The sequence below is a fragment of the Streptomyces lycii genome, from assembly GCF_009735685.1.
Classification (GTDB): domain Bacteria; phylum Actinomycetota; class Actinomycetes; order Streptomycetales; family Streptomycetaceae; genus Streptomyces; species Streptomyces lycii.
In genome coordinates this window covers 1-44,141 of sequence record NZ_WHPN01000375.1, presented here as the reverse complement: position 1 = coordinate 44,141, position 44,141 = coordinate 1, and the positions used below count along the sequence as shown (strand labels likewise).

37 protein-coding genes are annotated in these 44,141 nt (G+C 72.4%); 11 read left to right on the top strand and 26 right to left on the bottom strand.

Annotated features, from left to right (window positions below; translation table 11 throughout):
- The first annotated feature begins 113 nt into the window (after positions 1–113).
- The 4 genes from GCU69_RS25680 to rarD all read left to right on the top strand — a co-directional run bounded on the left by GCU69_RS25680 (position 114) and on the right by rarD (position 5,751).
- A complete protein-coding gene (locus GCU69_RS25680; RefSeq protein ID WP_170315931.1) occupies positions 114–773 on the top strand; it encodes a response regulator transcription factor in 660 nt (219 codons plus the stop codon).
- A 256-nt stretch (positions 774–1,029) separates the two neighbouring features.
- Positions 1,030–2,952, top strand: a complete 1,923-nt coding sequence (locus GCU69_RS25675) for a 2-oxoacid:acceptor oxidoreductase subunit alpha (protein ID WP_098753426.1) — start codon at positions 1,030–1,032, stop codon at positions 2,950–2,952.
- Positions 2,945–4,051, top strand: a complete 1,107-nt coding sequence (locus tag GCU69_RS25670) for a 2-oxoacid:ferredoxin oxidoreductase subunit beta (protein ID WP_156207302.1) — start codon at positions 2,945–2,947, stop codon at positions 4,049–4,051. The genes GCU69_RS25675 and GCU69_RS25670 overlap by 8 nt, the downstream gene beginning before the upstream one ends.
- A 677-nt stretch (positions 4,052–4,728) precedes the next feature.
- Positions 4,729–5,751: an EamA family transporter RarD gene (rarD, locus tag GCU69_RS25665; protein ID WP_235978705.1), complete on the top strand. Its 1,023-nt coding sequence runs from the start codon at positions 4,729–4,731 to the stop codon at positions 5,749–5,751.
- A gap of 49 nt (positions 5,752–5,800) precedes the next feature.
- Here rarD and GCU69_RS25660 read toward each other — a convergent pair whose 3' ends face one another.
- From GCU69_RS25660 to GCU69_RS25645, 4 genes are all read right to left on the bottom strand, one after another.
- Positions 5,801–6,343 (bottom strand): ATP-binding protein, encoded by a 543-nt coding sequence (locus GCU69_RS25660; protein WP_235978704.1) that lies wholly within the window; start codon positions 6,341–6,343, stop codon positions 5,801–5,803.
- A 671-nt stretch (positions 6,344–7,014) separates the two neighbouring features.
- Complete coding sequence (locus tag GCU69_RS25655; RefSeq protein ID WP_156207301.1) at positions 7,015–7,632, bottom strand: TIGR03086 family metal-binding protein; 618 nt, start codon at positions 7,630–7,632, stop codon at positions 7,015–7,017.
- Between the two features lie 52 nt (positions 7,633–7,684).
- On the bottom strand, positions 7,685–8,506 hold the full coding sequence (locus GCU69_RS34075) for an ester cyclase (RefSeq protein WP_235978703.1): 822 nt from the start codon (positions 8,504–8,506) through the stop codon (positions 7,685–7,687).
- A 190-nt stretch (positions 8,507–8,696) separates the two neighbouring features.
- A complete protein-coding gene (locus GCU69_RS25645; RefSeq protein ID WP_098753421.1) occupies positions 8,697–9,371 on the bottom strand; it encodes an alpha-ketoglutarate-dependent dioxygenase AlkB family protein in 675 nt (224 codons plus the stop codon).
- A 233-nt stretch (positions 9,372–9,604) separates the two neighbouring features.
- Here GCU69_RS25645 and GCU69_RS25640 point away from each other — a divergent pair, with 233 nt between their 5' ends.
- From GCU69_RS25640 to GCU69_RS25630, 3 genes are all read left to right on the top strand, one after another.
- Positions 9,605–11,011, top strand: a complete 1,407-nt coding sequence (locus GCU69_RS25640; protein ID WP_156207300.1) for a methyltransferase domain-containing protein — start codon at positions 9,605–9,607, stop codon at positions 11,009–11,011.
- Between the two features lie 150 nt (positions 11,012–11,161).
- Entirely contained in the window at positions 11,162–11,611 is a 450-nt protein-coding gene (locus tag GCU69_RS25635; protein WP_098753414.1) for a VOC family protein, read from the top strand.
- 178 nt (positions 11,612–11,789) lie between these two features.
- Positions 11,790–12,605: a class I SAM-dependent DNA methyltransferase gene (locus GCU69_RS25630; protein WP_156207299.1), complete on the top strand. Its 816-nt coding sequence runs from the start codon at positions 11,790–11,792 to the stop codon at positions 12,603–12,605.
- A 161-nt stretch (positions 12,606–12,766) separates the two neighbouring features.
- Here GCU69_RS25630 and GCU69_RS25625 read toward each other — a convergent pair whose 3' ends face one another.
- From GCU69_RS25625 to GCU69_RS25605, 5 genes are all read right to left on the bottom strand, one after another.
- A complete protein-coding gene (locus tag GCU69_RS25625; protein WP_156207298.1) occupies positions 12,767–13,648 on the bottom strand; it encodes an ABC transporter permease in 882 nt (293 codons plus the stop codon).
- 307 nt (positions 13,649–13,955) lie between these two features.
- Positions 13,956–14,885 carry an ABC transporter ATP-binding protein gene (locus GCU69_RS25620; protein ID WP_235978706.1) on the bottom strand — a complete coding sequence of 310 codons (930 nt, stop codon included), beginning with the start codon at positions 14,883–14,885 and terminating at the stop codon, positions 13,956–13,958.
- A 597-nt stretch (positions 14,886–15,482) separates the two neighbouring features.
- Entirely contained in the window at positions 15,483–16,889 is a 1,407-nt protein-coding gene (locus tag GCU69_RS25615) for a LolA family protein (RefSeq protein WP_156207297.1), read from the bottom strand.
- Between the two features lie 350 nt (positions 16,890–17,239).
- Entirely contained in the window at positions 17,240–18,253 is a 1,014-nt protein-coding gene (locus GCU69_RS25610; RefSeq protein WP_098753411.1) for a polyprenyl synthetase family protein, read from the bottom strand.
- A gap of 283 nt (positions 18,254–18,536) precedes the next feature.
- Positions 18,537–19,379, bottom strand: coding sequence for an endonuclease/exonuclease/phosphatase family protein (locus GCU69_RS25605; protein WP_098753410.1), 843 nt, complete (start codon positions 19,377–19,379; stop codon positions 18,537–18,539).
- Positions 19,380–19,555: 176 nt separating this feature from the next.
- Here GCU69_RS25605 and GCU69_RS25600 point away from each other — a divergent pair, with 176 nt between their 5' ends.
- Complete coding sequence (locus tag GCU69_RS25600; protein WP_156207296.1) at positions 19,556–21,019, top strand: fumarylacetoacetate hydrolase family protein; 1,464 nt, start codon at positions 19,556–19,558, stop codon at positions 21,017–21,019.
- A gap of 200 nt (positions 21,020–21,219) precedes the next feature.
- Here GCU69_RS25600 and nuoN read toward each other — a convergent pair whose 3' ends face one another.
- The 14 genes from nuoN to GCU69_RS25530 form a co-directional block, all read right to left on the bottom strand.
- Positions 21,220–22,872 (bottom strand): NADH-quinone oxidoreductase subunit NuoN, encoded by a 1,653-nt coding sequence (gene nuoN / locus GCU69_RS25595; protein ID WP_098753408.1) that lies wholly within the window; start codon positions 22,870–22,872, stop codon positions 21,220–21,222.
- Positions 22,869–24,494: an NADH-quinone oxidoreductase subunit M gene (locus GCU69_RS25590; protein ID WP_098753407.1), complete on the bottom strand. Its 1,626-nt coding sequence runs from the start codon at positions 24,492–24,494 to the stop codon at positions 22,869–22,871. Before GCU69_RS25590 ends, nuoN begins: the two co-directional genes overlap by 4 nt.
- Before the next feature lies 1 nt (position 24,495).
- Positions 24,496–26,487 carry an NADH-quinone oxidoreductase subunit L gene (gene nuoL, locus GCU69_RS25585; protein WP_156207295.1) on the bottom strand — a complete coding sequence of 664 codons (1,992 nt, stop codon included), beginning with the start codon at positions 26,485–26,487 and terminating at the stop codon, positions 24,496–24,498.
- 13 nt (positions 26,488–26,500) lie between these two features.
- Complete coding sequence (nuoK, locus tag GCU69_RS25580; RefSeq protein WP_098753405.1) at positions 26,501–26,800, bottom strand: NADH-quinone oxidoreductase subunit NuoK; 300 nt, start codon at positions 26,798–26,800, stop codon at positions 26,501–26,503.
- Positions 26,797–27,669: an NADH-quinone oxidoreductase subunit J gene (locus tag GCU69_RS25575; protein ID WP_408055844.1), complete on the bottom strand. Its 873-nt coding sequence runs from the start codon at positions 27,667–27,669 to the stop codon at positions 26,797–26,799. Before GCU69_RS25575 ends, nuoK begins: the two co-directional genes overlap by 4 nt.
- Positions 27,666–28,277, bottom strand: a complete 612-nt coding sequence (gene nuoI / locus GCU69_RS25570; protein WP_098753404.1) for an NADH-quinone oxidoreductase subunit NuoI — start codon at positions 28,275–28,277, stop codon at positions 27,666–27,668. Before nuoI ends, GCU69_RS25575 begins: the two co-directional genes overlap by 4 nt.
- Positions 28,270–29,604, bottom strand: a complete 1,335-nt coding sequence (gene nuoH / locus GCU69_RS25565; RefSeq protein ID WP_098753417.1) for an NADH-quinone oxidoreductase subunit NuoH — start codon at positions 29,602–29,604, stop codon at positions 28,270–28,272. Before nuoH ends, nuoI begins: the two co-directional genes overlap by 8 nt.
- Before the next feature lie 65 nt (positions 29,605–29,669).
- Positions 29,670–32,285, bottom strand: a complete 2,616-nt coding sequence (locus GCU69_RS25560) for an NADH-quinone oxidoreductase subunit G (protein ID WP_156207294.1) — start codon at positions 32,283–32,285, stop codon at positions 29,670–29,672.
- Complete coding sequence (nuoF, locus tag GCU69_RS25555; RefSeq protein WP_156207293.1) at positions 32,282–33,655, bottom strand: NADH-quinone oxidoreductase subunit NuoF; 1,374 nt, start codon at positions 33,653–33,655, stop codon at positions 32,282–32,284. Before nuoF ends, GCU69_RS25560 begins: the two co-directional genes overlap by 4 nt.
- Positions 33,655–34,455, bottom strand: a complete 801-nt coding sequence (nuoE, locus tag GCU69_RS25550; protein WP_098753401.1) for an NADH-quinone oxidoreductase subunit NuoE — start codon at positions 34,453–34,455, stop codon at positions 33,655–33,657. The genes nuoF and nuoE overlap by 1 nt, the downstream gene beginning before the upstream one ends.
- A gap of 41 nt (positions 34,456–34,496) precedes the next feature.
- The gene (locus tag GCU69_RS25545) at positions 34,497–35,837 is read right to left on the bottom strand and encodes an NADH-quinone oxidoreductase subunit D (protein ID WP_156207292.1); all 1,341 of its coding nucleotides are present in this window, start codon (positions 35,835–35,837) and stop codon (positions 34,497–34,499) included.
- On the bottom strand, positions 35,837–36,613 hold the full coding sequence (locus GCU69_RS25540; RefSeq protein WP_098753399.1) for an NADH-quinone oxidoreductase subunit C: 777 nt from the start codon (positions 36,611–36,613) through the stop codon (positions 35,837–35,839). Before GCU69_RS25540 ends, GCU69_RS25545 begins: the two co-directional genes overlap by 1 nt.
- Positions 36,610–37,164 carry a NuoB/complex I 20 kDa subunit family protein gene (locus tag GCU69_RS25535; RefSeq protein ID WP_098753398.1) on the bottom strand — a complete coding sequence of 185 codons (555 nt, stop codon included), beginning with the start codon at positions 37,162–37,164 and terminating at the stop codon, positions 36,610–36,612. Before GCU69_RS25535 ends, GCU69_RS25540 begins: the two co-directional genes overlap by 4 nt.
- Before the next feature lie 21 nt (positions 37,165–37,185).
- Positions 37,186–37,545, bottom strand: coding sequence for an NADH-quinone oxidoreductase subunit A (locus tag GCU69_RS25530; RefSeq protein ID WP_098753397.1), 360 nt, complete (start codon positions 37,543–37,545; stop codon positions 37,186–37,188).
- Positions 37,546–38,443: 898 nt separating this feature from the next.
- On the opposite strand from GCU69_RS25530, the gene GCU69_RS25525 reads away from it, so the two are divergent.
- Positions 38,444–39,268 (top strand): C40 family peptidase, encoded by an 825-nt coding sequence (locus GCU69_RS25525; protein WP_156207291.1) that lies wholly within the window; start codon positions 38,444–38,446, stop codon positions 39,266–39,268.
- Between the two features lie 250 nt (positions 39,269–39,518).
- Positions 39,519–40,982 carry an ATP-binding protein gene (locus GCU69_RS25520; RefSeq protein WP_170315930.1) on the top strand — a complete coding sequence of 488 codons (1,464 nt, stop codon included), beginning with the start codon at positions 39,519–39,521 and terminating at the stop codon, positions 40,980–40,982.
- A 21-nt stretch (positions 40,983–41,003) separates the two neighbouring features.
- Here GCU69_RS25520 and GCU69_RS25515 read toward each other — a convergent pair whose 3' ends face one another.
- The 3 genes from GCU69_RS25515 to GCU69_RS32810 form a co-directional block, all read right to left on the bottom strand.
- Positions 41,004–41,663, bottom strand: a complete 660-nt coding sequence (locus GCU69_RS25515) for a maleylpyruvate isomerase N-terminal domain-containing protein (protein WP_098753394.1) — start codon at positions 41,661–41,663, stop codon at positions 41,004–41,006.
- 343 nt (positions 41,664–42,006) lie between these two features.
- Positions 42,007–42,453, bottom strand: a complete 447-nt coding sequence (locus tag GCU69_RS25510) for a peptidase inhibitor family I36 protein (protein WP_098753393.1) — start codon at positions 42,451–42,453, stop codon at positions 42,007–42,009.
- Between the two features lie 65 nt (positions 42,454–42,518).
- Positions 42,519–42,980, bottom strand: coding sequence for a peptidase inhibitor family I36 protein (locus GCU69_RS32810; RefSeq protein WP_098753392.1), 462 nt, complete (start codon positions 42,978–42,980; stop codon positions 42,519–42,521).
- A 771-nt stretch (positions 42,981–43,751) separates the two neighbouring features.
- Between GCU69_RS32810 and GCU69_RS25500 the strand changes: the two genes are divergently transcribed.
- Positions 43,752–44,141 (top strand): hypothetical protein (locus GCU69_RS25500; protein WP_156207289.1); only part of this gene is annotated, 390 nt, incomplete at its 3' end.

Sequence of the window (44,141 nt, the reverse complement as noted above, 5' to 3'; positions counted from 1 at the left end):
TCCGCGGTCCGGCCTCCGTCATGGCCCGCACGCGGCGCCGCGAATGCTGGGATGCTGGGCCGCGGACACGGGGAAGAAGCACACATGGGGGGCCGGACGACGTGGAGGACAGGGTGCGGGTGGTCATCGCCGAGGATTCGGTGCTGTTGCGGGAGGGGCTGACCCGGCTGCTGACCGACCGGGGGCACGACGTCGTCGCCGGGGTGGGCGACGCGGAGGCGCTGATCAAGACGGTGGACGAGCTGGCCGGGCAGGGCGAACTGCCCGACGTGGTGGTCGCGGACGTGCGCATGCCGCCCACCCACACCGACGAGGGTGTCCGCGCGGCGGTGCGGCTGCGCCGGGACCATCCGGAGGTGGGCGTGCTGGTGCTGTCGCAGTACGTCGAGGAGCAGTACGCCACGGAGCTGCTGGCCGGCAGCAGCCGGGGCGTGGGCTATCTGCTGAAGGACCGGGTGGCCGAGGTCCGCGAGTTCGTGGACGCGGTGGTCCGGGTCGCCGAGGGCGGCACCGCGCTGGACCCGGAAGTCGTCGCCCAGCTGCTGGGCCGCAGCCGCAAGCAGGACGTGCTCGCCGGGCTGACGCCGCGGGAGCGCGAGGTGCTCGGGCTGATGGCCGAGGGGCGGACGAACTCGGCGATCGCCGGGCAGCTGGTGGTCAGCCACGGAGCCGTGGAGAAGCATGTGAGCAACATCTTCCTGAAGCTCGGGCTGTCGCAGAGTGACGGGGATCACCGCCGGGTGCTGGCGGTGCTGACGTATCTGAACTCCTGACGGGGCGGCCCGCTCCCACCTGGCCCTGCGCCGGGGCCCCGGCCCCGGCTCGGGGCCGCGGGGGGCGGGCGGGGCCGGAGTGGCCTGCGAAGGGTGGGGAGAATGTCAGCGAATGCCCGATATCAGGTGTCTCACAAAATCGTCCACGATGTGATCCGACCCAGGAAGGGCACCCTTACCGACGTAGAGTGGCCCGTGGGGCGGCCGGTCCACGCGTCCCGCTCCGGAGTCGCCGCCTCGAGGGAGGTCCAGTTCAGTGACCAGCCAGGTCAGTAGCCCAGCCGAGCAGGCCGACGGGGAAACCGTCGGAAGCCGTGCCGCGGGCAAAGAGGTCCGCAAGCTGGACCGGGTCATCATCCGTTTCGCGGGCGACTCGGGCGACGGGATGCAGCTGACGGGCGACCGGTTCACCTCGGAGACCGCGTCCTTCGGCAACGACCTGTCGACGCTTCCGAACTTCCCCGCCGAGATCCGCGCCCCCGCCGGCACCCTGCCCGGCGTCTCCAGCTTCCAGCTGCACTTCGCGGACCACGACATCCTCACGCCGGGTGACGCGCCGAACGTGCTGGTCGCGATGAACCCCGCCGCGCTGAAGGCCAACGTGGGCGACCTGCCCCGCGGCGCGGAGATCATCGTCAACACCGACGAGTTCGCCAAGCGCGCCATGGCCAAGGTCGGCTACGAGACCAGCCCGCTGGAGGACGGTTCGCTCGACGGCTACCGCGTCCACCCGGTGCCGCTGACGACTCTCACGGTCGAGGCGCTGAAGGACTACGGCCTCTCCCGCAAGGACGCCGGCCGGTCGAAGAACATGTTCGCGCTCGGCCTGCTCTCCTGGATGTACCACCGCCCCACCGAGGGCACCGAGCGCTTCCTGCGCACCAAGTTCGCCAAGAAGCCCGAGCTGGCCGAGGCCAACGTCGCGGCCTTCCGTGCGGGCTGGAACTTCGGCGAGACCACCGAGGACTTCGCCGTCTCCTACGAGGTCGCCCCGGCCTCGCAGGCGTTCCCCACCGGTACGTACCGCAACATCTCCGGCAACCTCGCCCTCTCCTACGGGCTGATCGCCGCCTCCCAGCAGGCGGACCTGCCGCTCTACCTCGGCTCGTACCCGATCACCCCGGCCTCGGACATCCTGCACGAGCTGTCGAAGCACAAGAACTTCGGTGTCCGCACCTTCCAGGCCGAGGACGAGATCGCCGGCATCGGCGCGGCCCTGGGCGCGGCCTTCGGCGGCTCGCTCGCCGTGACCACCACCTCCGGACCCGGCGTGGCGCTGAAGTCCGAGACCATCGGCCTCGCCGTCTCGCTGGAGCTGCCGCTGCTGGTCGTCGACATCCAGCGAGGCGGGCCCTCCACGGGCCTGCCCACCAAGACCGAGCAGGCCGACCTGCTCCAGGCGATGTACGGCCGCAACGGCGAGGCCCCGGTCCCGGTGGTCGCCCCGGCCACCCCGGCCGACTGCTTCGACGCCGCCCTGGACGCCGCCCGGATCGCGCTCACCTACCGGACCCCGGTCTTCCTGCTCTCCGACGGCTACCTCGCCAACGGCTCCGAGCCCTGGCGCATCCCGGACGTCGACGAGCTGCCCGACCTGCGCACCCGGTTCGCCACCGGCCCGAACCACGAGCTGGCCGACGGCACCGAGGTCTTCTGGCCGTACAAGCGCGACCCGCAGACCCTCGCCCGGCCGTGGGCCGTGCCCGGCACCCCGGGACTCGAACACCGCATCGGCGGCATCGAGAAGCAGGACGGGACCGGCAACATCTCGTACGACCCGGCCAACCACGACTTCATGGTCCGCACCCGGCAGGCCAAGGTCGACGGCGTCGACGTCCCCGACCTGACCGTGGACGACCCCGGCGGCCAGGCCCGCGTCCTGGTTCTGGGCTGGGGCTCCACGTACGGCCCGATCACCGCGGCCACCCGCCGGGTCCGCGCCGCCGGAGGCCACGTCGCCCAGGCGCACCTGCGCCACCTCAACCCGTTCCCGGGGAATCTGGGCGAGGTGCTGAAGCGTTACGACAAGGTGGTCGTCCCGGAGATGAACCTGGGTCAGCTCGCCACCCTGCTGCGGGCGAAGTACCTGGTCGACGCCCGGTCGTACAACCAGGTCAACGGAATGCCGTTCAAGGCCGAGCAGCTCGCCGACGTGGTCAAGGAGGCCATCGATGACTGAGACGACGGAGAGGGCGGCCGGCGTCGAGGCGCTGTCGCTGGTGCCCAAGGCCGAGGCCAAGCAGTCCATGAAGGACTTCAAGTCCGACCAGGAAGTGCGCTGGTGCCCCGGCTGCGGTGACTACGCGGTCCTGGCCGCCGTGCAGGGCTTCATGCCCGAACTAGGACTGGCCAGGGAGAACGTCGTCTTCGTCTCCGGCATCGGCTGCTCCTCCCGCTTCCCGTACTACATGAACACGTACGGGATGCACTCCATCCACGGCCGCGCCCCGGCCATCGCCACCGGTCTCGCGTCCTCGCGCCGCGACCTGTCGGTGTGGGTCGTCACCGGTGACGGCGACGCGCTGTCCATCGGCGGCAACCACCTCATCCACGCCCTGCGGCGCAACGTCAATCTGAAGATCCTGCTGTTCAACAACCGGATCTACGGGCTGACCAAGGGCCAGTACAGCCCCACCTCCGAGGTCGGCAAGATCACCAAGTCGACCCCGATGGGCTCGCTGGACGCGCCGTTCAACCCGGTGTCCCTGGCGATCGGCGCCGAGGCGAGCTTCGTCGCCCGTACGGTCGACTCCGACCGCAAGCACCTCACCTCGGTGCTCCGCGAGGCGGCCGCCCACCCCGGCACCGCGCTGGTCGAGATCTACCAGAACTGCAACATCTTCAACGACGGCGCGTTCGAGGTGCTGAAGGACAAGGAGCAGGCCCAGGAAGCGGTGATCCGCCTGGAGCACGGGCAGCCCATCCGCTTCGGTCTCCCGTTCGAGCAGGAGCGGGGAGGCGACGGCCTCGGCTCCAAGGGCGTCGTCCGCGACCCGGCCACCGGCGACCTGAAGGTCATCGACGTGACCGTCGAGGGCACGGACGGGGTCCTGGTGCACGACGCCCACGCCGCGTCCCCGACCACCGCCTTCGCGCTGTCCCGCCTCGCCGACGCGGACACCCTGCACCACACCCCGATCGGGGTGCTGCGCAGCGTCGACCGCCCGGTCTACGACACGCTGATGGCGGACCAGCTGGAGGCGGCCGTGGAGCAGGGCGGCAAGGGCGACCTGGGCGCGCTGCTGCACGGCAATGACACCTGGACGGTCGCGGGCTGACCCGCCACCGGCACCACGGGTAAGGGCCGCTGCCCAGGGCAGCGGCCCTTACCCGTCTCCGCACCCCGACGGCTGTGCCACACGCCGAGCAGCCGATCCGCGAAGCCCGCAGCAGCCCACGGGGGGCCTGCCGCAGGCGCCGGGGGCGGCCACCGGGCGGAGCAGCACGAGTCCGCGGCGCCCGCCCGGCGCGGCGACGCCCGCGGCGTGCGGAGCCGAGCCACGTGCGGAGCCGAGCCACGTGCGGCCGGTCCGGCCGTTCCCCACGCGGGAGATCCGGACCGGCGAAACGCCCGTCGTGTCTTGGCGTACCCGGCCCACGTCGAACACGCCGAGCCAGCCGCAACCCGTGCCGCGCGGGACCGCGCTCCCCGCGCGGCTGCGCGAGCCGGTGCCCCGGCGCGGCTCCGCCGTCCGGTGTCCCCGCCGCCTCCCGGCGCCTCCCGCGCACCCAGCCCTGACGCGCCACCCGCCCTGACACGCCGCCCACCCTCCCGCGCCTCCCGCCTCCCGTTCGGCCGTGCAGCCCGGCCACGGCCTTCCAGGGCGTTCCGGGCAGCCACCGCGCGGATGACTGATCTCACAAACCCGGGTCATGACCGTATGCCGATACGGACATGACAGCGCGGCCCGGGCGGCGTTACCGTCGTACGGACGCCACACCCCTGGAGGACCCCTTGAAGCCGCAGAGCGAACACCGGACCGGTCTCGCGTACGGGTTCGCCGCCTACGGCATCTGGGGACTCTTCCCCCTCTTCTGGCCGCTGCTGGAACCCGCCGGGGCGGTGGAGATCCTGGCCCACCGCATGGTGTGGTCGCTGGCCGTCGTCGCCGTCGTGCTGCTCGTGCTGCGCCGCTGGTCCTGGATCGGGCCGCTGCTGCGGCAGCCGGGGCGGCTGGGGCTGATCGCCGTGGCCGCGTGTGCGATCTCCGCCAACTGGGGCCTCTACATCTGGGCGGTCAACTCCGGCCATGTCGTGGAAGCCGCACTCGGCTACTTCATCAATCCGCTGGTCAGCATCGCCTTCGGGGTCCTGCTGCTGCGCGAGCGCCTGCGGCCCGCGCAGTGGACCGCCGTCGGCGTCGGCGTCGCCGCCGTCGTGGTGCTGACCGTCGGCTACGGCGAGCTGCCCTGGATCTCTCTCTGCCTCGCCTTCTCCTTCGCGGGCTACGGCCTCGCCAAGAAGCGGGTCGGGCTGGACGGCCTGGAGTCCCTCGCCGCCGAGACCAGCATGCAGTTCCTGCCGGCCCTCGGCTTCCTGCTCTTCCTCGGCTCGCAGGGCGGGAGCACCTTCACCACCGAGGGCACCGGGCACATCCTGCTGCTGATCAGCTGTGGCGCGGTGACCGCGCTGCCGCTGGTCTGCTTCGGCGGCGCGGCGGTCCGGCTCCCGCTGTCCACGATCGGGTTGCTCCAGTACCTCACCCCGCTCGCCCAGTTCGTGCTGGGCGTGGCCGTCTTCCACGAGGAGATGCCCGCCGAGCGCTGGGCCGGCTTCGCGCTGGTCTGGCTGGCCCTGTCCCTGCTGACCTGGGACGCGCTCCGCAACGCCCACCGGACCCGCTCGGACCTCCGCCGGGCGCGGGCCACGGCGGCGGAAGAGGCGGCAGCCGAGGCGTTGGAGCCGCTGCCGGCCCCGGGCGCCCCGCCCTCCGGCACCGGGACGACCGCTGCGGGAAGGGGCCCGGCCGCCTCGTAGGCCCGGCGGACCGGCCGCCACCGGCCGCTTACCGGCCACCCGTCAGTCGTCACCAGCCGTGACCGCCCGTGCCGGAATCGCCCGGACCGGAATCACTCGGGCCAAGATCGCTCGGGCCGGAATTTCCCGGGTCCGCGGGGTCCGGCTCCGAGGCGGGGAGCGGGCGGACGCGGAAGCCGCCGTGGCCGTCGAAGCGGACCTCGTGGACGGCGTCGAACCCGTCGGCCGGGCGTGGTCTGCGCAGGCGCTTGAACGTGGCGAACAGGCCCACGTCCGGGACCCGTTCCCGGCCTGTCCGGGCCGCGTTGCGCAGCCGGGAGCCCTCCGGGTCGGGCGGGAACCAGTACGCCACCACCCGGGCGCCGCGGGACCGCCCCGCCCCGATCAGCGGAGCCCACTCCTCCGGGGACGGATTCGTGTTGTCCACCACGACCGACCGGCCGGCCCGCAGCGCCTCCTCCACCATCCGCATCTGCCGCCGCTGCCGGTGCCGGGCGTTCCGGAACAGGTCCTTGCTCACAACGACATGGCCCGTGGTGAACGCCCGGGCCCGGAAGGTCGACTTCCCGGAGGCCTGCAACCCGACGAGCACCACCAGCTCCGGACGCTCGGACGCCCCCGGCGGCTCGCGCCGATCCGCTCCTTCCGGGGATCCCGGTGATCCCGGTGGCTTCGGGGGCTCCGGAGGCTCCGGAGGCTCCGATGATCCCGGCGATCTCGGTGACACAGCTGGCTCCGGGGACTCTGGGGATCCCGGTGACTCCGGTGACTTCGGTGACTCCGGAGGCTCCGGCGACTCAGCTGGCTTCGGGGGCTCCAGGGGCTCCGACGGCCCTGGCGATCCCGGTGACTCCGGTGACTCCGGTGACACGGCTGGCTCCGGGGACTCTGGTGAGGTCGGCGGATCCAGGGCCTCTTGTGATCTCGGCGGATCCGGTGCCCCCGACAGTCCCGGCCCCGGCGCCCCCTGCGGCTTCCGCCGATCCGGCTGATCCTGCGGCTCCGGCTGATCCGGCGGCTCCGGACCGTCGGGCGGATCGGCTTGCCCGGGCTGCTCGGACCAACCACGGCGCCCCTCGGACCGACCGGACCTCCCGAGCCGGCCGGGCTCCTCGGACCGACCGGACCGACCGGGCCTCCTGGGCTCCTCGAACCGACCACGGCGCCCTCCGGACCGACCGGCCCCCTCGGACCGACCGAACCCCTCGGACCAACCGGCCTCCTCGGAACGACCGGGCACCTCGGGACGACCGGGCGGCCGGATCACTTCGGTGGTGTCCAGGACGGGTCGCGGCCGCTGAGGGCCACCGCACGGTCCAGGGCCGGGGCGTCGTCCGGCACCTCGACCACCCGGCCGAAGCCCGAGCCGTCCCGTTCCGCGGGGTCCGCCGGCGGGGCCATGATCTCCGCCGAGACGGCCAGGCTCGCGGCGTCGGCGGTGAAGTCCTGGCCGGTGGCGCGCGCGAGGTCCCAGCCGTGCAGCAGGAGTTCGTTGAGCGCGACGCGGCCCGCGATCGCGGCCGGGAAGGTCACGCCGCCGGCCTGGGTGTCGCCCTCCCAGGCCGAGGGCTCGCGCCAGGCGGCGGCCAGCTCGTCCAGCCGGGTCCGGAGCCGTCCCCGCCAGCCGGCTGTGAGCGGCGGCGGAGGCGCGGAGTCCGGGGCGGTGTCGGTCGTCGGGCCGAGATCCTTGCGGGCGGCGTCGCGGAACGCGACGGTCAGCCCGAGCAGATGCCCGAGGAGTTCCCGTACGGCGTACTCCTCGCAGGGCGTGGGCAGGTCGTACTGGTTGTCCTCGACGCCGTCCAGGAGCAGTGCCACCTGGTGGGCGACGGGAGCGAGGTCGGGGGCCGGGGTCGTTTCCCGGGGGGTGTCCGTGGTCATGTCCGTACAGACGAGCCGGGCGCCCGGAACTCATCGCTCTCCGGCGGCACCGTCAGCCGCCGAGGGCGCCGAGCCGGGTCATCATGCCGAGGACGTCCGAGACCACCCAGTACTCCGCGAACCGGTCGCCCTCGGCACGGAACAGGTCGTGCCCGGTGAAGCCGATCCGGGTGCCGGCGGGGGCGGTCGCGCCGGGGATGCCGCCCCGGTAGGAGCCGTGGAACGTCCACCGCGCGGCGACCAGGGAGCCGTCCACGAGCGGGCCGACGTCGAGCGTGGTGTTGATGTCGGAGAAACAGGCGTGGGACTGCTCGACCTGCTCGATGGCGCCGCCCGGACCGTGCACGTCCTGGCCGGGCCAGTGGCCGACGAAACCGGGGGTCAGGATGTCCTGCGCGACCTCGAAGTCCCCGCCCCAGAAGTCCTGCAGCCAACGCCGGTACAGCTGTTCGAGATGGTTCATGCCCCCAGTGTGCGCGCGGACCCCGCCGCGCACACGTCCCCGCGCCCCCGTGTCGCCTGCACACGGGGCCCGGTCGCGGTAGTAGCCGCTGGACGGGTCGCTGATCCCGTGTCGCCTGCGCACACTGGGCCCGGGCCGCGCCTCGGCCGGGGCCGGGTCGCCGGGCAGCGCCGCCACGTCCGGGGCGGCCGGGAACTCCCCCGTGCCCCGCACGCTCCGCCTGCCGGTGACCGGCTCGGCCTCCCGACAGTCGACGCCGTCCAGCTCGTGCACCAGCACCACCGGTTCCGGCTCCGGCTCCGGCTCCGGTTCCGGCTCCGGTTCCGGTTCCGGTTCCGGTTCCGGCTGGAACTCCGCCCGCCCGTACGACTCCCCCTCGGCCCGGGCGTACGGGGCCGGCTTCGGCAACACGGTCGGCCGCGCGGCTGACCGGTGACACGCTCTCCACCGGCAGCAGAACCGCGTCCAGCGGCACGGCGACCGTGTCCCGGCGTACGGCGTACGGCGTACGCCGTACAGCGGCACGGTCGGCCACCGCGCTGTCCGGGACGAACAGCCGGGAATCACCGACGACATCGGATGCCTCCGCGATCGAGGGCTTTCACCCCGCGTCCGTCAGCCCCGTCTCCCGCAATGTGATGTTCAGGCGGCCGGCCAGTCCCAGGGCAGGGTCGGCCGTGCCCGGGTGGGTTCTCGGGACGGCGTGGTAGGCGAAGCGGGACGGGCCGCCGAAGACGAACAGGTCGCCCGAGGCCAGCTCGACGTCGGTGTACGGCTTCGTACGGGTCTCCGTGTTGCCGAAGCGGAAGACGCAGCTGTCGCCCAGCGACAGGGACACCACCGGTGCGTCCGACTTCTCGTCCTTGTCCTGGTGCATGCCCATGCGGGCCCCGGCGTCGTAGAAGTTGACCAGTGCGGTGTCGGGCGCGTAGGCCGCGCCCGCCGCCGGGTCGTCGTAGGCCTCGGCCACGGCACGGCGGCCCAGGGCGGCGAGCCAGTCCGGCAACTCGGCGACCCGGCCGCCGCCCGCGTCGTCGGCGGTGCGGGTGTAGCGGTACGGCGCCCAGTGCCAACCCAGGCACACCGTCCGTACGGACATCACGCCGCCGCGCGGCAGCCTCGTGTGCCGCATCGGGACCGGCCCGCGCGCCCAGTCGCGGCACGCGGCGACCAGCCGGCGCTGCTCGTCCGGCGGCAACCAGCCGGGAACGTGCACCGCCCCGGGGGCCGGCTCGCGGCGCCGCCCCGGGGCCGGAAAGAGGCCGCCGTCCACCATGCCCCCAGTGTGCGGGGAACACGGGGGCCGGTTCCAGCGGAATTCCGTGCCGGCCGGCCGGTCCCGATCCGGTCCCGGCCGCGCCGAACGGTCTTCCGCACCGCCTCCGGCCTGCCGCTTCTCCGAATCGGTCCCGCGGAAAGCGGAGCTGGCCCTACCGTGTGGCTCACGCGGACCGGCCGCCGGACTGTCGCCCCCGCCCCCTGCCGGCCGCCCAGCGAAGGAGTGCCCCCATGCCCCACTCGGCCCCCCGCACCGGCACGGACCCCGACCCGGTCCCGGCCATCGCTCCACGCCCGGACAGCCGCCCCGGACCCACCGGCTCCGGAAACCGCCCCGTGCCCCCCGGCGGAACCGGACCCGGAACTCGTACGGGTGCCGGACCCGGTGCCGGGCGCGGCACGGCCGGCGAGTCCGCCCGGCTGCGCGACGCGCTCGTCGCCCGGCTCGACGAGACCGGTGCCCTCACCGACCCGCGCTGGGCCGACGCCTTCCTGGCCGTTCCCCGGGAGGTGTTCCTGCGCCGCGGCTGGTTCGCACCCGGTCCCGGGCCCACCGGGAGGCCCGGATTCCGGCCGGTGCTGCCCGGTGACCCGGGCTGGCCGGCCGCCGTGCACGCCGACGCCCCGCTGGTGACCCAGCTCGACGGAGCGCTCACCGCCGCCGAGGCCGTGAAGACCGCCGACGCGGACGACGGTTTCGTGCGGGGCACCCCGACATCGGCCCTCACCCGGCCGTCCCTCGTGGCCCGCATGCTGGAACACCTCGACGTGTTCGACGGCGCCCGGGTCCTCGAGATCGGCACCGGCACCGGCTACCACGCCGCGCTGCTGGCGGCCCGGCTCGGTGACGACCGGGTGACCACCGTCGACATCGACGCGGGCCTGGCCGGTGCCGCCCGGGACGCCCTGGACGCCTGCGGCCTGCGCCCCGCCGTGGTCACCGGCGACGGCGCCGACGGCGTGCCGCAACGGGCTCCGTACGACCGGATCGTCGCCACCTGTGCGACCCGCCGGCTCCCCGACGCCTGGATCGGGGGAACGGCCACCGGCGGCCGGATCCTCGCCCCGCTCGCCACCGGGCTCGGCGGCTGCGCCCTGGTCCGGCTCACCGTGACCCGGCCGGGGATCGCCGAGGGGCGGGTGCTCCGGGACGACGCGTCGTTCCTGCCGATGCGGGCGCACGCAACGCCGTCCTGGGAGTCGCTCCGGGCGGCCGCGGCCCCGCAGGCGGGCGGCGACGGCCGGACCTCGTTCCTGCCCGGACGGCTGCGCACCGACGACGCCCGGTTCATCGTCGGGCTGACGCTGCCGGACGTCGTGGCGTTCCGCATCACCGGCTCCGACACGGATTCCCCGGCGGCCGAACCCGTGGAGTCGGACGGCGCGGACCCGGCCGATGGCGACGGCCTCTACCTCGCGCACCGTTCCGACGGCTCCTGGGCCTACGCCCGCGACGACGGCCGGCTCACCCAGGGCGGTCCGCAGCGGCTGTGGGACCTGGCGGAACGCGCCGCCACCGCCTGGGCCGCCGCGGGCAGTCCGGCCCCGGGCGACCTGTCGTTCACGGCCGACGGCACCCGGCAGACGCTGAGCACCGACCGGCTCACCTGGCGGCTGCCGGCGGCGGGGCAGGCCTGAGCGGCGCTCCGCGCTCGCGCGATCCGCCGGGATCAGTCGGGATCAGTCGGGATCACGGTCCTCCGCCGCGGGTCTGCGCGTTCCGCATGCCCTGCGCGGCCGCGTTGAGCAGGATGGGAGCGCCCGACAAACGCGAGGAGAGAACAGCCCATGGCAGTGCACTGGAAGCTCGTGGTCGACGCGGCCGATCCGCACCCGCAGGCCGCCTTCTGGGCCGAGGCGCTCGGTTACGAGGTCGAGGACAACAGCCGGCTCATCGAACGGCTGCTCGGCCTCGGTGCCGTCGACGCCGCGCAGATCACCGAGTCCGGCGGCCGCAAGGCATGGCGCGACCTGGTGGCCGTACGGCACCCGGACGACCCGTACGACAAGGAGAGCGGCACCGGGCTCGGCCGGCGGATCCTCTTCCAGCGGGTTCCCGAGCCGAAGACCGACAAGAACCGGCTGCATCTGGACCTGCATCCGGACCCCGGCACGCGGCAGGCCGAGACGGAGCGGCTGGTGGCGCTCGGCGCCGCCGTGCAGCGCGAGGTGAAGATGCCCGGGGGCGAGTGGACGGTGATGACGGACCCCGAGGGGAACGAGTTCTGCGTGCACTGAGTACGTCGCCGGACCGCACGCCCGGCCGGGCCCGCGGCCGGAAGCGGCCCCGCTGATTCCCCGGCCCACCGCATCCGGTGGGCCGGGGGCGGAGGGCCCGGGCCGGGGGCCGGGTGCGGGGCCGGCCGGCGCGGAAACTCGCTGGACGCCGCGCGGGCCCGCGCGCGAACGTGGCCGCATGCGACAGGAGGAGATCTGGGACGCCGATACGGCCGGGCGCTACGACACTCCCGGTACCGGGATGTTCGCGCCCGAGGTGCTGGAGCCGGCCGTGGACCGGCTCGCCCGGCTCGCGGGTGGGGGACGGGCCCTCGAGTTCGCGATCGGGACGGGCCGGATCGCCGTCCCGCTGGCCGAACGGGGAGTCCCCGTCACCGGCATCGAGCTGTCAGTCCCGATGATCGAGCAGCTGCGGACCAAGGCGGACGAAGCCACCATTCCGGTGGTCGTGGGCGACATGGCGACCACCACCGCTCCCGGTACGTACTCCCTCGTCCATCTCGTCTACAACACCATCTCCAACCTGCTCACCCAGGACGAGCAGGTCCAGTGCTTCCGGAACGCCGCCCGCCACCTCGACCCCGGCGGCCGGTTCGTGATCGAGCTGTGGGTACCCGAGTTGCGCAAGCTTCCCCCCGGGCAGACGGCTGTCGTGTGGCAGGACGAACCGGGCCGTATCGGCCTCGACACCTACGACGTGCTGCGTCAGCAGGTGGTGTCGCACCACTTCCGCTTCGGCGCGGAGGAAGAGCGGGAACAGCGGGAAGAGCGGGAACAGCGGGAAGAGGAAGCAGGGAGGGAAGGGGAGGAGGGCAGCGGCCGGAACCAGTTGTTCCGCAGCCCTCACCGCTACATCTGGCCCGCCGAACTCGATCTCATGGCGCGGCTGGCCGGATTCGAGTTGGAGAGCAGGCACGCGGACTGGGCCGGCGCCGCGTTCACCGCCGAGTCGCGCTCCCACGTATCGGTCTACCGCCTGCCGCCGGCGGGATAGCTCCCACCCCGCCCGCACGGCACGCGGGCCTGCGGGAGCCCTTTCCGGCCGCACACGACCGGTCCCGCCCGCACGGCCTGTTCCGCCCGTCGGGCCGCCCGGCACCCGGCACCCGGCCGCCGGGGGGCAGGGGGCAGGGCATGGGCAGCGGGCGCGGGGCGCTACACCGTGATGTCCCGCGCCGTGAAGCGCGCCCACGCCGCCGAGCCGAACACCGCCGCGTACAGCGCCTGGAGGCCGAGGTTGCTCAGGATCTCGTCCCAGTAGACCGGGTCACGCAGCAGGTCGGCGAAGCTCAGCCAGTGGTGCGGGAAGAGATACGGATGGACGGCGTGCAACTGCGGGATGGTGTCGAGGATCTGCACGGTGATCAGCAGGCCCACGGTCGCTGCCATCGCCGCGATCCCGCTGTTCGTCAGCGTGGAGATGAAAAGCCCCAGCGCCGCGATGCCGGTCAGCGACAGCGCGACGGCCACCGCCACGGCGAGCGCCCGCAACAGGCCCTCCGCGAACGGCACCGTGGTGCCGGAGATCAGCGTGACCTCGCCGAGCGGGAACAGCAGCGCCCCGACGACCAGCGCCGACGCGGCCACCACCAGCGTGGCGACCAGGCAGAAGACCAGCGTGGCCGCGTACTTGGCGAGCAGCAGCCGGGTCCGGCCCGCGGGCGCGACCAGCAGATAGCGGAGCGTCCCGCCGCCCGCCTCGCCCGCGATCGCGTCGCCCGCGACGACCCCGATGCTCATCGGCAGGAAGAACGGCAGGGTGGCGGCCAGCGAGGTGAAGACCAGGAACAGGCCGTTGTTGGTGACCTGCGCGATGAACGCCGGGCCACCGCCGCCGCCCCCCTCCCCCAGCGAGCCGCCGTCACCGGTCTCGATCCGTACGGCGACACCGACGAGCAGCGGCACCCCGGCCAGTACGGCCAGCAGGGCGAGGGTCCGCCAGCGGCGGAAGGTCGTGACGATCTCGCTGCGGAAGAGGCCGAGCGTCCACAGCGGACTCGGCCGCCGCCCCGCACCGGGCGGCCCGTCGGCGGGCACACGTCCTGCACCGGGCGGTCCGTCCGCGGGCACACGTCCGGCACCGAGCCGTCCGTTCGCGGATCTCCCGCCCGTACCGGGCGGCCCGCCCGCGGGCGTCGTCCGGTCCGCACCGGCCGGAGCGGCGTCCGCCACCGGTCCCGCCTTCCGCCCGCTCGGCCCCGCCGCCGGTTCCGTCACCGGGTGCGTCGCCGGGTCTCCCGCCGGCCCCGTCACCCGTTCCGTCGCCGGCTCTTCCGCCCGTCCCGTCACCGGTCCCCGCCCCTGTCCCGTTGCCGGTTCGGTCGCCGGTCCCGTCGGCTCCGTCTCATTGCGCGACATCGAAGCCCTCCCCGGTCAGTGCCACGAACGCGTCCTCCAGCGAGGCCCGTTCGGCGCCGAACGCCCGGACCCGTACGTCCGCCCGTACCAGTGCCGCGTTGAGCACGGCGAGATCCGGCGGCGGGACCGGCAGCTCACCGGTCACCTTCTCCCCCGCCACGGCCAGATCCGTCACCCCGTGCTCCTTCAGCACCCGCACCGCGTCCGCCCGGTCCGGGGTGGTGACGGCCAGCCGTCCCCGGGCTCCGGCCGACAGCTCCGCGACCGGGCCCTGGACGACGAGCCGCCCGCGCGTCATCACCGCCGCGTGGGTGCACACCTGCTCGATCTCGTCCAGCAGGTGCGAGGAGAGGAAGACGGTCGTGCCGTCGGCCGCCAACTCCCGTACCAGGGAACGGATCTCCCGCATGCCCTGCGGGTCGAGGCCGTTGGTCGGTTCGTCGAGGACGAGCAGTTGCCGGGGCTGGAGCAGCGCGGCCGCCAGACCGAGCCGCTGCTTCATGCCGAGCGAGTACGCGCGGGCCTTCTTCCCCGCGGCGGCGGCCAGCCCGACCCGCTCCAGCGCGTCACCGATCCGGGCGGTACGGGTCCGGGGGTCGGCCGTCGGGTCGGCCGCGTCGTAGCGCCGCAGATTGTCGCGTCCGGACAGGAAGCCGTACAGCGCCGGGCCCTCGATCAGCGCACCGACCTCGGGCAGCACCCGGCGCAGACCGCGCGGCACGGGGCTGCCGAGCAGCCGGGCGCTGCCGGACGTGGGCTCGATGAGGCCCATCAGCATCCGGATGGTGGTCGTCTTGCCGGAACCGTTCGGGCCGAGGAAGCCGAACACGCTCCCGCGGGGCACGGCCAGGTCGAGTCCGTCCACGGCGAGCTGCCCGCCGCGGAACCGCTTGGTGAGGCCCTGGGTCACGATCACCTGGTCGACGGACGGGTTCCCGGCCCTCGTCCCGGCCTCCTTCCCGGCCCTCGTCCCGGCCCTCGTCCCGGCAGACGCCCCGGACGCGCTGTGGCGCACGGGGCCGAGCGCGCCGTCGTGCGCGCTGTCGGAACCGCCGTCGTACGGGGCACCGGGACCGTCCTCGTGCGCGCCGCCGGAACCGATGTCGTGCACGCCGCCGGGCGGGCTGTCCGGCGCCGTGTCCGGACCGGCAGCCGGACCGGACGCCGGACCGGCCCCGGCCGGGGAAGTGGGCTCGGACCGGGAAGTGGCCTCGGGCCCGGTGTCGGGCGGCTGGTTCATCCTTCTCCTGTCCGGGAACGGCCCCGCCCGTCCCGCCCGGTGGCCGGACGGCGGGCGGGGCCGTGTGCTCCGTGCGTGCTCCGTACCGGCGGTGCCGGCGCTCCGTACTCGCGATGCCGACGCCGCCTGCTCGCGGTCTGCGCGGCCGGTGGTGCCGGAGCTGCCGGCGCTGTGGCTGCCGGCACTGCCGGCGCTTCGGCTCCGGCCACGTCGTCCGTGCGACGGGCCGGTGCCGGTCGCGCCACCGGGCCCCGCCGGCGCCCCGCGTGTCGGCTACTTCGCCTCTTCCGCGGCCTCGACCAGCGCCGCCTTGTCGACCGCGCCCGCGTAGACCGCCCCGTCGTCCGTCATCAGGACGTTGACCAGCCGGGTGCTGAACACCCTGCCGCCGCCGAAGTCACCGCTGACCTTCTCGCCGAGGCTGTCCAGGAACTGTTCGGCCCGGGCGGGCAGTTCGCCCCCGGCACCGGTGCCGCCGAGCCCCTTGCCGCCGTCGGGCGCCCTGAGTTCGGCGACGCTCGCCCAGCCCTCACCGATGACGTTCAGGCCGGACAGCCCGCCGCCGCCGGACTTCTCCCGCAGCTCCCGCAGGCTCTTCTCGTCCAGGCCCTTGCCGTCGAGGCCCTTCTCCTTCAGCCGCTCCTCGAGCTGCTTCCCGTCGGGCCGCCGCTCGTCGGCCTCGGTGACCTCGGCGCCCTTCGGCGGCGTGAACTCGAACAGCTTCGCGTCCGGCGCTCCGAAGTCCACCGAGGTGAAGCCCACGTCGATCGCGGCCTTGCCGCCGCTCTTCGGGTGCAGCGTGAACTTCAGCGGCACGCCGTTGTCCGCGTCGACGGCGATCCGTACCGACTCGACCGTGGACTCCTCGGCCTTCGGCTCGATCGCCAGCTGGTAGGCGTCCCGGCCCGCGACCTTCGCGGTGCCGTCCACCTTGACGGTGGTCGTGTCGTCGACCGCCTTCAGCGCGTGCTCGGCCAGCTCCTGCGGGGTGGCGTCGGCCAGTTCGCCGGGCAGCCCGCCCGGCTGGTGCTTCCCGCCGTCGCCGCGCTTCTTCTCCGAGTCGTCCGGAGCGGTCGCGTGGAACGCGGAGTTGCTGCCGGAGTCGTAGGCCCACAGCTCGTCGCCGTTGTGAATCAGGCTGTACTCGGCGGCGTCCCCGACGATCGACAGCCGCTGCCTGTCCGGGCCGTCGGCGGCCACCCGCAGCGTGTGCGTGCCGGAGGCCAGCTCCATGAGCTTGGCCTGCGGGTCCGCGGCCGAGCCCTTGCCCTCGCCGCCTTCACCGTCCCGGCCGTCCTCGGCGCCCCGGCTGCCGTCGACACCCCGGCCGCCGTCGGGCCCGGAGCCGCCGTGGCCGCCGCCGAAGAGGCCCTGGCCGCCCTGGCCGCCGCCGGACAGGCCGGGCAGGCCGGGCAGTCCGAGGTCGGTGCTGACCTTGACCGTTCCGGACAGTTGCTCGGTGTCGGACTCGGCCATCTTCGCGATGAGTTCCGCGGCCGAGATCTCGGGCAGATCGGGGCTTCCGGTGCTGGCGAGCGCCGGTACGAGCCCGATGGTCGCCGCCGCGACCCCCGCCACGGCGACCGGCACGGCGTACCGCGCCGCCCTGCGGCCCGGCGCCGGGGTGCTTCCCCCGCCGTTCCATTCGTCGGTGACCTGCGTCGGTCGCTTTCCTGGCATGTTGCCCTACCTCCGTGGTCGGCGGCGGTTCGCGTGGTGCCCGTTGCCCTCCGGCCGGCATTCACCGGCCGGGCGGGCAGTGCCACCTCTTCGCCATTGTCACCCGGCCCGCCGCGTTTGTGCTCTCATCCCACCAAATCGAGCGCGCCGGGGCGTCATGCCGTGGAAGCAACCTGGAGTACGCCGCCGGGAGGAGAGACCTCCGCCGGGGGGCGGGGGCCGTACCGCCGGAAGGGGACCGACCCGTAGGGGCGGCGGGGCAGCAGCCCGGTGAACGGCCACGCCGCAGCAGGTCGGTGGGCCCGGTGCAGCGGGTCGGCCGGCCCGGTGCGCGACCACGCCGCGGCGGGTCAGCCGGCCCGGTGAACGACCGCGTCGCAGAGGCTCTCCAGAGCGGTCTTCGCCGCGCACTCCGGGAGCGGGGCGAGGGTCGCGCGGGCCTCTTCCGCGTAGCGGACGGTGTCGCGGCGGGCCTCTTCGAGAGCCGGGTGCGCGCGCAGCCGCCGCAGCGCCTCCTCGACCGCGGCGTCGTCCGGCAGGCCGCCGTCGAGCAGGGCGCACAGCTCGCGGTCCGCGGTGTCCGCCTCCGGCGACGCGGCGCGGGCGCGCAGCCGCAGCACGGGCAGGGTCGGGACGCCCTCGCGGAGGTCGGTGCCGGGGGTCTTGCCGGACTCGTGGCTGTCGCTGGCGATGTCGAGGACGTCGTCGGCGAGCTGGAAGGCCGTGCCGAGCCGCTCGCCGTACTGGGTGAGGATGTCGACGACGCCCTCGTCGGCGCCGGCCATCATCGCGCCGAACCGCCCGGCGACGGCGATCAGCGAGCCGGTCTTGCCCGCGATGACGTCGAGGTAGTGGCTGATCGGGTCGCGTCCGTCGCGCGGCCCGGCCGTCTCCAGGATCTGGCCGGTGACGAGCCGCTCGAACGCCTGGGCCTGGATCCGGACGGCCTCCGGGCCGAGGTCGGCCAGCATGTGCGAGGCGCGGGAGAAGAGGAAGTCGCCGGTGAGGACGGCGACGGAGTTGTTCCAGTTGGCGTTGGCGCTGGGGACTCCGCGGCGGACGTCGGCCTCGTCCATGACGTCGTCGTGGTAGAGCGTCGCGAGATGCGTCAGCTCGACGACGACGGCGGCCGGCACGATGCCCGGCTCCTGCGGGTCCCCGAACTGCGCGGCCAGCATCACCAGCAGCGGGCGGAAACGCTTCCCCCCGGCACGTACGAGATGCTGCGCGGCCTCGGTGATGAAGGGGACGTCGCTCTTGGTGGCGTCCAGCAGACCTTCCTCGACAGCCGTCAACCCGGCCTGGACGTCGGCTTCCAGAGCCTGGTCCCGCACGTTCAGCCCGAAGGGCCCGGCGACGGTCACGGGGAGTTCTCCTGTCTGCGGACGGCGGCGCGGGACCCCGTGGTGGCCTGGAGACGCCGGGGTTTCGCAAATGTCGGTGCTGACGCCGCCCCGCGGCCTCTCCACGGTCACCACGGGGTCGTCACAGGAAGCGTATCCGGTCACATGTGGATCACGGCGGGCGCCTGTTGGCCGCAAGCGCCCTGCTCAGCGCGTGCCTTCCGGGCCGGGTCGGGCGAACCGGGAGCGGACCGGGCGCCCCGTGTGTTCTTGGTCACTTTCGATCGGTGTTGTTCCAAAACGGTCAGGCCCAGCGCCCGGGCTCCCGGGCCGGCAGCACGAGATCGGCCACGACCCCGTAGTGGTCGCTCGCCTGGACGCCCGCCACCGGATCGACCAGCACCCGGTCGCAGGCGGCGACGTCCAGGCTCGGCCCGTGCGGACCGCAGCGCACCATCACGTAGTCGATGCGGCGCCCCGGGTCGCCCGCCATGTCACCGGCGCGCACCAGCCCGTTGCGCGGCGAGAAGGTGTGGCCGGGCTCGCCGGGTCGGGCGGCCGGCCACGCGTCCCGGTAGCAGACGCTCCGGCCGTCCAGCGACTGGCGGCCGGTGAGGAACCGGATGCTCGCGGCGTCCGGGGCCGCGTCGAAGTCGCCGAGCAGCAGCACGTGCGGCGGCGCCGCGTCCGCGTCCCGGCCGGCGAGGATTTCCTCCACGAAGCGGGCGCAGGAGACCGCTTGCAGCTCGCGCTCGCGCTCGTGGTCGTACGGCCAGGACGGCTTGTGGTGCACGACCAGCAGCGGGCCCATCTCCCCGGGGCCGGGGACCTCTGCGGCGGCCACCCCGCACCAGGGCTGGGCGCGGGCGCGGTCGGTGACGAACAGGTCCCGCCGGTGTACGGCCCGGGGCGGACGGCGGAGGGCCAGCGCGGCGCCGACGCCGTCGGGGCCGCGGTGCGGGTGGCCGGTGATGTGCCAGCCCTCCCCCAGCAGCTCGGCCGGACCGCCGGGGGTCACCTCCTGGAGCGCCACCACGTCCGGCCGCAGCGCCCGCAGTTCGTCGGCGATCACCCGGCGCCGGCGGGGCCAGTCGGCGTACTCCGGCGCGAGGACGTTCATGGTGAGGACGCGCAGACGTTCGGCCATGTCCCCATCATGGTGGCCCCGGACGGCCACCGCCCGGTCCGACGCGGGGGTCCGCCGGTGCTCCGCCCGCCGCACACGGAGCGGTGTCGGCCGGTTACCCTGTCGCGCGCGAGCCCGATCGGCACCCCCGACCGGGTGACAGACCACCCGGTGGCAGGAAGGCGAGGCGGTAGCCCATGCCCGAGCAGGATCCGTATCACCTCCCCGAACCCGCGGCAGTCCCGTCCGCGGCGGCCTCCGGGCGCGGCCCGGAGGGCGGGACGGGCGCGCCGGGACCGGCGGAACCGGACGCCCCGGCAGGCCCGGCCGCCTCCGCCGCCGCCACGGCCGCCGACGGGCTCTACGGGCTGCACAACCTCCCCTACGGCATCTTCAGCACCGCCGACGAGCCCGACCGCAAGCGCGTCGGCGTCCGCTACGGCGACCGGGTCCTGGACGTCCCGACCGCCGCGACCGCGCTCGGCTCGCCGCACACCGACGTCCTGGCGCGGCCCACCCTCAATCCGCTGATGGCGGCCGGGCCCGCGGTCTGGCGGGCGGTCCGCGAGGACATCAGGACCTGGCTCGGCTATCCCGCGATCGAGCCGTTCCTCCGCCCGCTGCCGGAGGTCACCCTGCACCTGCCGTTCGAGGTCGCCGACTACGCCGACTTCTACTCCAGCGAGCACCACGCGACGAACGCGGGCCGCATCTTCCGGCCGCACGGCGAGCCGCTGCCCGCCAACTGGAAGCACCTCCCCATCGGTTACCACGGCCGGGCCGGGACGGTCGTCGTCTCCGGTACGCCCGTGGTGCGCCCCTCCGGCCAGCGCCGGGGTGAGCCGGAGCCGGGGCCGGCGGCCCGTTCCGGGTCCGCGCCCGGCTCCGGTGCCGCTGCCGCTGCCGGTCCGCAGGCCGGTCCCCCGGCCGCTTCCGCTCCGGCGGCCGGCGCGGGTCCCGGTCCGGCTGCCGCTGCCGGGCCGCGGCCGGTGTTCGGCCCGACGCGGCGGCTCGACATCGAGGCCGAGGTCGGTTTCGTCGTCGGCGCCCCGTCCCGGCACGGCGAACCGGTGCCGCTGTCCGCGTTCCGCGAGCACGTCTTCGGGGTCTGCCTGGTCAACGACTGGTCGGCGCGGGACATCCAGTCCTGGGAGACGGTGCCGCTCGGGCCGTTCCTCGGCAAGTCGTTCGCCACGTCCGTGTCCGCCTGGATCACCCCGCTGGACGCCCTCGACGCGGCCCGTACGGCGCCTCCCCCGCGCGACCCCGCGCCGCTGCCGTATCTGGACGACTCCGGCGAGGAGCCGGGTGGCCTGGACATCCGCATCCAGGTCGCACTGAACGGGCACCCCGTCGCCGAGCCGCCCGCCGCGACCCTGTACTGGACGGGGGCCCAGCAACTGGCGCACCTGACCGCGGGCGGCGCCTCGCTGCGCACCGGCGACCTCTACGCCTCGGGCACCGTCAGCGGCCCCGAACCGGGCCAGCGCGGCAGCCTGCTGGAACTGACCTGGAACGGCCGCGATCCGCTGGACCTGCCCGACGGCAAGCGGACGTTCCTGGAGGACGGCGACGAGGTCACGCTGACCGCCTGGGCACCGGGCCCGGACGGCACCCGGGTCGGCCTCGGCGAGGTGACGGGGCGGATCATGCCCTCCTGACGGCCGGCCCCGGACACCGGGCCCTCCTGACGGCGGCCCGGGAGCCTCCCTCACGGCGGCCCGGGGAACGGAGCCTTCCTGACCGGCGGCCCGGGCCCCGGAATACGGAACGGGGCACGGCGGCGTCCCGCGCCGCCCCGGCGCAGCACNNNGGAGCGGCGGCCCACCGCCGTGTACGCGCCCGCGCGCCGCGGGACGCCTCAGCGCACGAAGACGCCCGCCTGGCCGGCCAGGTCCAGGAAGTACTGCGGCGCGACGCCCAGCACCACCGTGACGACGACGCCGATCGCGATGGCCGTCGACGTCAGCGCGCTGGGCACGGCGACCGTCGGGCCCTCCGGCTTCGGCTCGTTCCAGAACATCAGCACGATGACCCGGATGTAGAAGAACGCCGCGATGGCCGACGCCGCGACACCGACCACCACCAGCGTGCCCGCGCCGCCCTCCGCCGCGGCCTTGAACACCGCGAACTTGCCCGCGAATCCCGAGGTCAGCGGAATCCCCGCGAAGGCCAGCAGGAAGACCGCGAAGACCGCCGCCACCAGCGGCGAACGACGCCCGAGCCCCACCCACTTGGACAGGTGCGTGGCCTCGCCGCCCGCGTCCCGCACCAGCGTGACGACGGCGAACGCGCCGAGCGTCACGAAGGAGTAGGCCAGCAGGTAGAAGAGGACCGAGGAGATCCCCGACGGGGTGGTGGCGATGACACCGGCCAGGATGAAACCGGCGTGCGCGACCGAGGAGTACGCCAGCAGCCGCTTCACATCGGTCTGGGTGACCGCGACGATCGCGCCGACCAGCATGGTGACGATCACGACGCCCCACATCACCGGCCGCCAGTCCCAGCGCAGCCCGGGCAGCACCACGTACAGCAGCCGCAGCAGCGCGCCGAACGCGGCGACCTTCGTCGCGGCCGCCATGAAGCCGGTGACCGGGGTCGGGGCGCCCTGGTAGACGTCCGGGGTCCACATGTGGAACGGCACGGCGCCGACCTTGAAGAGCAGTCCCATGATCACCAGCGCCCCGCCGATCAGCAGCAGCGCGTCGTTGCCCATGGTGGCGGCGACGGCCGGGTCGACCCGCTGGAGGTCGCCGGAGACGACCTCGGCGATGCCGCCGTACGTCACGGTGCCCGCGTAGCCGTACAGCAGCGCGACGCCGAACAGCAGGAACGCCGAGGAGAATGCGCCGAGCAGGAAGTACTTGAGCGCCGCCTCCTGCGACAGCAGCCGCTGCCGGCGGGCGAGCGCGCACAGGACGTACAGCGGGAGGGAGAAGACCTCCAGCGCGATGAACAGCGTCAGCAGGTCGTTGGCGGCCGGGAAGACCAGCATGCCCGCGACCGCGAACAGCAGGATCGGGAAGACCTCGGTGGTGGTGAAGCCCGCCTTGACCGCCTGCTGTTCGGCCACCCCGCCCGGGGTGGCGGCACCCTGCGCGGCGAACGAGTCGACGCGGTTGCCGTGCGCCGCCGGGTCCAGCCGCCGCTCCGCGAAGGTGAGCACGGAGACGATGGCGACCAGCGCGATGGTGCCCTGGAGGAACAGCGCCGGGCCGTCCACGGCGAGCGCGCCCATGCCCGCGATCTGCGCCTTCTCCGTCGCGTGGCCGCTCGCCGCGAGGCCCACGACGGCCGCGAAGGACGCGGCCAGGGCGACGAGGGTGAGCATCACCTGCGCGTAGTAGCGGGCCCGGCGCGGGAGGAACGCCTCCAGCATTATCCCGACGACCGCCGCGCCGATCACGATCAGCACCGGCAGCAGCTGCATGTACTCGATGTCCGGCGCGAGGATCGCCGCCGGCGCGTCGGCAGAAATTGTCCACAGGCTGTGGACAGTTGCCACGTGGCTCACTTCGCGGCCTCCGCATCATGTGCCGTCACGGGTACGTCCGGCTTCGGGTCGGTCTTCTCCACGTCCGAGAGCGTGTGCTCGACGGCCGGGTTGACGACGTCGGTCAGCGGCTTCGGGTAGAAGCCGAGGAACAGCAGCAGGGCGATCAGCGGCCCCGCCACGGCCAGCTCCCGCAGCCGCAGGTCCGGCATCTTCTCCAGCCCGGCCTTCAGCGGGCCGGTCATGGTGCGCTGGTAGAGCACCAGGACGTAGAGCGCGGCGAGGACGATGCCCAGCGTCGCGACGATGCCGATCACCGGGTACCGGCTGAAGGTGCCGACCAGCACCAGGAACTCGCTGACGAACGGCGCCAGTCCGGGCAGCGAGAGCGTCGCGAGCCCGCCGACCAGGAACGTCCCGGCGAGCACCGGCGCGACCTTCTGCACCCCGCCGTAGTCGGCGATGAGCCGGGAGCCGCGCCGCGAGATCAGGAAGCCGGCGACCAGCAGCAGGGCCGCCGTCGAGATCCCGTGGTTGACCATGTACAGGGTCGCGCCGCTCTGGCCCTGGCTGGTCATGGCGAAGATCCCCATGACGATGAAGCCGAAGTGGGAGATCGAGGCGTAGGCGATGAGCCGCTTGATGTCCCGCTGGGCGATCGCGAGCAGGGCGCCGTAGATGACGCTGATCACCGCCAGCACCAGGATCACGGGCGTCGCCCAGCTGCTGGCCTCGGGGAAGAGACCGAGGCAGAAGCGGAGCATCGCGAAGGTGCCGACCTTGTCGACGACCGCGGTGATCAGCACCGCGACGGGCGCCGTCGACTCGCCCATGGCGTTGGGCAGCCAGGTGTGCAGCGGCCACAGCGGCGCCTTCACCGCGAAGGCGAGGAAGAAGCCCAGGAACAGCAGCCGTTCGGTGTTCGTCGCCAGCTCCAGTTCGCCGGAGGCGCGGGCCTCGGCGATCCGTGCCAGCGAGAAGGTGCCCTCGCCGAGCTGGTCGGCGGTGGCGGCGTACAGCCCGACGACCGCGGCGAGCATGATCAGGCCGCCCGCCAGGTTGTAGAGCAGGAACTTCACCGCGGCGTACGAACGCTGCTTCGCCGCCTCGTCCTCGGAACTCGCGTGCGCCCGGTCCCCGAAGCCGCCGATGAGGAAGTACATCGGGATCAGCATGGCTTCGAAGAAGATGTAGAAGAGGAACACGTCGGTCGCGGCGAAGGAGATGATCACCATCGCCTCGACCATCAGGATCAGCGCGAAGAAGCCCTGGGTGGGCCGCCAGCGCCGGCCCCGTGTGTCGCCCGCCTCGGCGTCGGGGACGTCCGCGTCGCGCCAGCCCGCCAGCACGATGAACGGGATCAGCAGCGCGGTCAGCCCGATCAGGGCCGCGCCGATGCCGTCCACGCCCAGCTCGTAGCGGACGCCGAAGTCGGCGATCCACGCGTGCGACTCCGTCAACTGGTAGCGGTCGCCACCCGGGTCGAACCGGGCGAACACGACACCGGCGAGCACCAGCGTGGCCAGCGAGACCGCCAGCGCCAGCCACTTCGCGGCGACTCGCCCGGCGGCGGGCACGGCCGCGGTGGCGATCGCTCCGACCGCCGGGAGCGCCGCCGTGACCGTCAGCAGGGGAAATGACATATCAGACCGCCCTCATCAGCAGGGTCGCGGCGATCAGGACCGCCGTACCGCCGAACATCGAGACCGCGTAGGAGCGGACGAACCCGTTCTGGACCTTCCGCATCCGGCCGGAGAGCCCGCCGAACGCCGCCGCGGTGCCGTTGACCGCGCCGTCCACGGCCTTCGCGTCGACGTACACCAGCCCCCGGGTGAGGTACTCGCCGGGCTTGACCAGGGCGACGTGGTTGAAGTCGTCCTGGAGCAGGTCGCGGCGGGCCGCCCGGGTGAGCAGCGAGCCGCGCGGGGCGAGCACGGGGACCGGCCTGCGGCCGTACTGGGCCCAGGCCAGCGCGACACCGGTGAGCAGCACGACGACGGTCGCGGAGGTCACGGCCGCGGCGCTCAGCGGCGAGTGGCCGTGGTCGTGGCCGGTGACCGGCTCCAGCCAGTGCACGAAGGAGCTGTTCAGCGAGAACAGTCCGCCCGCGAAGACCGAGCCGAAGGCCAGCACGATCATCGGGATTGTCATGGACTTCGGGGACTCGTGCGGGTGCGGCTCGGCGGCGGCCCCGGTCGCGGGGTGCGCGGTGTCCGCGTCGGCGGCGTTCTCCGCCACCGGCTCGACGTCCGGGCGCTGCGGGCTCGCACCGGCGACGGCACCGGACGCGTCGCGCTTCCAGCGCGGTTCGCCGAAGAACGTCATCAGCATCACGCGCGTCATGTAGTACGCCGTGATGGCCGCGCCCAGCAGCGCGACTCCGCCCAGGATCCAGCCCTCGGTGCCGCCCTTGGCGAAGGCCGCCTCGATGATCTTGTCCTTGGACCAGAAGCCGGACAGGCCGGGGAAGCCGATGATCGCCAGATAGCCGAGGCCGAAGGTCACGAAGGTGACCGGCATGTACTTCCGCAGGCCCCCGTACTTGCGCATGTCGACCTCGTCGTTCATGCCGTGCATGACCGATCCGGCGCCGAGGAACAGCCCGGCCTTGAAGAAGCCGTGCGTGACCAGGTGCATGATCGCGAAGACATAGCCGATCGGGCCCAGCCCGGCGGCCAGCACCATGTAGCCGATCTGCGACATCGTCGAGCCCGCCAGGGCCTTCTTGATGTCGTCCTTCGCGCAACCGACGATCGCACCGAAGATCAGCGTGACCGCACCGACGATGGTGACGACCAGCTGCGCGTCGGGCGCGCCGTTGAAGACCGCGCCGGACCGGGTGATCAGGTAGACGCCCGCGGTGACCATGGTCGCGGCGTGGATGAGGGCCGAGACCGGGGTCGGGCCCTCCATCGCGTCACCGAGCCAGGACTGCAGCGGCACCTGCGCCGACTTGCCGCAGGCGGCGAGCAGCAGCATCAGCCCGATCGCGGTCAGCATGCCCTCGGAGGTCTCCCCGGCGCCTGCCAGCACCGGCTCGAACGCGAAGGTCCCGAAGGTCGTGAACATCAGCATGATCGCGATGGACAGGCCCATGTCGCCGACCCGGTTGACGATGAACGCCTTCTTCGCCGCCGTCGCCGCGCTCGGCTTGTGCTGCCAGAAGCCGATCAGCAGGTACGACGCCAGGCCGACGCCCTCCCAGCCCGCGTACAGCAGCAGGTAGTTGTCGGCGAGGACCAGCAGCAGCATCGCCGCGAGGAAGAGGTTGAGATAGCCGAAGAAGCGGCGGCGCCGGGCGTCGTGCTCCATGTAGCCGACCGAGTAGAGGTGGATCAGCGTGCCCACCCCGGAGATCAGCAGCACGAAGGTCATCGACAGCTGGTCCAGCTGGAAGGCGACGTCCGCCTGGAAGCCCTCGACCGGGATCCAGCTGAACACGTGGCTGTGCAGGGCCCGCTCCTCGCCGTCCCTGCCCAGCATGTCGGCGAACAGCACCACGCCGATGACGAACGAGGCCGCCGCCAGCGCCGTGCCGAGCCAGTGCCCGGCGCGGTCGAGCCGCTTTCCGCCGCACAGCAGCACGGCGGCACCGAGCAGCGGCGCCGCGACGAGCAATCCGATGAGGTTCTCCACGTCTTTCGACCCCTTACAGCTTCATCAGACTTGCGTCATCGACCGAGGCCGAGTGGCGGGAACGGAAGAGCATCACGATGATCGCCAGACCGACCACGACCTCGGCGGCGGCGACGACCATGGTGAAGAACGCCATGATCTGGCCGTCGAGATTGCCGTGCATCCGGGAGAAGGCGACGAACGCCAGGTTGCAGGCGTTGAGCATCAGCTCGACGCACATGAAGACGACGATCGAGTTGCGCCGGATCAGCACTCCGGCCGCGCCGATGGTGAACAGCAGCGACGCGAGATAGAGATAGTTGACCGGGCTCACTTGGCCGCCTCCTCGGTGTCACGGTCGTGGGCCGCACGGTCCTCGGTGTCCTGGTCGCGCTCCAGCCGCTCCTCGGCACGCTGCTCCAGCGCGGCCAGGTCGGCGAGCGCCTCCCCGGACACGTCGCGGATCTGCCCGCGGGCGCGCAGCGTCTTGTTGACGGTGAGTTCCGAGGGCGTGCCGTCGGGCAGCAGACCGGGGATGTCCACGGCGTTGTGCCGGGCGTAGACACCGGGAGCGGGCAGCGGCGGAAGCTGCTTGCCGCTCCGTACGCGCGCCTCGGCCTGCTCCCGCTGGCTCGGCATCCGCTCGGTGCGCTCGCGGTGGGTGAGCACCATGGCGCCGACGGCCGCGGTGATCAGCAGCGCGCCGGTGATCTCGAACGCGAAGACGTACTTGGTGAAGATCAGCCCGGCGAGTCCCTCGACGTTGCCGCCGGCGTTGGCCTCGCCGAGCCCGGTGAAGGTGGACAGCGAGGCGTTGCCGATGCCGGCGATCAGCAGCACACCGAAGCCGAGGCCGCAGAGGGCGGCCAGCCAGCGCTGGCCCTTCAGCGTCTCCTTGAGGGAGTCGGCGGCGGTGACACCGACCAGCATCACGACGAAGAGGAACAGCATCATGATCGCGCCGGTGTAGACGACGATCTGGACGACGCCGAGGAAGTAGGCGCCGTTGGCGAGGTAGAACACCGCCAGAATGATCATGGTCCCGGCGAGGCAGAGGGCCGAGTGCACGGCCCGCCGCATCAGGATCGTGCAGAGCGCGCCGATCACGGCGACGCTGCCGAGGATCCAGAACTGCACGGCCTCGCCGGTGGAGGTCGAATAGGCCTGCTGCGCCAGGGTGTGCGTCAGGGACAGCCCGCTCATCGCTCGACCACCTGCTCCGAGGCGGGCTCGCCCGGCCCGAAGTCCGAGGAGGCGTCCTGCGGCATCTCACCCTTGGAGACCGCCGGCTGCTGCACGGTGCCGGGCGCGGCCTCGGTCACCAGCCCGCGGTAGTAGTCCTGCTCGTCCATGCCCGGGTAGATGGCGTGCGGCGAGTCGACCATGCCCTCGGTGAGGCCCGCGAGCAGCTCCTCCTTGGTGTAGATGAGCGATTCGCGGGTCCGGTCCGCCAGTTCGTAGTCGTTGGTCATGGTCAGCGCCCGGGTCGGGCACGCCTCGACGCACAGCCCGCACAGGATGCAGCGCAGATAGTTGATCTGGTAGACGCGGCCGTAGCGCTCGCCCGGCGAGTAGCGCTCCTCCTCGGTGTTGTCCGCGCCCTCGACATAGATCGCGTCCGCCGGACAGGCCCAGGCGCACAGTTCGCAGCCGACGCACTTCTCCAGCCCGTCCGGATGCCGGTTCAGCTGGTGACGGCCGTGGAAGCGCGGAGCCGTCGGCTTCTTCTGCTCCGGGTACTGCTCGGTCAGCCGCTTCTTGAACATGGCCTTGAAGGTCACGCCGAAGCCGGCCACAGGGTTGTCAGGCATGGGTGTCGGCCTCCTCTCCGTTGGTCGTCCCGTCCGCCCCCGCGGCGACCGTCACGGGCGGCTGCACGTGACGGGAGGGCCTGCGCGGTACGGGCGGCAGGGTCTGCCCGGGAAGCGGCGGTACGGGATAGCCGCCCGCCATCGGGTCGAACTCGGGCTCCGGCTCGTCCGCGTCCCGCAGTTCCGCCTTCCGCTCGCCGCGGTCCCGGAAGAGGTCCGCGACGTAGGACAGCAGCAGGACGGCGATGACGGCGCCGGCGACGTAGAACGCGATGTCCTGGAAGGCGATGTCCTCGTTCCGCAGCGCCCGGACGGTGGCGACCATCATCAGCCAGACCATCGATACCGGGATGAGGACCTTCCAGCCGAGCTTCATCAGCTGGTCGTAGCGGACGCGGGGCAGCGTGCCGCGCAGCCAGATGAAGAAGAACAGCAGCGCCTGGACCTTGAGGGTGAACCAGAGCATCGGCCACCAGCCGTGGTTCGCGCCCTCCCAGAAGGTGCTGATGGGCCAGGGCGCCATCCAGCCGCCCAGGAAGAGGGTGACCGCGACGGCCGCGACGGTGACCATGTTGACGTACTCGGCCAGCATGAACATCGCGAACTTGATCGAGCTGTACTCGGTGTTGAAGCCGCCGACCAGGTCGCCCTCGGACTCCGGCATGTCGAACGGGGCGCGGTTGACCTCGCCCACCATCGACACGATGTAGATCACGAAGGAGACCGGGAGCAGGATCGCGAACCAGCGGTCCTGCTGCGACTCGACGATCGCCGAGGTGGACATCGAGCCCGAGTAGAGGAAGACGGCCGCGAAGGACAGGCCCATCGCGATCTCGTAGCTGATCACCTGGGCGACCGAGCGCATGCCGCCGAGCAGCGGATACGTCGAGCCGGAGGACCAGCCGGCGAGCACGATGCCGTAGATGCCGACGGAGGCGACGGCGAGGATGTAGAGGATCGCGATCGGCAGGTCGGTCAGCTGCATCGTGGTGCGCTGGCCGAAGATCGAGATCTCGTTGCCCGCGGGCCCGAAGGGAATCACCGCGATCGCCATGAAGGCCGGTACGGCCGCGACGATCGGCGCCAGGATGTAGACGATCCGGTCGGCGCGCTTGACGACGACGTCTTCCTTGAACATCAGCTTGGCGCCGTCGGCCAGCGACTGGAGCAGGCCCCACGGGCCGTGCCGGTTCGGGCCGATGCGCCGCTGCATCCAGGCGACGACCTTGCGCTCCCAGACGATCGAGAACAGCACGGTCAGCAGGACGAACGCGAAGCAGAAGACCGCCTTGACCGCGATCAGCCACCACGGGTCCCGGCCGAACATCGACAGGTCCTCGGCCGCGAGATGCGCGACGGAGCCCAGCTCCGCGGCCGGCAGCGGGATGTGACTCACGAGCGCGCCTCCTGTACGTCGGTGCCGGCGTCCCGGGCGCCGGCGGTGCCCTCACCCGCGCCGATCCGGACCAGCTCGCCCGGGCGGGCGCCGGTGTCGTCGAACACCCCGCCGCCGGTCGAGTTGAGCGGCAGCCAGACCACCCGGTCCGGCATCGGGGTGACCAGGAGCGGCAGTTCCACCGCGCCCCGCGGACCGGAGACCCGCAGCGGCTCGCCGTCCGCGACCCCGGCCTCGGCGGCCGTGGCGGCGGAGAGCCGGGCGACGGCCGGATGCCGGGTGCCGGCCAGCGCCTCGTCGCCGTCCTGGAGCCGTCCCCGGTCCAGCAGCAGCCGGTGCCCGGCGAGCACCGCCTCGCCCTTCGCGGCGCGGGGCGTGGCCGGGGCGGGTGCGCCCGGCGGCTGCGTCCAGCCGGCCTCGCCGGGCGCGGCGGGCACGGCGCCCGCCCAGCCGCCGATCCGGTCCAGCTCACGGCGTACGGCCTTGAGGTCGGGCAGCGAGATCCGTCCCGCGGCCGCTCCCGCGTACCCGTCGCGGCCGTGCTCGCGGTCGCCCTCGCGGTGGTCCGCGACGGCCTCGGCGAGCATGTGCAGCACCCGGGAGTCCGCCATGACGTGCCGGCGGGTCATCTGGTCCGGCTTGAGCGCGGCCTCGAACGGCCGGGAGCGGCCCTCCCAGTTGAGGAAGGTGCCGGACTTCTCCGCGACCGCGGCGACCGGCAGCACCACGTCGGCCCGCTCGGTGACCTCGGAGGGCCGCAGTTCCAGGCTGACGAGGAAGCCGACCTCGTCCAGCGCCCGCCGGGCGGCGGCCGGGTCGGGCAGGTCCGCGACCTCGACACCGCCGACGAGCAGCGCGCCCAGCTCACCGGTCGCGGCGGCCTCGACGATCTCCGCGGTGTCGCGGCCGAGCCGGTGCGGCAGCCCGGCGGCGGAGACACCCCAGACGGAGGCGATCTCCTCGCGGGCCCGCGGGTCGGTGGCGGGCCGGCCGCCGGGCAGCAGCCCGGGCAGCGCGCCCGCCTCGATCGCGCCGCGCTCGCCCGCGCGGCGCGGGATCCACACCAGCCGGGCGCCGGTGGCGGTGGCGGCCCGTACGGCGGCGGCCAGGGCGCCGGGCGAGGCGGCCAGCCGCTCGCCGACGACGATCAGCGCACCGTCGGCGCGCAGCGCCTCGGCCGCCGTGACCCCGTCGCCCTCCAGGCCGACACCGCCCGCGAGCGCGTCCAGCCACTCGGCCTCGGTGCCGGGGGCGGCGGGCAGCAGCGTGCCGCCCGTCTTCAGCAGACCGCGGGTGGCGTGGCTCGCCAGCGCGAAGGTCCGCAGCCCGTGCTTGCGCATGCCCTTGCGGAGCCGCAGGAAGACGCCGGGCGCCTCCTCCTCGGCCTCGAACCCGGCGAGCAGCACCGCGGGGGCCTTCTCCAGCAGCGTGTTGCTGACGCCGGTGCCGTCCAGGTCCAGTCCGCGCCCGGCGACCCGGGCGGCGAGGAAGCCGGCCTCCTCCGCGCTGTGCACGCGGGCCCGGAAGTCGACGTCGTTGGTGTCCAGGGTGAGCCGCGCGAACTTGGCGTAGGCGTAGGCGTCCTCGAAGGTGAGCCGGCCACCGGTCAGCACGCCGGTGCGGCCGCGGGCCGCGGCGAGTCCCCTCGCCGCCGCCTCCAGGGCCTCCGGCCAGCTCACGGGCTCCAGCTCACCGCTCTCGGCGTTGCGGAGCAGCGGGTGGGTGAGCCGGTCAGGGCGCTGGGCGTAGCGGAAGGCGAAGCGGCCCTTGTCGCACAGCCACTCCTCGTTGACCTCGGGGTCGTCGGAGGCGAGGCGCCGCATGACCTTGCCGCGCCGGTGGTCCGTGCGGGTGGCGCAGCCGCCCGCGCAGTGCTCGCAGACGCTCGGCGAGGACACCAGGTCGAACGGCCGGGAGCGGAAGCGGTACGCGGCGGAGGTGAGCGCGCCGACCGGGCAGATCTGGATGGTGTTGCCGGAGAAGTACGACTGGAACGGCGCGTCCTCGCCGGTGCCCACCTGCTGGAGCGCGCCCCGCTCCAGCAGCTCGATCATCGGGTCGCCCGCGATCTGGTTGGAGAAGCGGGTGCAGCGGGCGCAGAGCACGCAGCGCTCGCGGTCCAGCAGTACCTGGGTGGAGATCGGGACGGGCTTGGCGAAGGTCCGCTTCTGTCCCTCGAAGCGGGTGTCGGCCTGCCCGGCGCTCATCGCCTGGTTCTGCAGCGGGCACTCGCCGCCCTTGTCGCAGACCGGGCAGTCCAGCGGGTGGTTGATGAGCAGCAGCTCCATCACGCCGCGCTGGGACTTCTCCGCGACGGGGGAGGTGAGCTGGGTCTTGACCACCATCCCGTCGGTGCAGGTGATCGTGCAGGAGGCCATGGGCTTGCGCTGGCCCTCGACCTCGACGATGCACTGCCGGCAGGCGCCGACCGGGTCGAGCAGCGGGTGGTCGCAGAACCGCGGGATCTCGATGCCCAGCAGCTCGGCGGCGCGGATGACCAGGGTGCCCTTGGGGACGCTGATCTCGATGCCGTCGATGGTGAGCGAGACGAGGTCCTCGGGCGGCACCGCGGCCTCACCGCCCCCGGAGGGCGCACTAGCGGTGACTGTCATGCCTTCACCTCCAGGTGAGCGGTCTTCGGGTCGTCGGCCCAGAGGGTGGACTTCGCCGGGTCGAACGGGCAGCCCCGGCCGGTGATGTGCTCCTCGTACTCCTCGCGGAAGTACTTGAGCGAGGAGAAGATCGGGCTGGCTGCGCCGTCGCCGAGCGCGCAGAACGACTTGCCGTTGATGTTGTCGGCGATGTCGTTCAGCTTGTCGAGGTCGGTCATGACGCCCTTGCCGTCCTCGATGTCGCGGAGCAGCTGGACCAGCCAGTACGTGCCCTCGCGGCAGGGGGTGCACTTGCCGCAGGACTCGTGGGCGTAGAACTCCGTCCAGCGGGTGACGGCGCGGACCACGCAGGTGGTCTCGTCGAAGCACTGGAGCGCCTTGGTGCCGAGCATGGAGCCGGCGGCGCCGACGCCCTCGTAGTCGAGGGGTACGTCGAGGTGCTCGTCGGTGAACATCGGGGTGGAGGAGCCGCCGGGCGTCCAGAACTTCAGCCGGTGGCCGGGGCGGATGCCGCCGCTCATGTCGAGGAGCTGGCGCAGCGTGATGCCGAGCGGCGCCTCGTACTGGCCGGGGTTCACGACATGGCCGGAGAGCGAGTAGAGCGTGAAGCCGGGGGACTTCTCGCTGCCCATGGAGCGGAACCACTCCTTGCCGCGGTGCATGATCGCGGGCACCGAGGCGATGGACTCGACGTTGTTCACCACGGTCGGGCAGGCGTAGAGGCCCGCGACCGCGGGGAAGGGCGGCCGCAGCCGGGGCTGGCCGCGGCGTCCTTCGAGGGAGTCGAGCAGCGCCGTCTCCTCACCGCAGATGTACGCTCCGGCGCCCGCGTGCACGGTGATCTCCAGCGGCTTGCCGGGGCCGAGCGCGTCGGGCCCGACCAGGCCCGCCTCGCGCGCCTCGCGCACCGCCTCGTGGAGCCGGCGGAGCACCGGGACGGTCTCGCCGCGCAGATAGATGAAGGCGTGGGCGGAGCGGATCGCGTGGCAGGCGATCGCGATGCCCTCGATGAGCGAGTGCGGGTTGGCGAAGAGGAGCGGGATGTCCTTGCAGGTGCCGGGCTCGGACTCGTCGGCGTTGACGACGAGGTAGTGCGGCTTGCCGTCGCCCTGCGGGATGAACTGCCACTTCATGCCGGTGGGGAAGCCCGCGCCGCCGCGGCCGCGCAGGCCGGCCTCCTTGACGTACGCGATGACGTCGTCGGGGTCCATGGCGAGGGCCTTGCGCAGGCCCTTGTAGCCGTCGTGCCGCCGGTAGGACTCCAGCGTCCAGGAGCGCGGTTCGTCCCAGTGCGCGGAGAGCACCGGGGCGAGCAGCTTCTCGGGGCCTGCGGCGTCGCCGTTCTTTTCCACGGAGGTGGTCACGGTCATCACTCACCCTCCTCGGACACCGGTCCGGTCGGGTGCTGGGGGTCGGACGCCGCGGTCTTCTGCGGCGCGTCGTGGGAGCTGGGGTGGGTGTCCCGCTCCTCGCCGGTCGGATAGCTCTCGCCGCGGGGCGGTACGACCTTGGCCGGTTCGGCCTCTCCCTTGGCCATGCGGAGCCCGATGAGCGAGGCGGGACCGGCGCTGCCGCTCGCCTCGACCGCTCCGGGCCGCTCGTCGGGGAACCCGGCGAGGATCCTGGCCGTCTCCTTGTACGTGCAGAGCGGGGCGCCGCGGGTCGGCTCGACGGGGCGGCCCGCCCGCAGGTCGTCGACGAGGGCCTTGGCGGACTCGACCGTCTGGTTGTCGAAGAACTCCCAGTTGACCATCACCACGGGGGCGTAGTCGCAGGCCGCGTTGCACTCGATGTGCTCCAGGGTGACCTTGCCGTCGCCGGTGGTCTCCTGGTTGCCGACGCCCAGGTGCTCTTTGAGGGAGTCGAAGATGGCGTCCCCGCCCATGACGGCGCACAGGGTGTTGGTGCAGACACCGACCTGGTAGTCGCCGGACGGCTTGCGGCGGTACATCGTATAGAAGGTGCAGACCGCGGTGACCTCGGCGGTGGTCAGGCCGAGCATCTCGGCGCAGAACCGGATGCCGGTGCGCGTGACGTGGCCTTCCTCGGACTGGACGAGGTGGAGCAGCGGCAGCAGCGCGGACCGGCTGTCGGGGTAGCGGGCGATCACCTCCTTCGCGTCCGTCTCGAGCCGGGCCCGGACCTCGGCCGGGTAGTCGGGCGCGGGCATCTCCGGGATGCCCAGGGCGACTTCTCGGTTCGCTGATGTGGTCACCGGTCGACGCCTCCCATCACGGGGTCGAGGGATGCGACGGCGACGATGACGTCGGCCACCTGGCCGCCCTCGCACATCGCCGCCATGGCCTGGAGATTGGTGAAGGAGGGGTCCCGGAAGTGGACCCGGTAGGGGCGGGTGCCGCCGTCGCTGACCGCGTGCACGCCCAGCTCCCCCTTCGGGGATTCCACCGCCGCGTACGTCTGGCCGGGCGGGACCCGGAAGCCCTCGGTGACCAGCTTGAAGTGGTGGATGAGCGCCTCCATGGAGGTGCCCATGATCTTCTTGATGTGGTCGAGGGAGTTGCCGAGCCCGTCCGGGCCGAGCGCGAGCTGCGCGGGCCAGGCGATCTTCTTGTCGCCGACCATGACCGGTCCGGGCTCCAGCCGGTCGAGGCACTGCTCGACGATGCGCAGGCTCTGCCGCATCTCCTCCAGCCGGATCAGGAAGCGCCCGTAGGAGTCGCAGCTGTCGGCGGTGGCGACCTCGAAGTCGTAGTTCTCGTAGCCGCAGTACGGATCGGACTTGCGCAGGTCGTGCGGCAGGCCGGCGGAGCGGAGCACCGGGCCGGTGGCGCCGAGGGCCATGCATCCGGCGAGGTCGAGGTGGCCGACGTCCTTCAGGCGGGCCTTGAAGATCGGGTTGCCGGTGGCGAGCGCGTCGTACTCCGGCAGGTTCTTGCGCATCGTCTTCACGAACGCGCGGACCGCGTCGACCGCGCCGGGCGGCAGGTCCTGGGCGAGGCCGCCGGGGCGGATGTACGCGTGGTTCATCCGCAGGCCGGTGATCAGCTCGTACAGGTCCAGCACCAGCTCCCGGTCGCGGAACCCGTAGATCATGATGGTGGTCGCGCCCAGCTCCATGCCGCCGGTGGCGAGCGCCACCAGGTGCGAGGAGATCCGGTTGAGCTCCATCATGAGCACCCGGATGACGTTCGCCCGGTCCGGTACGTCGTCCTGGATGCCGAGCAGTTTCTCCACGGCCATGCAGTACGCCGTCTCGTTGAAGAACGGCGTGAGGTAGTCCATGCGCGTGACGAAGGTCGTGCCCTGCGTCCAGGTCCGGTATTCGAGGTTCTTCTCGATGCCGGTGTGCAGATAGCCGATGCCGCAGCGGGCCTCGGTGACCGTCTCGCCGTCGATCTCCAGGATGAGCCGGAGCACGCCGTGCGTGGACGGGTGCTGCGGGCCCATGTTGACGATGATGCGCTCGTCGTCGGCCTGGGCCGCCGCCTGGGCGACCTCGTCCCAGTCCCCGCCGGTGACGGTGTAGACCTTGCCTTCGGTGGTCTCGCGCTCTTCGGCCTGCGAGGCGTGCGGCGCTTGCGAAGTGCTCATCAGTGGTACGACCTCCGCTGGTCGGGAGCCGGGATCTGGGCGCCCTTGTACTCGACGGGGATGCCGCCGAGCGGGTAGTCCTTGCGCTGCGGGAAGCCCTGCCAGTCGTCGGGCATCATGATCCGCGTGAGCGCGGGGTGGCCGTCGAAGATCAGGCCGAAGAAGTCGTACGCCTCGCGCTCGTGCCAGTCGTTGGTCGGGTAGACCTCGACCAGCGACGGGATGTGCGGGTCGCTGTCCGGCGCGGTCACCTCCAGCCTGACCAGCCGGTTGTGGGTGATCGACCGCAGGTGGTAGACGGCGTGCAGCTCGCGGCCCTTGTCGCCGGGGAAGTGCACGGCACTGACACCGGTGCACAGCTCGAAGCGGAGCGCCGGGTCGTCGCGGAGCGTCCTCGCGACGCGGACCAGGTGCTCGCGGGCGATGTGGAAGGTGAGGTCCCCGCGGTCGACGACCGTCTTCTCGATGGCGTTCTCCGGGAGGAGGTCCTGCTCCTCCAGGGCGCCCTCGAGTTCGTCGGCCACCTCGTCGAAGTACGGCTCGCGGCCGGGCGGGCCGCCGTACGGCCGGCTGCTCGCGCCGGGCAGCCGCACGGTGCGCACCAGGCGGCCGTAACCGGAGGTGTCGCCGCCGGAGTCGGCGCCGAACATGCCGCGCCGGACGCCGATGACCTCGCCGTGGTCGCCGCGCTGGCCGGGGAGGTTCTGCGCGTTGAGGTCCTGGTCGGGGTTGACGCCGTCGGGGGCCGCCCCGTTCGCGTGGTTCTTGTCGCTCACCGGAGCAGACCCTTCATCTCGATCGTCGGGAGCGCCTTCATCGCCGCTTCCTCCGCTTCGCGGGCCGCCTGCTCGCGGTTGACGCCGAGCTTCTCGCCCTGGACCTTCTCGTGGAGCTTGAGGATCGCGTCCAGGAGCATCTCGGGACGGGGCGGGCAGCCGGGCAGGTAGATGTCGACGGGGACGATGTGGTCGACGCCCTGCACGATCGCGTAGTTGTTGAACATGCCGCCGCTGGAGGCGCAGACGCCCATGGAGATGACCCACTTGGGGTTCGGCATCTGGTCGTAGACCTGGCGCAGCACCGGGGCCATCTTCTGGCTCACCCGGCCGGCGACGATCATCAGGTCGGCCTGGCGCGGGGAGCCGCGGAAGACCTCCATGCCGAAGCGGGCGAGGTCGTAGCGCCCGGCACCGGTGGTCATCATCTCGATGGCGCAGCAGGCGAGGCCGAAGGTGGCCGGGAACATCGAGGACTTGCGGACCCAGCCCGCGGCCTGTTCGACGGTCGTCAGCAGAAAGCCGCTCGGAAGTTTTTCTTCGATACCCATGGCTTGACTCCTCGCTCTCCTCTAGTCCCAATCCAGTCCGCCGCGCCGCCAGACATAGGCGTAGGCGACGAAGACGGTGAGCACGAAGAGCAGCATCTCGACGAGCCCGAAAATCCCCAGCGCGTCGAAGGAGACCGCCCAGGGATAGAGGAAGACGATCTCGATATCGAAGATGATGAAGAGCATCGCCGTCAGGTAGTACTTGATCGGAAATCGCCCGCCGCCGGCCGGCTGCGGGGTCGGCTCGATTCCGCATTCGTACGCCTCGAGCTTGGCCCGGTTGTAGCGCTTCGGGCCGACGATCGAAGCCATGACCACGGAGAAGATCGCGAAGCCCGCCCCGAGGGCGCCGAGCACGAGGACGGGCGCATAGGCGTTCACGCTCCTCGCTCCTTCCAGTCGACGGGTGACTGCTGGGTTCCCCGCCGTGGGGGCGGGGGGACGGACCGCGCCGTTCACCGCCTCGAAGACACGAAGATCGTGTTTATGTGAGGCAGTTCACAAGCCCGAGCCGCCTGCATCCTATGCCTCCCCCTCTGTGATCTGCGACACGGGGTACCACAACGGCTTTGTGATCTTTACCACCCGGCACGGAACCGCCGCGTGTGAGCGGACGGCGCGCTCGTACGAGCCGCGTCACCCCGGTCACGAAACGTGACATCCGGCGGCATCACCGCAGGTCGAAGCGGTCCCCCAGTATCAAAGGCTGTCGCTTGCAAACAAATTGGCGATGGACGTACCGGTCGTGATAAACGCGCGCCACCCCCGCGCGTACAGAGAAGGGGACACGGTCCGGCGGCGGCCCCGCGGCCGCCCGCTGACGGCCGGAAGCGCGCACGGGGAGCGTGCGGAGAGCACGCGGAGAGTGACCGGGGAGGGGCGGCCGGGTGGGGCGGGAGCCCGGGGAATGCCTTTCCCGGACCAAGATCGTCGGTGCGTGCACCGATTCACACGCCTTCACCCGGCGGAGCGGGGCGAATTCGCACTACCACGCAGAGGTGATCACCCGCCGCCGGAGGCCTCATCAGTGAGCTATCCCACGCGCCGTGACCCTCCTGATATGCGTTGCTTGGCCAAGCGGTGAACCCGGTGGTAAGCCGCGAGCAAAACGGACGAATCAGCGAAATGCTGTGCTCATGCCCGACTTGGCCTTCCGTCAGCCGGGGCGGAATTCCGCGCCGCAAGATCGATAAAGGCCAATTCACGTCGCGTACGCGTCAACTGTGGCGCATCGCACTTTTGTTGAAGAGGGCACCGGCGCCCTGATAGCCAGGGAAACATGTCCCATACCGCTCACATACCCAGCCACCGGAAACCCCGGCGCAACGCCTCTGCTTGGGCGCTGCGTTCCGGAGTTGCCGGTGGCGTCCTCAGCACTCTTGCCGTGACGGGCGCGTCCACCGCCTCGGCCACCGCCGAGAAGCCCGCCACCGAGACCGTGGAAATGCCCACGATCACCGCCTCGTTGGCGCAGGAGGCCACCCGGTCGACCGCCGCCACCCAGCAGGCGGCGCTGGACTTCGAGCTCAAGGACCAGCAGCAGCGCACGTCCGAGGCGGCCGAGAAGGCCGCCGCGGACGCCAAGGAGAAGGCCGAGCGCAAGGCGAAGGCCGAGGCCGAGCGCAAGGCCGAGGCGGCCCGCAAGGCCGCGGCCGAGCAGGCCGCCGAGGAGCGCGCCTCCCGTTCCAGCGAGCGCACCACGCTCGGCGCGGCCTCCGACGCCGTCTCGTCCGCGGGCTCCTCCGCGACCGGCAGCGCCGCCACCCTCGTCTCCTTCCTCAAGGCGCAGGTCGGCAAGGCGTACGTCAGCGGCGCCACCGGCCCCTCCGCGTACGACTGCTCCGGCCTCACCCAGGCCGCGTTCCGCACGGTCGGCGTGGACCTGCCGCGTGTCTCCGGCGCCCAGTCGACCGCCGGCACCTCGGTGTCGCTCGACGCCCTCCAGCCCGGCGACCTGCTCTACTGGGGCAGCGCGGGCAGCGCGTACCACGTCGGCGTCTACATCGGCGACGGCAAGTTCATCGGTGCGCAGAACTCCAGCACCGGTGTCGTCGAGCAGACCCTGGACTGGGACCCGCCGACGGGCGCGGTGCGCGTCCTCTGACGCGACGGCTCAGACGCACCGGCGAGCGGGCTGCTCCCGCAGGACGCGGGGTACCCCGCGTCCTGCCGCTCCCCCAGCCACGTACCGGAGGGCCGCCACCCGTCTCCACGGGTGGCGGCCCTCCGGCCGTGTACGGGGCCGGGCAGGTCGTGGGCGACTGCCGGGCACAACCGGGCGGCACGGATCGGCCACCTCACAAGTCGAGACAGACTGTGTAAGAATCAATCTACGTAAGATTGATTCTTACATTATGCGACCCGACTGGCGGTGCGGTGTGGAATTCACAGGCAGGGCAGCGGATCTTGCCACGCTCGACGGCCAGCTGCGGACGGTCACCGCCGGCGAGGGCGGCACACGCGGGCGAGCGGTGATCATCACCGGGCGCCGACGCGTGGGAAAGTCCCGGCTGATGCAGGAGTTCTGTGACCGCTCGGGGCTGCCGTACACGGTGTTCCAGGCCACGCGAGGACGCAACCCGACGGCCGAGCGCGAGGACTTCACCAGCACACTGGCCCAGTCCGCGCTTGCGGGGGCGGACCTCGTGGCCGGTGCCCCGGCGCCGGACTGGAATCAGGCGCTGCGTTCCCTGGCGATCGCCGTCCCCGACGACGCGCCGAGCATCGCCGTCATCGACGAGGTCCCGTGGCTGGTGGAGCAGGACAGGGAGTTCGAGGGAGCGCTGCAGACGGTCTGGGACCGGTATCTGTCGGCCAAGCCCGTCCTGCTGGTGCTCGTCGGCAGCGACATGTCGGTGATGGAATCGCTGCAGACGTACGGGCGGCCGTTCTTCGGCCGGGCGGCGAAGATGACGGTCCGGCCGCTGCATCTGGCCGACGTACAGGCCATGACCGGGCTGAGCGCGGCGGAAGCGGTGGATGCGCTGCTCATCACCGGCGGTTTCCCCGAGCTGGTGCAGACGTGGCGGCCCGGCCTGTCCCGTGCGGAGTTCCTGGCGGAGGCACTGGACAATCCGCTGTCGCCGCTGCTGGTGGCGGGCGAACTGTCGTTGCTGGGCGAGTTTCCGGAAGCCTCGCAGTCGCGGGCCGTGCTCGAAGCCGTCGGCAGCGGCGAGCGCTCCTTCTCCGCCATCGCTCAGCGGGCCGGCGGCGCCACCCCGCTGGCCTCGGGCACTCTCTCACCGATACTGAACACGCTGCTGTCCAAGCGCGTCGTCGCCACCGATCTCCCGTTGTCGACCAGGCCCGACACCAAGAACAAGCGCTACCGGGTCGCGGATCCGTATCTGCGCTTCTGGCTGGCCTTCCTGGCTCGTGCGATCCCGCTCGTCGAACGCGGCCGCGGTGACGTGGCGATGCGGCGCATCGAACGGTCGTGGACGGCCTGGCGTGGACGCGCGGTGGAGCCGGTCGTGCGCGAGGCTCTGCTGCGGATGCTGCCGGACGACGAGTGGCCCGCGACGGAAGCGGTCGGCGGGTGGTGGAACCGGCAGAACAACCCCGAGATCGACCTCATCGGCGCGGACCGCGAACCCGTCGCCGGCGGGGTGCACTTCGTCGGCTCGGTGAAGTGGCTGGAGAACCAGCCGTTCGGCCGCCGGGAGTACGACGCCCTGGTCCGCGACATGCTCGCGGTGCCGGGCACCTCCCCCGACACGCCACTGGTGGCCGTCTCGCGGAGCGGGGTCACGGACGGCCTGCCGCTCGCGGCGCACTGGGGCCCGGACGATCTCGTCCGCGCCTGGCGGGTGCGGTGACGGGACGGCAGCCGCGGGCCGTCAGAGCGCGTTGATCGCGCCGGGTGCCCGTTCCGCCCGGGCCAGGGCCCGCAGCAGCGCGGCCTGGCCGTGCCGCCGGGCGGCGAGCCGGGCCAGCAGCACCAGCACCGGGTCGAACGCGGCCTCCGGAAGTTCCTCGACCTCCAGCCCCACGCTGACGGCGAGATCGTCCCGGTGCACGGCGATCTCCATCATCCGGGTGACCAGGAGGTCGTCGAGACGCAGCGCCCACCCCGTGTGCGGCAGCAGCACGGCCTGGTCGCCCGAACACTCCGCGAGCCGGGCCCGCTGCCCGGCGAACACGGTGCGGGCCAGCTCCGCCAGCGCCGGAGCCCCCTCGGCCGCGATCTCCTCGCTCTTCGCGCGAATGCCGGCGTTGACCTCCCCGTCGAGCGGTGCGTCGATCCACGCGGCCCGGGCGTAGTGGTCCAGCAGCGCGATCGGCACCACTGCCGGCCCGGACTCCCGGAGGCCGGGGTCGGCACAGACCTGCAGCGCGGAGCCGACGATGAACAACTGCTGGGCGAGGTGCCCGGCCAGGCCGCCGACCGTCATCTCCTCCAGCGCGCTGGGCCGCTCCCAGGCCGCGGCGACTTCCGGAGCCTCCAGCAGCTCCACCGCCCGCTCCGCGGCGCCCAGGTAGCCGTCCTTGACGCTCATGTGTCCTCCGTTGTCTCGAGTCTTCGGATTATGAACGCCGGACACGGCCGGGCCGTAGCCTTCCCGGCCCGAGCCGGGGACCGGACCCGGAGCCGTAGCCGAAGCCGGACCCGGAGCCGTGGGGCACCAGGCCGGAGCCCCACGAGGTCGTGTCCCACGAGGTCGTGCCCCCACAAGGTCGTGGCCCCACGAGACCGGAGCCCGGGGCACGAGACCCGAGCCGGAACACCCCCGGCCGGGCCGGGCGTCCGGTCCGGACCCCCGGCGCCCGGACCGGGCTCCGGAGCACGTGAGGGCGCCCCCGTCGCTGCGGACGGGGGCGCCCCGGGACATGCCCGTGCCGTCAGGTCTGGCGGCTGGGGGCGCAGGCGAGCTGCTCCCGGGTGGCGATCGAGGAGATCCGCTTGTTGAGCACCAGCTCGGTCAGCCGGGGCTCGCTGCTGTACGCCTGGAGGTCGGCGCAGCGGCCCCCGAAGTTCCCGTTGTCGTAGAGGTGGACGGCGTTGTTGGTGTTGTTGAAGACGGACTGGGCCTTGTCGTTGGCGGTCCAGTCGATCTCGAACACGGACCCGTAGTAGGCCCAGATCGCGCCGCCGCGCGGTTCGTCGAGGTTGAACCTCTCGAACTCGTACAGGCAGGTCGCGTCGACCGGGCAGGCCGTCAGGCCCGCGCCGCGCTTCGTCTCGTTCGGCGGTTCGGCTGCGGCGGCGGTGCCGGGGAGGAACGCGGTGGCGGCGAGCGCGGCGGCCGCCGCGGCGGCCAGCCTCAGCCGGCTGGGAGTGCTGGGCATGGGGAGTTCTCCTGTTCCGTTGGCTCGGGCTCGGGCTCGGGGACGGGTCGGCTGCGGCACCCGCGTCAGTTGCGGCACTGGAGCGCGGGGAGGGTGGAGGTGGAGCTGATCGCGTTCTCGATGTAGTACATGCTCAGGTCGGAGTGCACCGAGAACGGCGGGAGCAGCAGGCACTGGGTGGTCGAGTACAGCCAGTCCCGGTAGACGCTGATCGTGTCGTCGGTGTTGTTGTAGATCGACTGGGCCTGGTCACCGCCGGCACCGCTCTCGGCGCTGTGCAGGTTCCTCTGGGTGCCCTTGTAGACCCAGATGGTGGCGGTGGGCTTCGCCCGGTTGAAGTGCGGCTCGTCGTAGAGGCAGTAGCGGTCCTCGGGGCAGGCCTCGGGACCGGAGCCGGTCTTCTTCTCGTACGTGCTCGGGCCGGGGCCGATGTCGGCCGCGACGGGAGCCGCGGACGCCGCGAGGGCGCCGATGGCGAGGAACGCGGATGCGGCCGAGGCGGCCAGCGTTCGGCGGGCGTTTCCCATGGGGATTCCCTTTCCTTCGGTGGATGCGGTGCACGACTGGGATCCGTGCACTGCCTCCACGGAACGGCACTTGCCGGAAAGGCCGCCAGGGATGTTCGGCGGTGTGGGCCACTCCGCTCGCTTTTCCTGTGCGGGGTGGCGCGATATCCCGCCTCCGAGGTTTTGAGGGAGGTCTCGGGGTTTCGGCGTTTCGGCGTTTCGGCGTTTCGGGGGGCGTGCTTCTTCCGCCACGGCTCCGCCTCTTACAGCGTCGGGTGTTCGGGGTCCGGGCTCCGCACGACCGCGGGGCGGCGCGGAAACCGCCCCGGCCCCGCTCCCGTCCGGTGGGCACATCGGACGATCCATCTGTTCCGGACGTCCTGCATGTTCCAGTGTTCAGGGCGTTCTGCGTGTTCCGCGTATTTCGCGTGTTGCCGGTGTTCCGGTGTTCCGGCACTGTCCGGCCCCCTCCGCTCCCGGTGAACCCGCACACAGGGACGGTGCGCAGGCCGCGACGTATGCCGGTTCTTCCGGGCGCAGCGAGCCGTTCCTCGCCACCCGGAGCAGCATCGGGAAAACGTTCGGGGCATTCCGAACGGCAGGCCAATATTGGCAAAGACGCCGGGCATACTGTCGCATCACCCGTCCACCACGGACCGGTTATTTGTGCACTGTGTCGCTTGTTGTGCATTCCGGCACCAGCCATGCTGGATCAAGCGGCCCGGATGAAACCGGAATCCCGTTCGACCTGTCGTCCCGCCATTTCGAACCTCCCGAAAAGGAGTGGTGATTGTGACGCTCGAAACGCCCCTCAGTGCTTTCCCTTCCGACATCTGCCGTCCGCCGCTGCTGGCACCGGCCGCCCGCGACCTGGCCGCCCGTGCCCCGGATCTGGCGCAGCACGTCCTGACCGAGCCCGCCGCCGACGCCACGGGAGGCACGGCCGGTCCGGACGGCCACGCGGCTGCCGTCTGTCCGGACCTGCGGACGGTCAGCGACGACATCACCCTCTGGCTCGGTGTGCTCTCCGGTGATGTGCCCGCCGCCGAGCACACCCCGGGGTTCCGGGCCCGCGGCGCGGTCCACGCCGCGCGCCGGGTGCCCCTGGAGGAGGCCCTGCTGCTCCAGCACGCCTGCGTGGACGTCATCACCCGTGCGCTGACCGCGCGGCTGGCGGGAGTC

Coding starts and splice junctions, on each gene's coding strand:
- GCU69_RS25655 (WP_156207301.1), bottom strand. CDS start 7,632: ATGACCACGGACACCCCCCGGGAAACGACCCCGGCCCCCGACCTCGCT.
- nuoF (WP_156207293.1), bottom strand. CDS start 33,655: ATGACCGTGACCACCTCCGTGGAAAAGAACGGCGACGCCGCAGGCCCC.
- GCU69_RS25670 (WP_156207302.1), top strand. CDS start 2,945: ATGACTGAGACGACGGAGAGGGCGGCCGGCGTCGAGGCGCTGTCGCTG.
- nuoE (WP_098753401.1), bottom strand. CDS start 34,455: ATGCCCGCGCCCGACTACCCGGCCGAGGTCCGGGCCCGGCTCGAGACG.
- GCU69_RS25515 (WP_098753394.1), bottom strand. CDS start 41,663: ATGAGCGTCAAGGACGGCTACCTGGGCGCCGCGGAGCGGGCGGTGGAG.
- GCU69_RS25600 (WP_156207296.1), top strand. CDS start 19,556: ATGCCCGAGCAGGATCCGTATCACCTCCCCGAACCCGCGGCAGTCCCG.
- GCU69_RS25560 (WP_156207294.1), bottom strand. CDS start 32,285: ATGACAGTCACCGCTAGTGCGCCCTCCGGGGGCGGTGAGGCCGCGGTG.
- GCU69_RS25590 (WP_098753407.1), bottom strand. CDS start 24,494: ATGTCATTTCCCCTGCTGACGGTCACGGCGGCGCTCCCGGCGGTCGGA.
- GCU69_RS25605 (WP_098753410.1), bottom strand. CDS start 19,379: ATGGCCGAACGTCTGCGCGTCCTCACCATGAACGTCCTCGCGCCGGAG.
- GCU69_RS25645 (WP_098753421.1), bottom strand. CDS start 9,371: ATGGTGGACGGCGGCCTCTTTCCGGCCCCGGGGCGGCGCCGCGAGCCG.
- nuoH (WP_098753417.1), bottom strand. CDS start 29,604: ATGTTCGGCCGGGACCCGTGGTGGCTGATCGCGGTCAAGGCGGTCTTC.
- GCU69_RS25525 (WP_156207291.1), top strand. CDS start 38,444: ATGTCCCATACCGCTCACATACCCAGCCACCGGAAACCCCGGCGCAAC.
- nuoI (WP_098753404.1), bottom strand. CDS start 28,277: ATGCCTGACAACCCTGTGGCCGGCTTCGGCGTGACCTTCAAGGCCATG.
- GCU69_RS25535 (WP_098753398.1), bottom strand. CDS start 37,164: ATGGGTATCGAAGAAAAACTTCCGAGCGGCTTTCTGCTGACGACCGTC.
- GCU69_RS25510 (WP_098753393.1), bottom strand. CDS start 42,453: ATGCCCAGCACTCCCAGCCGGCTGAGGCTGGCCGCCGCGGCGGCCGCC.
- GCU69_RS25520 (WP_170315930.1), top strand. CDS start 39,519: ATGCGACCCGACTGGCGGTGCGGTGTGGAATTCACAGGCAGGGCAGCG.
- GCU69_RS25545 (WP_156207292.1), bottom strand. CDS start 35,837: ATGAGCACTTCGCAAGCGCCGCACGCCTCGCAGGCCGAAGAGCGCGAG.
- GCU69_RS25635 (WP_098753414.1), top strand. CDS start 11,162: ATGGCAGTGCACTGGAAGCTCGTGGTCGACGCGGCCGATCCGCACCCG.
- GCU69_RS25640 (WP_156207300.1), top strand. CDS start 9,605: ATGCCCCACTCGGCCCCCCGCACCGGCACGGACCCCGACCCGGTCCCG.
- GCU69_RS25630 (WP_156207299.1), top strand. CDS start 11,790: ATGCGACAGGAGGAGATCTGGGACGCCGATACGGCCGGGCGCTACGAC.
- GCU69_RS25575 (WP_408055844.1), bottom strand. CDS start 27,669: ATGAGCGGGCTGTCCCTGACGCACACCCTGGCGCAGCAGGCCTATTCG.
- GCU69_RS32810 (WP_098753392.1), bottom strand. CDS start 42,980: ATGGGAAACGCCCGCCGAACGCTGGCCGCCTCGGCCGCATCCGCGTTC.
- GCU69_RS25615 (WP_156207297.1), bottom strand. CDS start 16,889: ATGCCAGGAAAGCGACCGACGCAGGTCACCGACGAATGGAACGGCGGG.